Source organism: Pseudodesulfovibrio sediminis, assembly GCF_020886695.1.
Taxonomy (GTDB): domain Bacteria; phylum Desulfobacterota; class Desulfovibrionia; order Desulfovibrionales; family Desulfovibrionaceae; genus Pseudodesulfovibrio; species Pseudodesulfovibrio sediminis.
Window position 1 is genome coordinate 3,083,358 of the sequence record NZ_AP024485.1, and the last position, 56,843, is coordinate 3,140,200.

The 56,843-nt window shown below is 55.9% G+C and carries 54 protein-coding genes (2 of these 54 cut by a window edge); 27 read left to right on the forward strand and 27 right to left on the reverse strand.

The features are described from left to right. From lon to lptE, 5 genes are all read right to left on the reverse strand, one after another. Positions 1-1,214 carry the start of an endopeptidase La gene (lon, locus tag SRBAKS_RS14620; protein ID WP_229591628.1) on the reverse strand. The gene continues 1,321 nt to the left of window position 1, outside the view, so the window shows 1,214 of its 2,535 coding nt (coding positions 1-1,214); it begins with the start codon at positions 1,212-1,214; its stop codon lies off the left edge, out of view. A gap of 132 nt (positions 1,215-1,346) precedes the next feature. Then, positions 1,347-1,616 carry an acylphosphatase gene (locus tag SRBAKS_RS14625; protein WP_229591629.1) on the reverse strand — a complete coding sequence of 90 codons (270 nt, stop codon included), beginning with the start codon at positions 1,614-1,616 and terminating at the stop codon, positions 1,347-1,349. Further along, the gene (radC, locus tag SRBAKS_RS14630) at positions 1,616-2,299 is read right to left on the reverse strand and encodes a RadC family protein (RefSeq protein ID WP_229591630.1); all 684 of its coding nucleotides are present in this window, start codon (positions 2,297-2,299) and stop codon (positions 1,616-1,618) included. The genes SRBAKS_RS14625 and radC overlap by 1 nt, the downstream gene beginning before the upstream one ends. A gap of 12 nt (positions 2,300-2,311) precedes the next feature. Further along, positions 2,312-3,304, reverse strand: a complete 993-nt coding sequence (locus tag SRBAKS_RS14635; protein ID WP_229591631.1) for a DNA polymerase III subunit delta — start codon at positions 3,302-3,304, stop codon at positions 2,312-2,314. A gap of 10 nt (positions 3,305-3,314) precedes the next feature. Continuing rightward, positions 3,315-3,812 carry an LPS assembly lipoprotein LptE gene (gene lptE / locus SRBAKS_RS14640; protein WP_229591632.1) on the reverse strand — a complete coding sequence of 166 codons (498 nt, stop codon included), beginning with the start codon at positions 3,810-3,812 and terminating at the stop codon, positions 3,315-3,317. Between the two features lie 190 nt (positions 3,813-4,002). On the opposite strand from lptE, the gene SRBAKS_RS14645 reads away from it, so the two are divergent. The 7 genes from SRBAKS_RS14645 (at position 4,003) to leuS (ending at position 11,566) form a co-directional block, all read left to right on the forward strand. After that, positions 4,003-4,539: a cysteine hydrolase family protein gene (locus tag SRBAKS_RS14645; protein WP_229591633.1), complete on the forward strand. Its 537-nt coding sequence runs from the start codon at positions 4,003-4,005 to the stop codon at positions 4,537-4,539. Between the two features lie 271 nt (positions 4,540-4,810). Continuing rightward, positions 4,811-5,557, forward strand: coding sequence for a glycosyltransferase (locus SRBAKS_RS14650; protein ID WP_229591634.1), 747 nt, complete (start codon positions 4,811-4,813; stop codon positions 5,555-5,557). A 155-nt stretch (positions 5,558-5,712) separates the two neighbouring features. After that, positions 5,713-6,486, forward strand: coding sequence for a GGDEF domain-containing protein (locus SRBAKS_RS14655; RefSeq protein WP_229591635.1), 774 nt, complete (start codon positions 5,713-5,715; stop codon positions 6,484-6,486). A 225-nt stretch (positions 6,487-6,711) separates the two neighbouring features. Beyond that, complete coding sequence (locus SRBAKS_RS14660) at positions 6,712-7,920, forward strand: bifunctional 3,4-dihydroxy-2-butanone-4-phosphate synthase/GTP cyclohydrolase II (RefSeq protein ID WP_229591636.1); 1,209 nt, start codon at positions 6,712-6,714, stop codon at positions 7,918-7,920. Positions 7,921-7,999: 79 nt separating this feature from the next. Further along, complete coding sequence (gene ribH, locus SRBAKS_RS14665; RefSeq protein ID WP_229591637.1) at positions 8,000-8,467, forward strand: 6,7-dimethyl-8-ribityllumazine synthase; 468 nt, start codon at positions 8,000-8,002, stop codon at positions 8,465-8,467. Between the two features lie 3 nt (positions 8,468-8,470). Further along, positions 8,471-8,914 (forward strand): transcription antitermination factor NusB, encoded by a 444-nt coding sequence (nusB, locus tag SRBAKS_RS14670; protein ID WP_347339434.1) that lies wholly within the window; start codon positions 8,471-8,473, stop codon positions 8,912-8,914. Positions 8,915-9,064: 150 nt separating this feature from the next. Next, the gene (leuS, locus tag SRBAKS_RS14675) at positions 9,065-11,566 is read left to right on the forward strand and encodes a leucine--tRNA ligase (protein ID WP_229591638.1); all 2,502 of its coding nucleotides are present in this window, start codon (positions 9,065-9,067) and stop codon (positions 11,564-11,566) included. A gap of 407 nt (positions 11,567-11,973) precedes the next feature. Here leuS and SRBAKS_RS14680 read toward each other — a convergent pair whose 3' ends face one another. The 5 genes from SRBAKS_RS14680 to SRBAKS_RS14700 form a co-directional block, all read right to left on the reverse strand. Then, the gene (locus SRBAKS_RS14680; protein ID WP_229591639.1) at positions 11,974-12,291 is read right to left on the reverse strand and encodes a DUF5684 domain-containing protein; all 318 of its coding nucleotides are present in this window, start codon (positions 12,289-12,291) and stop codon (positions 11,974-11,976) included. Positions 12,292-12,418: 127 nt separating this feature from the next. Beyond that, positions 12,419-13,078, reverse strand: coding sequence for a riboflavin synthase (locus SRBAKS_RS14685; protein ID WP_229591640.1), 660 nt, complete (start codon positions 13,076-13,078; stop codon positions 12,419-12,421). A gap of 78 nt (positions 13,079-13,156) precedes the next feature. Further along, positions 13,157-14,269 (reverse strand): bifunctional diaminohydroxyphosphoribosylaminopyrimidine deaminase/5-amino-6-(5-phosphoribosylamino)uracil reductase RibD, encoded by a 1,113-nt coding sequence (ribD, locus tag SRBAKS_RS14690; protein ID WP_229591641.1) that lies wholly within the window; start codon positions 14,267-14,269, stop codon positions 13,157-13,159. Positions 14,270-14,277: 8 nt separating this feature from the next. Then, the gene (locus tag SRBAKS_RS14695; RefSeq protein WP_229591642.1) at positions 14,278-14,736 is read right to left on the reverse strand and encodes a deoxycytidylate deaminase; all 459 of its coding nucleotides are present in this window, start codon (positions 14,734-14,736) and stop codon (positions 14,278-14,280) included. A gap of 152 nt (positions 14,737-14,888) precedes the next feature. Beyond that, positions 14,889-15,095 carry an FmdB family zinc ribbon protein gene (locus SRBAKS_RS14700; RefSeq protein ID WP_229591643.1) on the reverse strand — a complete coding sequence of 69 codons (207 nt, stop codon included), beginning with the start codon at positions 15,093-15,095 and terminating at the stop codon, positions 14,889-14,891. 285 nt (positions 15,096-15,380) lie between these two features. Here SRBAKS_RS14700 and SRBAKS_RS14705 point away from each other — a divergent pair, with 285 nt between their 5' ends. From SRBAKS_RS14705 to SRBAKS_RS14720, 4 genes are all read left to right on the forward strand, one after another. After that, entirely contained in the window at positions 15,381-15,917 is a 537-nt protein-coding gene (locus SRBAKS_RS14705) for a Spy/CpxP family protein refolding chaperone (RefSeq protein ID WP_229591644.1), read from the forward strand. Positions 15,918-16,075: 158 nt separating this feature from the next. After that, a complete protein-coding gene (locus SRBAKS_RS14710) occupies positions 16,076-16,897 on the forward strand; it encodes a DUF4405 domain-containing protein (RefSeq protein WP_229591645.1) in 822 nt (273 codons plus the stop codon). A gap of 6 nt (positions 16,898-16,903) precedes the next feature. Beyond that, positions 16,904-18,754, forward strand: a complete 1,851-nt coding sequence (locus tag SRBAKS_RS14715; protein WP_229591646.1) for a two-component system sensor histidine kinase NtrB — start codon at positions 16,904-16,906, stop codon at positions 18,752-18,754. Then, positions 18,751-20,142 (forward strand): sigma-54-dependent transcriptional regulator, encoded by a 1,392-nt coding sequence (locus tag SRBAKS_RS14720; RefSeq protein ID WP_229591647.1) that lies wholly within the window; start codon positions 18,751-18,753, stop codon positions 20,140-20,142. The genes SRBAKS_RS14715 and SRBAKS_RS14720 overlap by 4 nt, the downstream gene beginning before the upstream one ends. A gap of 8 nt (positions 20,143-20,150) precedes the next feature. Here the strand turns inward: SRBAKS_RS14720 and SRBAKS_RS14725 are convergent, their stop codons facing one another. Beyond that, positions 20,151-21,326 carry an SGNH/GDSL hydrolase family protein gene (locus SRBAKS_RS14725; protein WP_229591648.1) on the reverse strand — a complete coding sequence of 392 codons (1,176 nt, stop codon included), beginning with the start codon at positions 21,324-21,326 and terminating at the stop codon, positions 20,151-20,153. 62 nt (positions 21,327-21,388) lie between these two features. Here SRBAKS_RS14725 and SRBAKS_RS14730 point away from each other — a divergent pair, with 62 nt between their 5' ends. From SRBAKS_RS14730 to gltX, 5 genes are all read left to right on the forward strand, one after another. Beyond that, positions 21,389-22,015, forward strand: coding sequence for an MBL fold metallo-hydrolase (locus tag SRBAKS_RS14730; RefSeq protein WP_229591649.1), 627 nt, complete (start codon positions 21,389-21,391; stop codon positions 22,013-22,015). A 59-nt stretch (positions 22,016-22,074) separates the two neighbouring features. Further along, positions 22,075-23,316 (forward strand): OprD family outer membrane porin, encoded by a 1,242-nt coding sequence (locus tag SRBAKS_RS14735; RefSeq protein ID WP_229591650.1) that lies wholly within the window; start codon positions 22,075-22,077, stop codon positions 23,314-23,316. 167 nt (positions 23,317-23,483) lie between these two features. After that, the gene (locus SRBAKS_RS14740; protein WP_229591651.1) at positions 23,484-24,551 is read left to right on the forward strand and encodes an HDOD domain-containing protein; all 1,068 of its coding nucleotides are present in this window, start codon (positions 23,484-23,486) and stop codon (positions 24,549-24,551) included. A 142-nt stretch (positions 24,552-24,693) separates the two neighbouring features. Then, positions 24,694-24,921, forward strand: a complete 228-nt coding sequence (locus SRBAKS_RS14745; protein WP_229591652.1) for a NifU family protein — start codon at positions 24,694-24,696, stop codon at positions 24,919-24,921. Positions 24,922-24,961: 40 nt separating this feature from the next. Then, a complete protein-coding gene (gene gltX / locus SRBAKS_RS14750) occupies positions 24,962-26,359 on the forward strand; it encodes a glutamate--tRNA ligase (protein WP_229591653.1) in 1,398 nt (465 codons plus the stop codon). A 978-nt stretch (positions 26,360-27,337) separates the two neighbouring features. On the opposite strand, the gene SRBAKS_RS14755 is transcribed toward gltX, so the two are convergent. The 5 genes from SRBAKS_RS14755 to radA form a co-directional block, all read right to left on the reverse strand. After that, positions 27,338-27,814 carry a LysM peptidoglycan-binding domain-containing protein gene (locus SRBAKS_RS14755; protein ID WP_229591654.1) on the reverse strand — a complete coding sequence of 159 codons (477 nt, stop codon included), beginning with the start codon at positions 27,812-27,814 and terminating at the stop codon, positions 27,338-27,340. A gap of 49 nt (positions 27,815-27,863) precedes the next feature. Continuing rightward, positions 27,864-28,634 carry a hypothetical protein gene (locus tag SRBAKS_RS14760; protein WP_229591655.1) on the reverse strand — a complete coding sequence of 257 codons (771 nt, stop codon included), beginning with the start codon at positions 28,632-28,634 and terminating at the stop codon, positions 27,864-27,866. Positions 28,635-28,651: 17 nt separating this feature from the next. Continuing rightward, complete coding sequence (locus SRBAKS_RS14765) at positions 28,652-30,073, reverse strand: sensor histidine kinase (protein ID WP_229591656.1); 1,422 nt, start codon at positions 30,071-30,073, stop codon at positions 28,652-28,654. A 4-nt stretch (positions 30,074-30,077) separates the two neighbouring features. Further along, the gene (locus SRBAKS_RS14770) at positions 30,078-31,418 is read right to left on the reverse strand and encodes a glucose-6-phosphate isomerase (protein ID WP_229591657.1); all 1,341 of its coding nucleotides are present in this window, start codon (positions 31,416-31,418) and stop codon (positions 30,078-30,080) included. A gap of 242 nt (positions 31,419-31,660) precedes the next feature. Beyond that, a complete protein-coding gene (gene radA / locus SRBAKS_RS14775; protein ID WP_229591658.1) occupies positions 31,661-32,983 on the reverse strand; it encodes a DNA repair protein RadA in 1,323 nt (440 codons plus the stop codon). 211 nt (positions 32,984-33,194) lie between these two features. Between radA and SRBAKS_RS14780 the strand changes: the two genes are divergently transcribed. From SRBAKS_RS14780 to SRBAKS_RS14790, 3 genes are read left to right on the forward strand one after another with little or no spacing between them, the layout of a single operon-like run. Then, entirely contained in the window at positions 33,195-33,890 is a 696-nt protein-coding gene (locus SRBAKS_RS14780) for an AzlC family ABC transporter permease (protein WP_229591659.1), read from the forward strand. A 1-nt stretch (position 33,891) separates the two neighbouring features. Beyond that, complete coding sequence (locus SRBAKS_RS14785; protein ID WP_229596989.1) at positions 33,892-34,212, forward strand: AzlD domain-containing protein; 321 nt, start codon at positions 33,892-33,894, stop codon at positions 34,210-34,212. Positions 34,213-34,261: 49 nt separating this feature from the next. Further along, entirely contained in the window at positions 34,262-34,885 is a 624-nt protein-coding gene (locus SRBAKS_RS14790) for a LysE family translocator (protein WP_229591660.1), read from the forward strand. Between the two features lie 43 nt (positions 34,886-34,928). Here SRBAKS_RS14790 and SRBAKS_RS14795 read toward each other — a convergent pair whose 3' ends face one another. Both SRBAKS_RS14795 and SRBAKS_RS14800 read right to left on the reverse strand, forming a co-directional pair. Continuing rightward, positions 34,929-35,714 carry a glutaminyl-peptide cyclotransferase gene (locus SRBAKS_RS14795; protein ID WP_229591661.1) on the reverse strand — a complete coding sequence of 262 codons (786 nt, stop codon included), beginning with the start codon at positions 35,712-35,714 and terminating at the stop codon, positions 34,929-34,931. Positions 35,715-35,842: 128 nt separating this feature from the next. Further along, positions 35,843-36,472, reverse strand: a complete 630-nt coding sequence (locus SRBAKS_RS14800) for a TetR/AcrR family transcriptional regulator (protein ID WP_229591662.1) — start codon at positions 36,470-36,472, stop codon at positions 35,843-35,845. Between the two features lie 129 nt (positions 36,473-36,601). Between SRBAKS_RS14800 and ispH the strand changes: the two genes are divergently transcribed. From ispH to moaA, 3 genes are all read left to right on the forward strand, one after another. Next, the gene (ispH, locus tag SRBAKS_RS14805) at positions 36,602-37,450 is read left to right on the forward strand and encodes a 4-hydroxy-3-methylbut-2-enyl diphosphate reductase (protein ID WP_229591663.1); all 849 of its coding nucleotides are present in this window, start codon (positions 36,602-36,604) and stop codon (positions 37,448-37,450) included. Positions 37,451-37,827: 377 nt separating this feature from the next. Then, the gene (locus SRBAKS_RS14810) at positions 37,828-38,190 is read left to right on the forward strand and encodes a molybdenum cofactor biosynthesis protein MoaE (protein ID WP_229591664.1); all 363 of its coding nucleotides are present in this window, start codon (positions 37,828-37,830) and stop codon (positions 38,188-38,190) included. A 3-nt stretch (positions 38,191-38,193) separates the two neighbouring features. Then, positions 38,194-39,201 carry a GTP 3',8-cyclase MoaA gene (moaA, locus tag SRBAKS_RS14815; protein WP_229591665.1) on the forward strand — a complete coding sequence of 336 codons (1,008 nt, stop codon included), beginning with the start codon at positions 38,194-38,196 and terminating at the stop codon, positions 39,199-39,201. Between the two features lie 214 nt (positions 39,202-39,415). On the opposite strand, the gene SRBAKS_RS14820 is transcribed toward moaA, so the two are convergent. Both SRBAKS_RS14820 and SRBAKS_RS14825 read right to left on the reverse strand, forming a co-directional pair. Continuing rightward, positions 39,416-40,216: an EFR1 family ferrodoxin gene (locus SRBAKS_RS14820; protein ID WP_229591666.1), complete on the reverse strand. Its 801-nt coding sequence runs from the start codon at positions 40,214-40,216 to the stop codon at positions 39,416-39,418. Between the two features lie 360 nt (positions 40,217-40,576). Next, the gene (locus tag SRBAKS_RS14825) at positions 40,577-44,251 is read right to left on the reverse strand and encodes a DUF748 domain-containing protein (RefSeq protein WP_229591667.1); all 3,675 of its coding nucleotides are present in this window, start codon (positions 44,249-44,251) and stop codon (positions 40,577-40,579) included. Positions 44,252-44,779: 528 nt separating this feature from the next. Here SRBAKS_RS14825 and SRBAKS_RS14830 point away from each other — a divergent pair. The 5 genes from SRBAKS_RS14830 (at position 44,780) to SRBAKS_RS14850 (ending at position 50,504) form a co-directional block, all read left to right on the forward strand. Further along, positions 44,780-46,513, forward strand: a complete 1,734-nt coding sequence (locus SRBAKS_RS14830; protein WP_229591668.1) for a sensor histidine kinase — start codon at positions 44,780-44,782, stop codon at positions 46,511-46,513. Between the two features lie 37 nt (positions 46,514-46,550). Continuing rightward, complete coding sequence (locus SRBAKS_RS14835; protein ID WP_229591669.1) at positions 46,551-46,982, forward strand: response regulator; 432 nt, start codon at positions 46,551-46,553, stop codon at positions 46,980-46,982. 12 nt (positions 46,983-46,994) lie between these two features. Continuing rightward, a complete protein-coding gene (locus SRBAKS_RS14840; protein WP_229591670.1) occupies positions 46,995-47,381 on the forward strand; it encodes a response regulator in 387 nt (128 codons plus the stop codon). A 16-nt stretch (positions 47,382-47,397) separates the two neighbouring features. After that, positions 47,398-47,808: a response regulator gene (locus tag SRBAKS_RS14845; protein WP_229591671.1), complete on the forward strand. Its 411-nt coding sequence runs from the start codon at positions 47,398-47,400 to the stop codon at positions 47,806-47,808. A gap of 122 nt (positions 47,809-47,930) precedes the next feature. After that, a complete protein-coding gene (locus tag SRBAKS_RS14850; RefSeq protein ID WP_229591672.1) occupies positions 47,931-50,504 on the forward strand; it encodes a PEP/pyruvate-binding domain-containing protein in 2,574 nt (857 codons plus the stop codon). A gap of 211 nt (positions 50,505-50,715) precedes the next feature. Here SRBAKS_RS14850 and tmcA read toward each other — a convergent pair whose 3' ends face one another. From tmcA to SRBAKS_RS14885, 7 genes are all read right to left on the reverse strand, one after another. Further along, positions 50,716-51,114 (reverse strand): acidic tetraheme cytochrome c3 TmcA, encoded by a 399-nt coding sequence (gene tmcA / locus SRBAKS_RS14855; protein WP_229591673.1) that lies wholly within the window; start codon positions 51,112-51,114, stop codon positions 50,716-50,718. Between the two features lie 9 nt (positions 51,115-51,123). Beyond that, positions 51,124-52,443: an electron transfer complex ferredoxin TmcB gene (gene tmcB / locus SRBAKS_RS14860; protein ID WP_229591674.1), complete on the reverse strand. Its 1,320-nt coding sequence runs from the start codon at positions 52,441-52,443 to the stop codon at positions 51,124-51,126. A 35-nt stretch (positions 52,444-52,478) separates the two neighbouring features. Then, positions 52,479-53,138 carry a TmcC family electron transfer complex membrane anchor subunit gene (gene tmcC, locus SRBAKS_RS14865; protein ID WP_229591675.1) on the reverse strand — a complete coding sequence of 220 codons (660 nt, stop codon included), beginning with the start codon at positions 53,136-53,138 and terminating at the stop codon, positions 52,479-52,481. A 12-nt stretch (positions 53,139-53,150) separates the two neighbouring features. Next, entirely contained in the window at positions 53,151-54,410 is a 1,260-nt protein-coding gene (gene tmcD, locus SRBAKS_RS14870) for an electron transfer complex subunit TmcD (protein ID WP_229591676.1), read from the reverse strand. Positions 54,411-55,199: 789 nt separating this feature from the next. After that, complete coding sequence (locus SRBAKS_RS14875) at positions 55,200-56,375, reverse strand: pilus assembly protein TadG-related protein (RefSeq protein WP_229591677.1); 1,176 nt, start codon at positions 56,373-56,375, stop codon at positions 55,200-55,202. Positions 56,376-56,382: 7 nt separating this feature from the next. Then, positions 56,383-56,772, reverse strand: coding sequence for a TadE/TadG family type IV pilus assembly protein (locus tag SRBAKS_RS14880; protein ID WP_229591678.1), 390 nt, complete (start codon positions 56,770-56,772; stop codon positions 56,383-56,385). Positions 56,773-56,774: 2 nt separating this feature from the next. Beyond that, positions 56,775-56,843 carry the end of a TadE family protein gene (locus SRBAKS_RS14885; RefSeq protein ID WP_229591679.1) on the reverse strand. Its footprint extends 333 nt past the window's final position, so the window shows 69 of its 402 coding nt (coding positions 334-402); its start codon lies off the right edge, out of view — the gene reads right to left on this strand; the stop codon is at positions 56,775-56,777.

Below are 56,843 nucleotides of genomic sequence, written 5' to 3' on the forward strand. Positions count from 1 at the left end.
ATGCGCTCCTTGACCTTTTCAAGATCGTAGTGGTCCTCGTTCAGGATGGTCTCGGCCTTCTTGATGTCCAGCCGGTCTCGGGAGACCTTTTTCCACGGCAGCTCCACCATCCAGTCGAGGTAGGTGCGGATGACCGTGGCCTCGGATGACTCGGCGTGCATGGAGTCGAGCCTGCGCAGTTGCTTGAACGCCTCTTTCATGACGTCCTTGGGCATGCCGGATTTCTCCAGTCCGCGGCGCAGTTCGTCCATTTCTTCGGATTCGTCCGCGTCATCACCCAGCTCGCGCTTGATCGCCTTGATCTGTTCGCGCAGGTAGAAGTCGCGTTGCGCCTTGTCCATGCCCTCTTTGGCCATGGTCTGGATCTTGTTCTGCATGCTGGCCACTTCAACTTCCTTGAGAAGCTGCTCGTTGACCAGTTCCAGACGTTTCATCGGCTCATGGCATTCGAGAATCGTTTGGGCGGCTTCGACCTTCATGCGCAGATTGGAGGCGATGAGGTCGGCCAGTCTGCCGGGATCGTTGACATTGTTGAGTACGGACATGATGTCCTGAGAAGAAATGCCGCGCAGGGTCAGGATCTTCTCGGACTGCTCGCGAGAGGAGCGGACAAGGGCTTCCTGCTCAGGGGTGAGCGGATCGGCCTCTGCCTCAATGAGCGGCTCAAGTTCCGCAATATGGTACGGCTCGTTCGCCGTGAACTTCTTGACTTTGGCGCGGGCAAGCCCCTGTACCAGAACCTTGAGGCGGCCATCGGGCATTTTCAGCATGCGCATGATCATGCCCACGGTGCCTGTCATGTACAGTTCGTCCTCTTTGGGGTCTTCCACTGCCTCGTCTTTCTGGGTGAGGATGAGGATGTACCGGTCCTTGCCCAGCGCGGCGTCCACGGCCTGGACGGATTTCTCCCGACCCACGAAGAGCGGCAGGATCATGTAGTTGAAGACCACGATGTCGCGGACCGCCAGCACCGGGAGCACCTGCGGAATATCCGCGGGGTTGTGTGCGGCCATGTCGTCATCACCGAATAATGTCGCACTGCCGGCGGGACCGGTCAGGGCTTCAATGATGTCAGGCAACTCTTCGCCAGCTTTCGGCCCCTTTTCCGTGGGCTGTTTCGGTTGCTGGGACGGTGCCTTATCTTTAATCGAGTCCGACTTCTTGCGTTTTATGCGCGTAGGCCGGATAGGGGATTTCTTGTTTTTTTTGCTCAAGGGATTGACCTCGTGTTCATGTGCAAATTTGAAGTGTTACCCCAAATAAGTCGTCAATTTAGGTTGGCAAGTATATTATTTTTGTAAAAAAGCTGTTTTTAACGGCTTTTTTGAGAAAAGCGAAATATGTGCTTATCGGCGAATTTCAAAATGGGTGAAATCGTCGGTGTCATCCGTCCATGTGGCGTCGATGGCGGTCACCCGCGCCAGAGGCGGACCGTCCCATAGACGGGCCTCGAAACGTTTGAGGCGTGTTTCGTCACCCTCTGCCACAGTCTCCACGTCGCCGCTTGGCAGGTTGCGCACCCAGCCGGTGACGCCTGCCTCCCTGGCCATGTCACGGGTCCATGCCCTGAACCAAACCCCCTGAACCTCGCCGTGGACAATGGCGCGAAACTGCATCAGATCCTCCCGTGGTCGCTGAAACTGTAGTAATCACAGTCTGTAACAACGATATGATCCAGTACCTTGAGGTCCAGTTTTTCAGCGGCTTCGACAATGGAGCCGGTAAGGAGCATGTCCTCACCTGACGGCCTGATGCTGCCGCCCGGATGGTTGTGAATGAGGATCAGGCTGGCTGCTTCCTGGCGCAGGGCCAAAGCCATTATTTCGCGGGGAAAGACCGCGGTGGCGTTCACGGTTCCCGTGGCGATCTGTTCCCAGGAGATATACCGGTTCTTGTTGTCGAGATAGACGACCCAGAACTCCTCGATGCCCTTGCTGCCCAGACGGGCCATGGCGGCTTTGGCGACATCTTCCACGCCTTCAAAGGAATTGCCGCGTCTGGCCGAAGCTTGGTTGAGTCGGGCATACAGCTCCTGCAACAGCGCCCACTGCGCCTTGACGCCGTCAGCCACGCCCTTGACGCCGTCCAACTGGTCCGGGCGGGCCATGATGGCTTCCTTGAGGGAGCCGAAGCGGGCGATAAGTTCCTTTGCCAGAGGCTTGGTGTCCCGTCGGGGCAGGACCGTGGCCAGGACCAGTTCCATGATTTCGTAGTCAGCCAGCCCCCGGCTGTTGTTGACCAGCTTTTCCTTGAGGCGTTTTCGGTGCCCGAGGTAATGGGGCTTGGCTGAATCTGTCATGGCAGGAACCTGTTAGTAGCGTTTGGCCGGGCGTTTAGGTTGAAACAGATCGATGAGTCCGGCCATGAGGATATCGAGCGCTTCTTCATACTTGCGTTCACCGGTCTTGAGGGAAAGCTCTGCCTCCAACGCGAGGTCGATCATGCGGGCCACGCCTTCGGCTCCGAGCTGTCGTGCGATGGGTGCTTTCTTTTTGAGCATGTACGGATTCCCCTTGGGTTGTTCTCCGTGGGCGAGCATCCAGTACATGCGGGCCTGACTGGCCAGAAATCCGATGAGGTTGAAAAGCATCTGGTCCTTGGCTGACTTGGAGTGGTCGTTAATGACCCGCTTCCACACGGCGGCCTCGGCACCGGGGCGCCCCAGCGCGTCCATGAGGTCGAAGAACGCCATCTCGCCGGTCTGGGCCACAAGATTGACGAACTCCTTGCGGACAATCTTCTCGTCGCCCGCCGCCAGCTCGATCTTGTCCAGCTCCAGTCGGACTGCCACGGCGTCCGTGGGCAGGGCGTATGTCAGCGCCTGTCCCGCTCCCGGTTCGAACGTCAACCCGGCCTTGGCCGCCCACGCCTTGACGTAGTCGGTCAGAGAGCGCTGGTCGAGCCCTTGTGACTCCCATATCCAGCCGTCTTTTTTGGCCTTCTTGAATAGTCCTCGCCGGGCGAGCGCCGGGGGAACAGGAGCCTTTTTGCTCTTCCATTCCCCCTCAAGGCAAAAGATCGGAAAGATGTCGCTGCCCAGTCCCTTGACGCCCGCATCGAGTTTGTCCCACTGGTCCGCTTTCAAGGTGTGCGCCCGGCGGACGATGAGTGCCTTGGGCTGCGGAAACAGGGATTTGATAGTTAGATCGGTCCAGAACGTGGCTGGCAGCGGTTCGTCGTCATCGCCCCAGAACGCCTTTTTTTCCCAGTCGTTCTGGCCGGATGCCGTGAGACGCTCGTCTACCTGAGCCTTGATAAGCTGCGGGTCCGGGCAGATGAGGAAAAGATATTTCGGGCGGGGCACTGTCGGTTTCCTAGTAGTTTTGGGTCATGCGGTCGGCCAGTCTGCGTATGCCGAGCTTGGTGACTTCCTTGTCTGCCTGGGATTCGTCGCCGGAAAAGAAAGGCCACTGCTGGTCTATGACGCCGGAGCGCCACAACTCCGAGTCATCCATGGTGGAAATGATGACGGCTTCGAACTGAAAAACGGCCACGGAACTCAATGTCTCGTCGCTGGAACCGCTGACCGCCGTGGGGCGATTGTAGCGGTGGATATTGATGTCGATGACAGCGTCCGCGGTCGCTCTGGTGTCGGACCACTGAATGGAACCGCGATTGTTCAGCTCATCCCGCAACAGTTTTCTGAGGCGGGGCTCCAACCAGGAGATGGTGGTGGGGTTGGAGACTTCGCCGATGGCGAGGACTCGGTATTCTTTCGGCAGGACCGAGGATTCGCCTTCACCAAAGGAGTAGCCGCTGCAACCGGCCAGGGCGAACACCGCAAGCAACAGGATATATCGATAAAAGGGCATGTGTCTTCTCCGTAGATTCATATTGGAGGAGATGGTAATGGGAAATGGTGGAAAGGTCCACTTTGTGCAGCAGAAAGGAGCAGATGGCGTATGAATGCTGAGTTGCAGGGTGTTTGCGGGTATTAAAAGACTTTTGTTTACCTCGTCTCCTTGGTAATACCGAGTGCTGCAAAACAACTGGGAGAGAACCATGTCAGGTCAAACCGTGCTTGTAGTGATTGATGTGCAGAATATCATGTTCGAGACACCGGGGTATACCCCGTTTGAAGGGGAGCGGGTGCTCGGAAATATCCAGACTCTCATAGCCCGGGCTCGTGAGCACGGGGTGCCGGTCCATTACATTCAACACACGACCGAGGGTATGGGAACGGAGTTCGAAAAGGATTCCCACAATTGGTTGATCAGGCCGGAGATCGCGCCCAAAGATGGTGATCGGGTCTCGATGAAAACCTCCTATGACGCTTTCTGGAAGACGGACTTCGACGCTAATCTGAAGGAAATGGGTGCCGACAGGCTCATCTTCTGTGGGCTGCAGACCGAGTGTTGCGTGGATACGACTGTGCGCAGCGCGCTTGCCCACGGCTATGATTCCGTGCTGGTCGGCGATGCGCATACGTCCTATGACAACGGTGTCATTACCGGCGAACAGATAGTGGCCCATCACAATCAGACCTTGAACAGACGTTTCTGTCAGGTGATTCCCACGCAGGATGTGTGCTTCGACTGAGTCGGTCTTCCGGGACGTGTACGCGTGAGCGGTGTCGTTGTCGCTCCTTTGCCAGCGTTTTCAACCGCTGCTGTTTTCTGTTTTGCCTCCATATGATTGCCTTTGTGTTCGTTCTTTTCAGGGATTAATTTCATTCACCCCCTAAACAAACGTTAAATACCGTCGATACGATTCATGAACAGCCGGAATAAGCCCTGTTGTTCACGATATGGAAATCAGGGGTTGGGAGACCCCCCAAACCCGCATGGAAGCGGGGAGGGAGAGAAAGCATATGGCCAAGGACGGCGGTATTCTTTTTTCGGTAATTATCCCCTCCACCGGCAACAGGCCCAAGGCCTTGCAAAAAGCGGTAACTTCGCTGGAAGACGCCGCCCGATTTGCCGGATTGGAAACGGGGCAAGTGGAAATTCTGATAGGTTTTGACGGTGTTCGGGGCAAGGCCCCCACATCCGCATACCCGGTGCGGGTGTTCAATCTGCCCAGGGACAACGATTGGGGCAATGGCATTCGCAACATGTTGTTGAAGATCGCCACCGGGGAAAAGGTCATTTTTCTGGATGATGACAATGTCCTCAAACAGTACGCCCTCAATCTGTACCTCAGGCATTTCGATGCGGAGATGATCATCGGACGCATCGACACCCAGTTGGCCTTTAATACGCCATTTCTGCCGGTCTTCGATTCCGGCTCGCTGGTTCGCCAGGGCAATATTGATCCGCTCTGCCTGTGTCTGTCCCGTCGGCTGGTGGTCGACCGGTGCGGCGGCTGGCAGTATTGCGGCAAGTATGAGGCCGATTATCTGAATATCCTCAACTGGCATCGGCGTACTCACAGCGTCACCGTACTCGAAGACGTGGTTGGCGTGTACGATGCCGGGCGGAGTCTGGACAACAGCGCCCTTTCCAGACGGCAGATGGATATGCTGGATCGACTCGCTTCCGAGCGCAACGTGAGTGTGCCCGAGCTGAAACGGCCTGTCACGGAGTCCCTGACCTTTGCTCAGCCGGTCCAGGCGTAACCCGAGTGAAATCTCTGTCTTGTTAACAGTGTCCATGCCGCCGTTTCGACCCCTGTGAGAGGTCGGAGCGGCGGTTATGTGATATACCCTCTTTTATTTTCCCCCCTTTGCGGGTATGCTTCCGTCCTCGCGTTGTATTTCTGGGGGAGACAGTGATGACAGAGATCAAAAAACCGCACATCCGGCAATGGATTCGGAAAATACTGTTCATTCAGGTGGGAGTGTCAGCGGCCCTTATTCTGGGGTCGCTCGGCGTTGCGTTGTTTGTTGCGGACAGCTCACTCGCGGTGGCTTCCGCGCTGGTGTCTGCCGTGTTGATTCTCGGCCTTTCCCTTCTTTGCTCAAGTCGATTTACCCGCCTGCTTCAGGAATCCCGCCTCGCCATCACCCAGTTGACCACCATTGACGATCTGACCGGTCTGCCCAACAGACGACGTTTTTTCGATTATCTGGACCAGGAGGTGAGCCGTGCCGGGCGATATGGCAACCCGCTATCCCTGATCATGATCGACATCGACCATTTTCAGAAAGTCAATGATACCTTCGGGCATCCCCTGGGCGATATGGCGCTGTCACAGGTGGCTCGGCTGCTTGACGCCAATGTGCGTACCTCGGATATCGTGGCCCGTTACGGCGGAGAAGAATTCATGGTCCTGCTTCCGGAGACCACGGCAGACCAGGCCGCAGTGGTGGCCGAAAAGCTCCGCATGGTCGTGGAAGTGAACGACATCAGCCTGGAAGGGCCGCAGGTCAAGGTGACCGTCAGTTGCGGTGTCGCCGATCTGGCTTCGATCACGAACACGAAACGCACGCTTCGGGATGTCTTTATTCTGTCCGTTGACAAGAGCCTGCGTAGGGCCAAGAACAACGGACGGAATCAGGTCTCGATGTTCATCCCCGCCACCAACAAACAGCTGCCGCTTGTTTGAGTAAAAAACATTGCCTTTGGCGCTCAAGTGACTATCTACCGGTAGCGACACGGAGGCCGTTGACGGCAAATTTCAGCCTCTGTATTTGTATCATATTGATATAAATATTCTTTATTATAAAAACTTTCCTCTTTCCCCGTAGGACCTTTTACGATAAGAAATGGGTCCGCATTCGACGCGGCGTGTCCCGCGCTCCAGGGAAAACAATTATCGAGGTACGTAAACATGGGTTTGTGCAAGATTGAAGAAGCCATTGAGGATATCCGCCAGGGCAAAATGGTCATCATGGTGGACGACGAAGATCGTGAAAACGAGGGAGATCTCATCTGCGCCGCAGAAGCTGTGACGCCGGAGTTGATCAACTTCATGGCAACCTATGGGCGCGGCCTCATCTGCCTGCCAATGAGCAACAAGATGGCTGACGATCTCGGTCTGGAGCTCATGACCAAAAAGAACGAGTCCGGGTTCGGCACCAACTTCACTCTTTCCATCGAAGCCCGTGTGGGCGTGACCACCGGTATCTCTGCCGCAGACCGTGCGACCACTGTCCTGGCTGCCGTTGCTGACGGCGCCGGTTCTGATTCCATCGTCACTCCCGGTCATATTTTTCCGCTTCGCGCCAAGGACGGCGGCGTGCTCGTGCGCACCGGCCAGACCGAAGGCGGCACTGACATCGCACGTCTCGCCGGGTTCAAGCCCGCAGCCGTTATCTGCGAGATCATGAATGAAGACGGCACTATGGCCCGCATGCCGGACCTGGAAATCTATGCCAAGAAGCATGATCTCAAGATTTGCTCCGTGGCCGATCTCGTGGCCTACCGCATGAAGTTCGACGGCAAGTCCGTTACCAAGGTCGGCGAAGCCAATCTGCCCACTCGCTGGGGTGATTTCAAATCCGCCGCCTTCCATTCCGAGGCCGACGGCAAGACGCACATAGCGTTGTACATGGGTGATATCACCCCTGACGAGCCCACATTGGTTCGCGTACACTCCGAGTGCCTGACCGGCGACGTGTTCGGCAGCCTCCGCTGCGATTGCGGCCCTCAGCTGGCCGACGCCATGTGCATGATCCGTAACGAAGGCAAGGGCGTGCTCGTCTACATGCGTCAGGAAGGCCGTGGCATCGGCCTGGGCAACAAGATCAAGGCGTACCATCTGCAGGATCAGGGGTTCGATACTGTCGAAGCCAATGTCAAGCTCGGTTTTCCGCCGGATATGCGTGAATACGGCACCGGCGCCCAGATTCTGGTGGCGCTCGGCGTCTCCAAAATGCGCCTGATGACCAACAATCCCAAGAAGATGGTCGGTCTGGAAGGGTACGGGCTGGAAGTCTTTGAGCGTGTGCCCATCGAAGTGGACGCCTGTGCGGTCAACGAACGATATCTGAAGACCAAACGTGACAAAATGGATCACATGATCAAGGTTGACAAGTAAGACTCGTCAAAATTTGACTTTTAGTGATCGCGTAACATATTACACCGCTATATATTTCATACAGTAGGGAGAAGACACCATGTCTGTAAAAACTATCGAAGGACAGCTGAATTCAAAAGGGCTGAAAATAGCCATCGTGGCCGCACGTTTCAACGACTTCATCGTTGACCGGCTCATTTCCGGTGCAGTGGACTACCTTGTTCGCCACGGTGGTTCCGAGGAAGATCTCACTCTGGTCCGACTACCCGGTGCCTTCGAACTCCCCATTGCCGCTCAGAAGCTGGCTCGCTCCGGCGACTATGACGGCGTGGTCGTGCTCGGCGCGGTCATCCGTGGCGCCACCCCGCATTTCGATTACGTGTGTAACGAATGCGCAAAGGGCGTTGCCCAGGCCTCCATGGAGTCCGGCGTGCCCATGGGTTTCGGCCTGCTCACCTGCGATTCCCTGGATCAGGCCATCGAACGCGCCGGTTCCAAGGCTGGCAACAAGGGTGTGGAAGCCGCATCCGCCTTGCTCGAAACGATCCGGGTCCTGGAGCAGCTCTAAATCATGGCAAAGAAAAAGGGCAACAGGCCCGGCATTCGCAGAGTGGGACGCACTCTGGCTTTTCAGGTGCTATACTCCACGCATTTTCTTGACGCGGAAGAACCGGCAGACGCGGAAACGCTGTTTGCCCTGAACCCGCTTGTCATTGAGCAGGAGTCGGAGATCGCCAGAGAATTCGCCCATGACCTGGTCATTGGCGTGGATGAAAAGCGCGCGGAAATTGATCAGGCCATTCAGGATCACTCCCAGCACTGGAAGATCAATCGTATCGCCATGGTGGAAGTTTCCATCCTGAGACTCTCGCTCTATGAAATGATGTTCACGGATATCCCGGTGAAGGCGGCCATCAACGAGGCCATCGAGCTGACCAAGACATTCGGTGACGACAAGTCACGTTCGTTTGTCAACGGTATTCTGGATGGCGTTGCCAAGTCTTTGAAAAAGTAAGCAAACCATATTTAGAGGTTGTCAGGACAATTCAAAAAGCACTGCACGATGACAAAGGTATTCCGGATCATGCCCAGCCATGGCCGAGGGTATATGTCGTCGCCATGACTGCATTTGGACATTGCTCCGACAACCGACGAGGATTGAATCATGGCTTTAGGGAAATATAATCCTGAATCTATTGAAAAGAAGTGGCAGGAGATCTGGAAAGAATCCGGCTGCTTCGAGGTTGAGACCGAACCCGGCAAGCCCAAATATTATGTGTTGGAGATGTTCCCCTATCCCTCCGGCAAAATCCACATGGGCCATGTGCGCAACTACTCCATCGGTGACGTGGTTGCTCGTTTCAAGGCCATGCAGGGTTTCAACGTGCTGCACCCCATGGGGTGGGATGCGTTCGGCCTGCCCGCCGAGAATGCGGCCATCAAGCATGAGACGCACCCGGCAGAGTGGACCCATCAGAACATCAGCGAGATGCGCGAGCAGCTTCAGCGACTGGGATACTCCTACGACTGGCGGCGCGAACTCGCTTCCTTCCGTCCCGAGTACTACAAGTGGGAGCAGAAGTTTTTTCTCAAGTTCCTGGAAAAGGGCCTTGCCTACCGCAAGAATTCCCCCCAGAACTGGTGCCCGGACTGCAACACTGTGCTCGCCAACGAGCAGGTGGAGGACGGGTTGTGCTGGCGCTGTGATTCCGAAGTCGAACAGAAGGACATGGAGCAGTGGTTCCTGCGCATTACCGATTATGCCGACGAGCTGTTGGCTGATCTCGACACATTGGAAGACGGCTGGCCCGAGCGCGTGCTGACCATGCAGCGCAACTGGATCGGCAAGTCCTATGGTGCGGAGCTGACTTTTCAGGTCAAGGACATGGACCAGACCATCGACGTCTTTACCACCCGCCCGGACACGCTGTTCGGTGCGACCTTCATGTCCATTGCCGCCGAGCATCCCATGGTGGATGTCCTCACCGCCGATGCCGACAACAAGGCTGACATCGATGTGTTCGTCAAGAACATCAGGGACATGGACCGCATCAAGCGCGGCGCAGACGACCTCGAAAAAGAGGGCATCTTCACAGGCAAGTATTGCGTGAACCCGGTCACGGGCAAGGATATTCCCATCTACATCGCCAACTTCGTGCTCATGGGGTACGGAACCGGCGCGGTCATGGCGGTCCCGGCTCACGATCAGCGTGATTTCGAATTTGCCACCAAATACGCATTGCCCATGCAGGCCGTCATCAATCCGCCCGAACTGCAGGAAAAGGGCGAGATCCTGAACGCTGCTGATCTGGACGCCGCCTACACGGCTCCCGGTTTCATGATCAACTCCGGCGATTTTGACGGCATGGAGAACGAAGCCGCCAAGAAGGCCATTGTCGAGCATCTGGACCAGTCCGGTAAAGGCAAGATGGCCGTCAACTATCGCTTGCGTGACTGGAACGTCTCGCGTCAGCGCTTCTGGGGCGCTCCCATCCCGATCATCTACTGTGAAGATTGCGGTGCCGTGCCCGTGCCCGAGGATCAGCTCCCGGTGCTGTTGCCCGCGAACGCTCAGGTGCGCAAGGATGGTAAATCGCCGCTCCCGCAGATGGAAGAATTTGTGAACTGCGAGTGTCCTACCTGCGGCAAGGCCGCCCGCCGCGAGACCGACACCTTTGATACCTTTTTCGAGTCCTCCTGGTACTACATGCGCTTTTGTGATCCCCGCAACACCGAGGAAGCCCTCGGCGTAGAGCATCTGGATTACTGGATGAATGTGGATCAGTACATCGGCGGCATCGAGCATGCCATTCTGCATCTGCTCTATTCCAGATTCTTTACCAAGGCCCTGCGCGACTTCGGGTTCGTGTCGGCCAGCGAGCCGTTTTCCAACCTGCTTACGCAGGGGATGGTGCTCAAGGATGGCGGCAAGATGTCCAAGTCCAAGGGCAACGTGGTCGATCCCAATTCCATGATCAATGAATATGGAGCGGACGCTACCCGTTTGTTCATCCTGTTCGCATCGCCTCCGGCCAAGGAGCTGGAGTGGTCTGATCAGGGTATTGACGGCGCATTCCGTTTCCTTTCCCGTCTCTGGCGTCTGGTGGAGGAAGTGGAGGAGGTGCTGACTCCGGTCATGCCTACATCCGCCAACAAGCCGGAGTCCGATGCGGCCAAGAAGCTGCGCTTCAAGGAGCACGAAACAGTCAAACGCGCCACCCGTGACATCGAGAACGATTTCCAGTTCAACACGGTCATCGCCGCTGTCATGGAGCTGGTCAACGAGATGTATCACGTCAAAGATGAGCTCAAGGATGCCGATCCTGCGGCCCTGTCTTCGGCCATTGCCACGGCAGTGACCCTGCTTGATCCCATTGCTCCCCATATTTGCGAGGAGCTGTGGCAGGCCATGGGGCACGACACTCCCCTGACCAGTCAGAGCTGGCCCACCTATGACGAGTCTGCACTGGTCAAGGATGAGGTCACCCTGGTCGTTCAGGTCAACGGCAAGGTGCGTGGCAAGTTCCAGGCTCCCAACAACGCCCCTAAGGATGAGGTGGAAAGCATCGCGCTCGGCCTTGAGAATGTGGTGAAGTTTGTTGAAGGGAAGACTGTACGGAAGGTTATTGTCATTCCGAATAAATTGGTGAATATCGTCGCTAATTAGTTCGCGTTACACGCTTTTTTATGAGAGGCCGGGAGGACGTTGTCCTTTCGGCCTCTTTTTTTTAGATTTGCGCGCTACGCGGTGAGAGTTTAATTCAAATTTATTCCAAAGGTTTGATTCGCCCCGTCCTGGGGCTCACCCCTTCGGGGCGTCGGCAGGAACCGACGTCCAAATCCGCTGTCCTGCGGATTTGTCGCCTTTACGGCGACCTGCTTTTTGCTAAGCGGCAAAAAGGAGGCAAAAAGCGCTTTTTTGTGTGTGATCGAGGAAGCGCACCCAAGAGCCCGTAAGCGACTTCACTGCCCGACAGATTGTCTGCGACGCAAACTCGGTCGGGCTGCGCTGCGTCGTCCGAGACAGGCTCTAGGGTTCGCTTCCGATTGTTCTACGTTCCTTAACGAATAAGACTATCGTTGGTATTGGGCGCTCCCAAAACCGAGAATGGGATAGAATATCCACGGAAGCAGAAACAGACCTGCGGCAAACGGCATGGGCTGTTTGAATCTTTTGGTAATATCCAAAGAAATAATGATGAAAACGATGATGTTGATGAGCGGGATGAGAAAGAGGACAAACCAGTACCATTCCCTTCCCGCGATACGAACCAGAACCCACAGGTTGTAGACCGGGATCAGACAGGCCCAGCCGGGCTCGCCAGCTTTAGCATATGTTTTCCAGAGCCCTGCAAAGACCGCGATGATTATAATCAGTGAAATTAAACTCATGATATACTCTCCTAACGTGTTATTGATTTTTCTATCTGTAGCCCCGGCAGGTGAGTTGGTCAACGGCGAACGCAAAAAAAAGACACGTCCGAAAACGTGCCTTGAAAAAACGAAAAGAAGTGGCGAATCAGAAACCGTGCTCCCGCAGGTAGTCCATGGTGATGCCGGTTTTGGCCGTGCCCGACTCTCCGTCACTTACCCAGGGGGCGACCATGCGCTCCACATATTTCCCGATGATGTCGGTCTCCATGTTGACCTTGGTGCCGGGGGTCCAGCCGCTGATGGTGGTGACCTTCTGGGTCTCCGGGATGATGTTCACCTCCAGCCATGTGGGGGTGCAATCGTTTACGGTCAAAGAAATGCCGTCCAGAGTTACGGAGCCTTTGGGAATGACATACTTGCCGGTCGCGGCATCAAAGGCGAGACGGTAGATTTTGGATTCTCCGGCAGGGCGCACTTCAGCCACCTCGGCCAGGCAATCCACATGGCCGGAAACAATATGCCCGCCAAAGCGGTCGCCCATGGCCATGGCGCGTTCCAGATTGGCTTCGGACCCGACCTTGAGGTTTCCGAGGCTGGTGACGCCCATGGTTTCCTTGCTGGAATAACAGGTGAACCAGTTGTCGCCGAGGGTTTCCACCGTAAGGCATACGCCATTCACGGCAATGGATTCGCCAAGTTCGATGTCGGGCAGATCAAAGAGCGCACGAATGCGGAAACGTGTCTCTGAGCCACGATTGTCTGCGGCTTCGATGCGGCCCATGCCCATGACCAATCCTGTAAACATAAAAGTACCTCGCGCTGTTTGGCGAAGTTGTAGCAGGGAGCCGGGTAAGTGTAAATCGGGGGGGCTTCCTGCGGTGCGTTATTTTTTGCGCAGTGTCAGCATGATGTCCACGCCGGTGGATTCGACCTGCGCAATGCGAAAATCGCAGGTGTCTGCCATGGTCACATTACTGCGCCCCGAGTACGCTGCCGGTGCGGTCTCGTCGCCAAGGATGCGTGGCGTGACAAAGTGGACCAGTTCGTCAACGAGTCCCTGTTCAATCAAGGCCATGGCGAACCGACCGCCGCCTTCACACAGGGTGTAATGGCAACCTCGGTCATAGCGCAGCCGCTCCAGGCCGATGGACAGATTGAGTCCGCCCTGCGGACCGGGCAGGGGCCAGACCGAAGTGCCGCGTTCCCGCAATATGTCGGCGGCTTCGCTTCGGGCCGCGTCTTCCGTGGTCATGAAAATGGCCTGTGACGGCCGTTCCCGCAGCAGGGTGAAATCCGATGGCCGTTCCGGCAGACGGGACGTGACCACAATGCCCAGCGGCTGGGTGAAATTGGCAGGGAGGGCGTCCTGCCGACAGGTCAGGCTGGGGTTGTCTGCATAAAAAGTATTGCCCCCGACCACGACTGCACCGGCTATGCGACGCAATTGATGGACACGGGCGAACGATTCCGGCCCGGAGACCGGCTCGGGTTTACGGCGGCTGGAGGCAATTTTACCATCCAGCGTAGCGGCCATCTTGATGATGTTGAAAGGGGAATTGGAGGTTTGCCACAGTAGAAAGTCCGCGATCAGATCGCAACAGGCCTGTGAACAGACGTTGATCTCCACCTCGATACCGGCATTCTGTAATGCTTCCACCCCGCCAGCGGCTACCGGGTTGGGGTCGAGCGCGCCGATTACCACCTTGCCGATTCCTGCGTCGATGATCGCTTCTGTGCAGGGCGGGGTCTTGCCGTGATGATTGCACGGCTCAAGGGTCACGAACATGGTCAGCCCGGCGGGATCCACGCCCTTGGCGCGGGCATCGGCCAGGCACTCGCGCTCGGCGTGCAGCTTGCCGTATTGCGTGTGATATCCTTCGGCCACAATGGTGTTGTCTTTTACCAGTACCGCCCCGACGCAGGGATTGGGCGCTGTCGCCCCTCGCCCTTTATAGGCAAGTTCCACGGCTCGGGTCATGAAACGTTCATTCGACATGGTTTGTCCTAGATGAAGTCGCCTTCCATGAAGACATAGTTAACTCTTGCCTCAGCGAGCATCTGTTCGGAGAGTTCGTCCGGGTAGTTTTCGGCGAAATAGATATTCCGCACTTCGCAGTTGATGAGCATCTTGGTGCACAGGATACACGGTTTCGTTGTGCAGTAGATGTCGCATCCCTTGAGGTCGAGGCTGTGGGTGGCGGCCTGGATGATGACATTCTGCTCGGCGTGCAGTCCACGGCACAGCTCGTGGCGTTCTCCGGAAGGAATACCGAGTTTGTCGCGGATGCAGCCCACCTCTTCGCAGTGGGCAACATTTGAGGGCACGCCGTTATAGCCTGTTGCCAGGATACGTTTGCCGCCAACGGCGATGGCGCCGACGGCGCGTCGGGTACATGTGGAGCGCTGGGCCACCAGGTGGGCGATGCGCATGAAATATTCGGGCCAGGGCAGTCTGCTTTGCATGGGAGTTCCTTACGCGTTCCAAGGGTAAGATGAATAGTCCCGCTTATCACTTCTCCGTGTGAAAGGAAACGGCTGATATGCGCTATTCGTTGCCGAACTCAGTGGGCTCGACGTGTGTGTTCGCTCCGACCGGAGCGAAGAGTCTAGAAGCTTCAGCCACCACCGAAACAATCGCTGCCCATATTCTGCATGGAGGGGAGGCCGGAAGCACCGCCGTCGACCTTTGCAGCGCATGCGCTGATGCATTTTTCGGTCTTGTCCGATCCACACTTCGGACAGGCTGCTTGCTGATCCTGGCCGAGTAGCAGCTCTTCAAAATCGTTCTTGCATTCCTGACAGACGTATTCGAAAATCGGCATAGATAGATCCTTTGTGTTTGCGTGTCCCTATCGATAAATTAAATGAGCTGTGCAAGGGGATGTTGTCAAGTCGGCGCGCTTGCACTTTGCACAAAATGTGTGCATTTATGTGAAGCAGAGTGCACAAAATATGTGCATTTTTTGCGCTTTGTGACTTTTTGTTTAAGTAAATTGGTGTGTTATGATTTGGCACAGCAAATGCTTTATGCAGTAGCAAGAAGAAACACACTCATCTTCCTCTTTGCATGAAACATTTTACCCCCACCCCGCTTGAGGAGCTTTATTATGAACAAAAAGAATATCACCATTACCGTTTCAGCCGCAGTCCTGGTTCTTGCCATGGCCGCACTTGCAGTTGCTGGACCAGGGTATGGTCACAAAGCCGGACAGCGCATGGGCTCCAATCTCTATTCGCAATTGACCCCTGAAAAACAGGCTGCTGTCGACGGTATCTATAAAAAATATTCTCCCAAATTCACTGAGTTGCGGAGCCAGATGCTGACCAAGCGCGCAACCCTGCAGGCTATGGTCAACGGCGGCCAGGCGGACGAAAAGAAAATAGGCAAACTGATCACTGCTATTTCCTCCCTGCATGAGCAGATGCTCGACACGCGTAACGCCATGGCTGATGAGCTTGAGGCGGAAACCGGCCTTGTCGGTTTTGGGCGCGGTGGAAACTACCCCGGCCCTGGCATGGGCTTTCAGGGTCGCGGACAGGGCGGCTTTGGCGTGGATTGCCCCGGATTCGGTCAGGGATTCCAGGGCCGTGGTCAGAATTGTTTTGGTGGCGACTGCCCCGGCTACGGCATGGGACGCATGTAAGTAACACTTTCCGATAACCCCGGAAAACAGGACTCTGCGGGACGTGTGACCCTGGTGGTGACTCGTCCCGTAATGCTGCAATCCAGCGGGGAAGCGCTGGAAAAACCGTTCTGAGAAATCGGAAAACAACCAAACATCGCCCCTTGAGGAGAAACTGGATGTTGCGAAAAATAACGTCACTGACCGCTCTCATTTCATTCCTCGTCACCATCGTCACCAGCGTGGTGCTTTATATAGTCCCGGAAGGCCGCGTGGCCAACTGGGCAGATTGGCAATTGTTCGGCCTGACCAAAGGACAGTGGGGTGATACCCATCTGACTGTCGGCACACTTTTCTTTATCGCGTTGCTACTGCATGTCTTTCTGAATCTGAAGCCGCTCATGGCCTACATGAAGAACAAGGCCCGCGAATTGGTCGTCATGACCGTTCCCATGATTATCAGCATCCTCTTGACCGTAGCCGTTTTCGCCGGAACCCTGCTGGGGCTGTCCCCCATGCAGGATCTCCTCGATCTGGGCACGGAGATCAAGGCCGACGCTACCGAGATGTACGGCAACCCTCCCTACGGGCACGCTGAAACCAGCCCGCTCATGAAGTTCTGCGGCTTCCTCGGATTTGACGTGACCCAGGCTGTCGAGGCGCTGCATGCGGCTGGATATGACAGCTCCATCAATGAAAGATCCCTGATCAAGGACATCGCCCGCTCCAAGGGAGTGAGCCCGCAGCAGGTCTTCAATGATATCCGTATGGGACAGGACGCCGATCCTTTTGACACCATGCCGCTGAATCCGCCCGAAGGTACAGGCAAGGTGAATATTTCAACGATCTGCATGACCTATGGTCTGGACAAGGACACGGTCTTTGAACGACTTGAGGCTGCGGGCATAGCGGCTGACGACACCAGTACATTCAAGGAACTGGCAGAAAAACACAAAATCTCTCCCAAAGAAATATATATGATTGTGAAGGGGAGTAAGTAGGCTCATATGGAAGTTGCCCGTCGGGAAGGAAAAGAAAAAAGTCCTCTGGTTGCCCTGGTCCTGGCGCTTATCGTGCTGGGCTTGGGAAGCCTCTATTTGACATGGCAGTCCATTGCGCAGCAGCGCAAGATTGTCGAGGACCACATGATCATGACCGGCAACTCCATTCTGCGCGGTGTGGATAACAACATTCTCCGCATCGCGCGAACCCTGCGTATGGGCCAGCAATCGCCCAAGCTTTTCCAGGCCATGGCGGAAGAGCTCTTTACCGAGCTGTCCAAGTCCGAAGATATCGTTTTCATTTCCCTTTTCGGAGCCGATGGCAAGCCGCTCGTTGCCTCTGTGACCGATCAGCAGCCTCCGGTGTTCAAACTGCCTGATTCCGTGACTCAGGACATTGAGCCGGGCCGGGCCTGGCATGTCATGGCCGAGGTCGGCAAGAAAGGGGTGCTTATTTCCGGTCTGCGTACCCGCCCCGGTATCGCTACTCTGTCCGGCAGGCCGGGAGTGCCTCCCGAAGAAACTCAGGGTGATCATTCTCTGGAGCAAGGCTCTCGACGGCCATTCCGACTGGGGCAAGGCCTTGGGGCCGCTGCGGTGAACGAGAGCCAGGAGCCGCCGGTGTTTCTGGTGGTGGGGCTCAATGCGGAAAAGCATATGGCCCAGTATCGTCAGTATAAACGCGCGGCCACGTACCAGACAGGATATGTTTTCCTGGCGGCCGTGGTCCTGTGGTCGTTGGTCTTCGCCTATCTCAGACGGCGCGGTGCCAGCCGCAAGCTGGTTCGACTGGAGCGGTTTCAGAATACTCTTCTCGACAACATGCCGGACGGCCTCGTTACGTTGGCTGAAGACGGCGAGATTCTGGCGGCCAACTATTCGGCCAAGACACTCCTTACCCCGGAAGGGCGGGAGGGAGCACCCGAGATCATCGGGTCCAATTGGAGAGACTTTCCCTTTGGCGGCGCGTCGGAAATGTCCAGAATGTCCATCCCGTATGGCTGGCAGCAGTATGATTACCAGGGGCGTCAGCTCGAAATATTGTCTCTGCATCTTCAGACATACGACGAGGATGCCGCGCCGGAATTGGGACAGCGTCTTGTGCTGCTCCGTGACCGTACTCAGATACGTTCGCTGGAAGAAGACCTGAACGAGGCCAAGCGGTTGGCGGCCATCGGATCTTTGGCCGCAGGCGTCGCACACGAAGTGCGCAACCCGCTTTCTTCCCTGCGCGGTTTCGCTCAGCTGTTCGCCACCAAGCTCAAAGGGCAGGCCCCGCTTGATCAATATGCCACCACCATGGTGCAGGAGGCGGATCGCCTTAACCGCGTGGTGACCGATCTGCTGTATCTGGCCAAGCCGCGTACGCTTGACCCCAAGCACATCGACCTGGCCAAGGTCGGGGATTCCATCCGCCAGCTCATGCGGTTTGATTTTGAAGGCAAGCAGATCGAACCGGAGTTCGATTTCGGTCCTGACCCGCTGTACGCCGATCAGGATGCTCTCAGGCAGGTGCTGCTCAATCTTATTTCCAACAGTCTGGACGCCATTGAAGGGTGCACCGATTGCCCCAGGCCGGGCCATATCCATCTTACATCGGAGCGCGGTGACGGCGGTGTCTGGATTATCGTGGCTGATGACGGGCCGGGAATGGACCCGGAACTCAGTGATGACGTATTTAAGCCGTTTGTAACGGGCAAAAAGACCGGCACAGGCCTTGGTTTGGCCATTGTGCAGAACATCATGCGTGCTCACAAGGGGCGTGCCGTTGTTCAGTCCCTGCCGGGTGAAGGCATGGAAGTGCAACTCTTTTTTCCCGATATGCCGGATGACGATCAGGAAGGTATTGACATATGACAGATGAACGTATTGTCCTCGTAGTAGATGATGAACCGAGTCATAGAATGATGGTTCGAGCCGTGCTCGAAGATGACGGCTGGACTGTTCTTGAAGCGGGGTCCGGCGAGCGCGCGCTCTCGATGCTGGCGGAAGAAGCGGAGTCCGACACCTACCCAAGCGTGGCCCTGGTGGACATGAAGATGCCCGGTATGGACGGCATGCAGCTTTTGAAGGAGTTGCAGGTCCGGCGGCCCATCATGCCCGTTGTCCTGCTGACCGCATTCGGTTCCGTGGGCAGTGCCGTGGACGCCATGAAAAAAGGGGCCTTCGACTATCTGACCAAGCCTGCGGACAACGACGAGTTGATCGCGGTTATCAGCAAAGCCTTTGAGTACCACAAACTGCTCAATGAAAACATCCGCCTCAAGCTGGAAGTCTCTGGTGAAGCGGATTTTATCGGTGCCAGCCCCGGGATTGAACGGGTCCGCGATCTCATCGGTCAGGCCGGTCCTTCCGAGGCTACGGTACTGGTCCTTGGGCCGTCCGGGACGGGTAAGGAGCTTGTGGCAGAGGGACTGCATCGCGCGTCCAACCGAGCCGACAGGCCGCTTATCAAGGTCAACTGTGCCGCTCTGCCGGATGATTTGTTGGAATCCGAGCTGTTCGGGTACGAAAAGGGCGCCTTTACCGGGGCCGTCAAAGACAAGCCCGGTCGGTTCCAACTGGCGGACGGCGGGACGCTCTTCCTTGATGAGATCGGTGAGATTCCCGGTGCCCTGCAGGCCAAGCTGTTGCGTGCGTTGCAGGAGAAAACCATTGAGCCGCTGGGGTCCGTTTCTCCTGTGCAGGTGGATACGCGCATCATTGCGGCCACCAACAGGAATCTCAAGAAAGAGGTGGATGCAGGGCGGTTCCGTGAAGACCTGTATTACCGGCTGGCCGTGCTTGAGATTCGCATCCCGCCTTTGTGCGAGCGCAAGGAAGACCTTCCTCTGCTGGTCAGTTTTCTGCTCAGGCGGTTGGGCAATAAAAACAACAAGATCATCCGTACAGTGACACCCGCATTTCTGGATGCCCTGTCCGATTACGATTGGCCCGGCAATGTCCGTGAGCTGGAAAATGTGCTGGAACGGGCGCTCATCCTGTCGCGGTCGGATGCCCTTGGAACGGATCTGCTTCCGTCCCAGATCACTGGTGCGCGTGAAGCGGAAATCCATATGGATATTTCTCCTTCCATGACGCCGACGCCGCCTGCTCCGGCCAACCTGGAAGAGGCGGAGAAACAGGCCATCATCCAGGCGCTGGAAGAGAACGGCAACCACCGAGAACGCACGGCCGAAGCCCTTGGCATCAGCCGTCGTACCCTGCAATACAAGTTAAAGAAGTACGGCCTGACCCGTCGATAAAGCGTGCGTCAGTTCAGGGCAAAAGCCTTGATTGCGTCAAGACGTCTCAGATAATCCGCCTGGTAGGTCGGCCCATTGGCCGTGAACTGCTCGGCGGTTTTTCTGTGAGCGTCGCACCACTGGGTCAGCTCTGGGTTCTTGAAAATTCGGCCATATGCTTTGATCATGTGCAGGGTGTTGTGACAGACCGGCATGAGGTGCCCCATGCGGGCCAGCAAGGGGGTGTAGTCCGACTGCAGGTCCAGAAAGAATCCGGCCACGGTTTCGGCCCAGAGGTAATTGCCGCCGGAGGCCAGTTTTTCCAGCATGCCGCTCTCATCGAACCGGCTCGGCTGCCATGGCCGTGACCATGCACGCGGTATTGTTTCAGTCTCCGCATAGGAGATCTCGCCTGAATCGAGAAACGTCGACACCGTGCGGGCCAGTCGTGGCCACATGGACCCGATGTGTTCCACATCGCGGCTGGCGTGCAGCCCGACCACTCGGTCGTTTTCCTCTTCCAGTTTGATCTTGAGAAAAGGGCAGTGCGCTTCGATGCGCTGTTCGCCCTCTGCCCAGATACCGCCGAAGATGCGGTTCATGTCCACCAGATGTACATTGTTCAGCTCCCGCTGCCATACCCGGAAATGGGCCGGAGCCTCGCGGGAGAGCGCATGCCATTCCATCAGATAGGAATACGGGTCCGGGCCGAATGCCGGGAAATGGTGCAGCCGCGAAACCACCACAATGGGCACGTCGGAGAACCGGCTGCGGACAGTGGCCAGATATTCGCCATATCGCTTGAGGTACGTGGCCGGGTTGGGCTTGAACATGCCGCACTCGGCCTTGATCCACGCCTCCAGTTCAGGCTTGCCGAACCAGGCTGTGGGGTCCATGAAAAAGACGTACTTGTCGCGGTGATGGACAAAGAGCGGGACATTCTCGTGGAACAGGCTCATGATAATACATTCGGGAGGCGCTTCGTCCCGGGAAATCATGCAGAACTGATTGTCGAGGCTGCGGTCATGGAAGAAGGTGTCCAATCGGTGCTTTTGGGCCAGCTTGTTCAACTCGGCAGGGATGGCCCCCGGGTGACTGGAGTAGGTGAGCGGCGAGGCGAGTACGCGATAGCGTACGTCGTGTCCGTGGTCAGCCATGGCCCGCGAGAGGAAATCCATTTGACAGTTGCCGAGAAAATACAGCATTTTGTTCCTTGTACTTCGTTGTGTATCACCGTGATAGACCTTCATTACCCGTCAAGGCTCCCATGCGCAAACTGACTGTCGAAACCTTTGTACTCGGCCCGGACGAGACCAACTGCTACCTGCTCAGCGCCGAGGGCAAGGCGATCGTCATTGACGTGGGTATCGACCCGACCCGGCTTATTGACCGGATCGACGAGCTGGGGCTGGAGCTGGAAGCCATCTACCTGACCCATTTTCATGTGGATCATATCGGCGGGGTCAAGGAAGTCCTTGAGAGGTTCACTGTCCCTGTTTTTGCCAATGACAATGATGAATTCCTCAAGGAGCTGTCGCTGGAGGCCATGGGGCTCCGTGAACTGATGGAGTATATCGACTTCGAGTACACGGTCATCATGCCCGGCAGGCGAAAGGTGCTCGGTCAGGACATGCTCGTGCTGGACACGCCGGGGCACACACCCGGCAGCCTGAGTTATTTTTTCCCGGCAGCAGGGTGCGCCTTTGTGGGGGATCTTATCTTCATGATCGCCGTGGGGCGGACAGATCTGCCGCGCGGCAGCTCTTCGGAGCTTCTCGCCTCCATCCGCTCCCGCATCTTCATTTTGCCCGACGATACCCGCCTGTATTCCGGGCACGGTCCCATGACCACCGTGGTTCACGAGAAAGAGAACAATCCGCATTTTATTATATGATGAACTTTGGTGCGGTTCCTTCTTGCGCAAAAAACGGTGAATCTGATACCGCATAAGGTATGAAAAGAATACCAGCCTTGCAGTGTCTCGTCCTTCTGCTCTTGATTCTCATGACCGTTCCCTGCCTTGCAGCAGAGGAGGAACCCTCCGAATTCGGCACGCTCACCGGGCAGGCGCGCATGTATTATTTCACCCAGCGCAACAAGACCACCGGGGAGGATTTCGACAACATCCGCGAGTCTCTGGCCGTGGGTGGCTTCCTGAAATATGAGACACCCTGGCTGGCCGAGTACTTCGGTGCCGGGGTCGCCGGATACACGACCATACCCTTTCTTGACATGTTCAACGAACGGGATGAAGGCGGCACCGGGCTTCTCTCTTCCACCAATCAGGGCTTCATCGCCCTGGGCGAGGCCTACTTCAAGGCGCGGTACTCCCAGACCGAAGGGCGTATTTGGCGTCAACGCATAGAGACGCCGTTCATCAACGGCAATGACAGCCGCATGGTTCCACAGACATTTGAGGCGTATGGCGTGAAGTCTTCGGATATCGAAGATGTAGAACTCAGTGTTTACTGGGTGGACAAGGAAAAGGCGCGTGACACCGAACTCTTTGTGTCCATGTCGGAGATGGCCGGATTGCAGGGGACCAGCACCGGCGTATTCATGGTCGGCGCTGACTGGCAGGCCATGGAAAATCTGCCGACACGGTTTTGGAATTATTACGCCCCTGACATGGACAATACGTTTTTTGCTCAGCTCAAATACACCTTCGGGGAAGCCGAAGCAGTGCACTACGGCATTCTGTTTCAGGGAGTTGACCAGCGGAGTGTGGGGGATGAACGGCGCGGGGAATACAACACCGGAGAAGCGGGGGTTCTCGGGACAGTCGGTTTCGCCGGATGGACGTTTGATGTCGGCGGCACTGTTGTGGATAACTCCGCCGGTATCAGAAACTCCTGGGGAACCTATCCCTTCTTCAACAACATGATGAGCTATGCCTTCAACCGCGCCGGGGAAAAAGCGCTGCTGTTCGGCGTTGCCTATGACTTCGAGCGTCTTGGTGCCAAAGGGTTTACGGTCAATATCAAGACCGGCTTCGGGTATACCCCGGATTCCGGGCGCAGTGCCTCCTTTGATCGCAACGAGTATAATCTGAATCTGGGGTACCAGTTTGATGGCGATCTGAAAGGATTATCCATCCAGAACCGTTGGTCCTATCAGGATGCGGACAATGATTTTGGCGGCACGGACGGGTATCAGGTCAGGTTGCGGCTTCAGTATAATTTTCAGCTTATGTAGATTGGGTAATTTCAACATGTTGCCTCTGCAATTGTGTTGTTTGCAGGGGCTTCCTTTGAGGAAGCACAAATTAAACGGGTGTTTATCAGAAACCCCTTTTTCTTATTCGATTTTTCTTCTATGATTCTATGTACGGCTTGCTTCATAAACCTGTAGGAATTGAAAATATGGCACAAGAAACCGTCTCTACTGAGCGGGAGATTCACGTTGCTCCCGAGACTCTTGATGCAGCCAAGGCGCTGCTTACCAGGCGTTTCAAATATATTCACAAACCAGATGACTCCATAAAACAGCTGGCTCGGCTCGGTGCCGATCGGGTTGCCGTTGACATGACCCTGCACCCCGAGAAATACCAGTCCGCTCAATCAGAACAAGAGCTGCCTGCCGTAACCCCGCTGGACCCTCTGGACATCCTGCGTCAGGACCAGCAGCTTCCGGCATTGCCGCAGGTCTTTCTGGAGCTGCAGCAGGCCATCAGCGGCAAGGCGACATCGGCTGACGATCTGGCTGCCATAATCAGTCAGGACCCCGGCCTGACCGCCTTTCTGCTGCGTATGGTCAACTCCGCATTTTATTCGTTGCCCATGCAGATCGACACCATCTCGCGTGCCGTCACCGTGGTGGGGGTGAACCAGCTCTCCACCCTGGCCGTGGGAACCTCGGTCATGAGTCTGTTCAAGGACGTGCCAGAGGATGTGCTTGATATGGAGCAGTTCTGGAAACACTCCGTTGCCTGCGGACTCATTGCGCGCAGATTGTGTCGCATCACCGGCAAGGGGGACCCTGAGCGCGCGTTTGTGTCCGGTCTGCTGCATGACATCGGACAGCTCATCCTGCTTCAGGCTGAGCCGGACCGGGCCACAGCCGTTTATGCCCATTCACGGGCGACCGATGTGCTTCTTTATGAGACCGAGAAAAAACTGCTGGGATTTGATCACGCCACCCTGGGCGGCATGCTGTTGCGCAAGTGGAATTTTCCGTTCGTGCTGGTTGCCGCCGTTTTGGAGCATCATCAGCCCAAGGCGAACCAGAAAGAAGAGGAGCCGGGGCTGGTCCACTGTGCCGAGACCATTGCCACGGGGCTGGGGATCGGCTCCAGCGGCGAGCATTTCATCCAGCCCCCGGACAAGGCCATCTGGGATTCCATGGAGTTCACGTCGGAGCGTATGGACCACATGGTCGAGGACCTGGACGAGGAACTCATGGAGGCCTTTGAAATCCTTTTGGATGGATAAGTTCGGTGAAACCGTTTTCACGAGCCGCCTGTTCTGTGTTGAACAGGCGGCTTTTTCCGTTTTTGAGCCCCGGCCCATTTGACACTTGCGGCCCAAAGCTTTACTTCTCAGCGTCCTATATAAATTAATGGAGGCATACGACATGCGTGAAAAAGTCGAACAGGTCTTGGATAAGGTTCGCCCCATGCTTGAAGCCGACGGCGGCAACGTGGAACTGGTCAATATCACCGATTCCGGCGTGGTGCAGGTTCGGCTTGTGGGCGCCTGCAAAGGGTGCCCGATGTCCCAGATGACCCTGAAGAACGGCATCGAGCGGATCGTTCTCAAGGAAATCCCGGAAGTGAAGGCTGTCGAGGCTGTGCAGGAGTAGCACCTCCACCTGCCAAGAATAGAGTGTAAGGAGATATATAATGGCAAAGATTGTTTCTCGGTTTGCGCCGAGCCCGACCGGGTATCTGCATATTGGTGGCGCACGCACGGCGTTGTTTTCCTGGCTGCTGGCCAAGTCGTCCGGCGGTGAATTTTGTCTTCGCATCGAAGACACGGACCGTGAACGGTCAACCCAGGATGCCACGGATGCCATTATTGATTCCATGAAATGGCTTGGCCTTGAACATGATGGCGAAATCGTGTTCCAGTCTTCCCGCATGGATCGGCATAATGAAGTTATCGATCAGCTCATCGAGAACGGACACGCCTACTACTGCCAATGCTCCAAGGAAGACGTGGACGCCATGCGCGAAAAGGCCATGAAAGAAGGCCGCAAGCCCAAATATGACGGCACTTGTCGTGAGAATGGGTTGACCGAAGGCGTGGTTCGTCTCAAGGCACCGCAGGAAGGGGCCACCGGGTTCACTGATATGGTCAAGGGACCCATCACCATCGAGAACACCGAGATGGATGACATGATCCTTCGCCGTACGGATGGAACACCCACCTACAACCTGGCCGTGGTGGTCGATGACCATGACATGGGCGTGAACACTGTCCTGCGTGGCGATGACCATGTGAACAACACCCCGCGTCAGATTCTTATCTACCGTGCCATGGGGTGGGATGTGCCGCAGTTCGGTCATGTTCCCATGATCCTCGGCCCGGACAAGAAAAAGCTTTCCAAGCGTCACGGTGCGCTGTCGGTCATGGAATATGAAAAGATGGGCTATCTGCCCGAGGCCGTGACCAACTATCTGGCCCGTCTGGGTTGGTCCCATGGCGATCAGGAACTGTTCACCATGGAGGAGATGCAGGCGCTGTTCTCCACCGACAACCTTGGTAACTCGCCGTCCGTATTCGATCTGACCAAGTTCGAGTGGGTCAACGGCCAGTACATGCAGAAGGCTGATCCCAACCGTATTGCTGACATGCTGTGTGATTTTTATGCCCGCGAAGTTGGAGCCGAAGAAGCCGCAAAGGTCGAGAAAGAGACATTCGCTGCTGTGGTGCCGCTGTTGCAGCCGCGCGCCAAGTCTGTCATCGACATGCTTGAACAGGCGCGTCCGTTCATCGCGGATGCCGCAGCGTTGCCGTATGACGAGAAAGCGGTGGCCAAGTTCCTGACCGAGGAGACCAAGGCATATCTTGAAGAAATCGCCGGGCGTATTGAAGCGCTGGATGAATATACCGAACAGACCCTTGAAGACCTGCATCGTCAGTTCCTTGAGGACAAGGACATCAAGTTCAAGGTGATTGCGCAACCCATTCGTGTGGCGATCATGGGCAAGACCCAGTCCCCCGGGTTGTTTGAGACCATGCTGGTGTTGGGGAAAGAGCAGACGCTTGCCCGCATGAAACGGGCATTGACTTTGTAGGTTTTCTCTGACGAGAGTTGTATTGTGAATAGGTAAAAAGCCGCTCATTTGAGCGGCTTTTTTTTGTGTAATGGGCACGCTCCTTCGGTGCGAGAGTCAGTTTTTGGGGCGTGTGCCCCAAAGGCCTTCCATGCCCTTCGCGGGCGGCGGTCTCTTTTTGAGGAGCAATAAGAGACGCAAAAAGTTCCTTGCCCTAGCGTATCCGCCCAAGGTTTGACGGCAAGCAGCTGATCAACTCGGGACGGCTCCATGCCGGAAAAAGTAGAGGACTTTCCTCTCCTTGCTCCGCCGGGTTGAGTTGATGCATTCGTACCGCCTGACTGGTGCCGCCGTCCCTTCGTTGTCAGCTTCTAGGCCTTGCAAACAGGGCTAGGCTAGGACGATTTGAGCAAACTACATTCGGCATCCAAGGCTACCCAATAGGTTGCCGACAACTTTAAATCTACGCTCCGCACACAAAAGGTGCATCTCCTTCAACGATGGGCAATTGGAAGCGCACCTTAGAGCCTGTCTCCGGCGACGCAGCGCAGCTCGACCGAGTTTGCGTCGCAGACATCCTGTCGGGCAGTGCAGTCGCCTACAGGCTTTTAGGGACTCTTCCTCGATCACACACAAGAAAGCGCTTTTTGCCTGCTTTTTGCCGCTTCGCAAAAAGCAGGTCGCCGTAAAGGCGAAACCTTTTGAATAAATTTGGATTGAACCAACATCGTGTAGCGCGCAAACCATTAAGATTAAAAGGCACGCTCCTTCGGTGCGAGAGCCAGTTATTGGGGCGTGCAAACAGGGCTAGGTCAGGGCGGCTTGAGCAGAGTGCATTCGGCATCCAAGGCTCCCCAGTAAATTACCGGTAATCAAAAAAACGCCTCATTCATCAAAAGAACATTTCCTTCAATGATGGGCAATCGGAGGCGAAACTTGATACAAAAAAACCGCCTACCCTCGAAAGGATAGGCGGTTAACAATACATGTCTGTAAAGACTAGAAGCTGTAGCCGAGAGCCTCACGCATTTCAGCGGGGATCATGGCGTCTTCGCCAGGCTCAAGCGCCTTCCACGGTGCACCGGCTTCCTTGCGGGATGCCTTGACCTCTTCGAGATCGAAACCGTAGCGGGGCACTTCAAACTGCTGGCCGGCGTAGATCAGATCAGGGTTCTTGATCTGGTCGCGGTTGGCCTTGTAGATCAGGGGCCACATGAAAGGATCGTTGTATACGTGCTTGTATTCGGAGATCCACCAGAGGCATTCGCCCTTTGTTACGGTGTGGGTTGTGGGCAGAGCATCGTACTCGGCCTTGTAGATTGCCATTGGGTCCGGAGCGGTTTGTTCCGCAGGCTCAGGGGTGATGACTTCTACCTCTTCGACCACAACCACTTCGGGTTCGGTCTGGACTTTCTTGGAGCAACCCCAAGCAAATACGACGCACAGAGCAATCGCGAGTAAAATCAGTTTTTTCATTGAATGCCTCCTGAAAATAAATCTCAAAAAAATGTCGGTGTAAACCGGTTCATCGCTGTGTACTTTTCAAATGATTATCAATTATTTTCTTTTCTTGCAACACTATTTTGCTTTCTGGGTTCTCCTTCAATGCCAGCTCAAGAGCCTGTGCCGCTTCTTCTATCCAGCCGCCTTTTTTCAGGCTTTGACTGGCAAGGAAGAACATGCGCTCCGGTTCATCCCCGTATATGGCCTGGACCAGCCCGGGGTATTCATCCATAAATACCGAGCGAACCAGCGCATTCTGGGAGAAAATATAGCGCGCCAGCAGGACGTTATCGCTGTAGCGGCGCAGATAATACGGGAGAAGCTGACGGCACTGGGCGATGATAAACCGGATGCGGTCGATCTCACGGCGCATGGATTCTTCGGTCTGGTTCAGGATCTGGAACAGCTGTTCGGTGATGTCCTTTTCAGATTCGCTCAGCTCGCCTTCGTGCAATTTGTGGAACCATGGCGCATAGTTCTGCTTCTGATAGGCATCTTCCTTGAGTTTGATGGTCTCGTGAAAAATGTAGCCGAGCGCCCAATCCAGAAATTTGCCGCCAAGCTGGGAGTGGGGATCATTGCGAAAGACATGGTGGGCCGTGTCCTTCATGCGCCACAGCAGTCCCTTGTTCATTTCCAGCCCGACCAGATCGGCCACCGCATCGAAGTTGATGGTCCCGTCATCGTCGAAACGGGTGAACTGATCTTCCAACTGTTCACAGGCCTGACAGAAAAACTTGAAGAGATCCCGTACGAATTCAGGGTGTTTTGCCTGTATCCACGCTTTTGACATTGAAACTGCCTCCGTGGCTATTTGGGGAAAATGACATCCACGCGAGCACCGCCTTCCTCTCCGTTGCTCAGGTGCATTTCAATGCCATGCGATTCGAAAATGGTGCTGACCAGGGCCAGCCCGAGGCCTGTGCCGGAGTCCTTGGTGGTGAAGAAGGGATCGCGGACCTGATCGAGGTGCTCAGGTGAAAAGCCGGGGCCGGTATCATGCAGGGTGATATGCAGTCCTTCTTCTCCCCGTGCGGCGCGAATGTGTAACTCTCCCTTGCCGTTCATGGCCTGGAGCGCATTGGCCACCAGGTTGTAAAAGGCGCGGTACAGGAGATCCTTGTCGCCGAGGACGGTCATGTTCTCCGTCAGTTCGGTATCAACGGTCACCCCGAGCTTTTCGCATTCCGGTTCCATGAAAACCGTGACCTGCTCCAGAATACGCGCCACATCCACTTCTCTCATGGCGGGTTTCTTGGGGCGGGCGTAATCAAGGAATTCGCTCACCGTACGGGATAGCCGCTTGGCTTCTTCGTGGAGCGCTTCGAGGATGCGGGTGTGTGAGCTTTCTTCCTTTCGGGCCTTTTTCAGGATCAGCTCCGAACTGGAACAGATGATGCCGAGCGGGTTGCGGATTTCGTGGGCCACGCCAGCGACCATGCGGCCCATGCCTGCCAGCTTTTCCTGTTGCTGCAACTCGAAGATGAGTTTTTCCGTTTCCCTGAGCTGGCGGTTGGAGAGCCGCTCTGCCCGGCGCAGGACGGTCAGTACCAGGAAGAACAGGACCAGCGAGGTGATCAGGGAAAAGGCGATGATCAGCCGTTCGAAGTTGATCATGGCAAGGTAATCGTCACTGATATCCTGCTGAAATTCCAGTATCCCCATGATGGGGTTCTCGGACATGTTGGTCAGGCTCCGTTCCGCCCTCAGAGGGGAATAGGCCCGAAGCATCATGGAGCCGGGCTCCAGGGTGATGCGGAACATGGAAGCTATTTTGGATGTGTTGGCCAGGATCTCCGCGCTGAAATCCTTTGTTTCCCAGGTCTTGGTGACCATGTATTCAGCCGTGCCCTTTTTGCCTACCTCGTCCTTGTCCAGCGAATAGGTGATGTTGCCATCGGCGTCGTAGATGCGCAGGGTGGTCACATGAAAACTGTGGACCGTGGACTGGATGACCTGATCCATGACCGCAGCCTGTTCCTTATTTCTGAGTCGGATGGCACCATATTTCACCACCGTGGGGATGACGAACCGGGTGAAGAGTTGGTGGCTGACGTTTTCTGCCAGAAGCAGAGCAAACTCTTCCTGTTTTTCAAGAAGGGTCTGCTCTGCATATTTTGATATGAACAGCGACAGCAGCAGGCTGAAGCTCAGGATGATAACCAGCAACGTCCAGGATATGACCTTGACGAACTGAAGTGGTTTTGTGCTGTCGAGTACGCTTTTCTGCAACGGATTAGAACTCCCGCAAATCTCTGTCTGCCGTAAGGAAATCGTTCAGGTCCTGTTTTTCTTCGTCCAGGCCGTCCGCATTCATGCGGGCCTTTGCCAGTCGTTTGCCAAGTTCCACGGCGGGCTGATCCAACGGGTTGATACCCATGAGCCAACCGGTCAGGATGGTGGCCGCACCCAGCAGGGCGATCAACTTGCCAGCCTGTTTCGGGCTGTCCGAGCCCATTTCCAGCTCAACCAGCGGCACGCCGCTTTGGGACAATGCCATGCGGTTGCCGAGTCCTTCAGCCTGAATCAGCTCGCCGACGTCTCTGCCACGGACATAACTGAACTGGTCGGGCAGGTCGACAGGGAATTTCGGTCCGGCGGGCAGATTCGGGCAACTCAGATACAGGCAGGCCTTGTTGCGCACGCCATCCATGAACATCTGGTTCACGGAGTGTTGGTCGGTGACGCCGATGGCCGGCAGCGGCTGACTCCCTTTGCCTTCCTTGCCGAGCGACTCGGCCCAGAGCTGGGCGAACCAGTCGCCGAAACTGGCCCACAAGGGGATATAGGCGAAAAAGATCATCTCATCAAATCCCTTGTCCATGAGCGCGGCAGCCCAGACGGCGAGCTGGAAGGAGCTGTGTTTTGCCAGTTCCTTGCCGGTCAGCTCCTGCGAAGCCAGTATTGAGGACACCTCGGTGGCTCCGGCGATGAGTGCGTCAATGTCCATGCCCAGGAAAAGTGCGGGGATGAGCCCGACGGCGGAGAGTACGGAATACCGGCCGCCGAGATTGTCGGGTACGGGCAGGGCGCGTATGCCGTAGGTCTTTACCTCGCCGCGCAGGAAGCCTTGCTCCTGATCGGTCACCAGCAGCATATTCTGGTGCCAGGTGTCGCCCAGTTTTTCCTGCATCCACTCCTTGAGGATGAAGTATTGCCCCACGGTTTCAATGGTGCCGCCTGATTTTGAGACGGTGACCACCACGGTTTTCTCGGCGGGCAGTCTGGCGAGGTAGGCTTCAAGGGCATAGGCGTCCACGTTGTCGGCAATCCAGAGGAAGGGACCTTTGTGTCCGGGTTGATTCTGCTGGGGAAAGAACGCCTCCTGAAGCGCCCGCGCGCCAAGGGCTGAACCGCCGATGCCCAGAAGGAGCATGTGGTCAAAGCCCTTGAGATACTCTTTGAGTCCTTCCAGTTCGTCCTTCAGGGTATTTGCATAGGGCATGGTCAGGAAAGGGAGCTTGCCCGCTCCGGTTTCCTCGCGCAGTCGTGCGGCCATTTCATCGGCCTTGGCTTCATGCGTAGCCATGTCCAGCGTGTCGAGATTCGCATTGGTCCAATCAAGAATATCTGCCATGTCGTCCTCCTGACATCTTCCGTTGAGCGGAAAGTTACATTGCAGCGCCGGTCAGGTGCCGCAGGTCTGTATACCTGTCATTCTTACTGTGAAACACAGGATCAGGGATGATACCATGATTCTTTGAAAAAGAAAGTTGCTGAATCGATACATTGAATAAAAGCGGTCCGAAGGCTTGCCCTCCGTAAAGGGCCGCGCCCTGTGATCAAAGGCTGCAGAGTCCTGTTGTACCCCATGAACTCCTATTGTTTTCCGAACAGTATTTGTTGCAGATCCGTCAATGTCGGGCATGCCTTGGCATGACAGATGGGGTGGTGCCCCAGCCGTCCGGCCTGTTTGAGGCGCACATCATGGGCAGCCACCGGGCGCACCTGTCCGTTCAGGTCTATCTCGCCCCAGAAAACCGATGATTCCGGCAGCGGCTGGTCGTAGAATGATGACATGATGGCAGCCACTACGGCCAGGTCGAGGCCGGGGTCCTTGGAGGCCAGCCCTCCCGAAATCTTGGCATAAATATCATATCCGCTGAGATTGAGCCGCAGCCGTTTTTCCAGCACGGCCAGCAGCAGGTTCAACCGGTTGGTGTCGAAGCCCAGAGCTGTTCGTCTTGGGATGGACAAATATGATTTGGAAACAAGCGCCTGCACTTCCACGGCAAAAGGACGTTGCCCGTCCACGGCCAGAGCCATGGCCGTTCCGGACAGAGTGGCGTCGCGTGCTCCCAGAAAGAAGGTGGCCGGATCTTCCACGACCTCAAGCCCCTGCTGTTTCATGGTAAAGACCACCAGCTCATCGCTGGGGCCGAAGCGGTTCTTGAGCACACGCAGGATGCGGGAGAAATGTTTGCGGTCGCCCTCCAGATAGAGGACCGTGTCAACCATGTGTTCCAGCAGCTTGGGCCCGGCGATCTGGCCGTCTTTGGTCACATGCCCGACCAGAATAAGCGTGGTGCCCGTCTTTTTGGTCTTTTCCACCAGCTCGGCGGACACGGCGCGCACCTGGCTCACGGAGCCGGGGATGCCTTCTGCCATGGGAGAGGCGATGGTCTGGACCGAGTCCACGATGAGCAGCTCCGGCGGGTTGGGGGAGTCGAGCACGGCCAGGGCGTCTTCGACCTTGTTGGACGCCAGGGCCAGCAGGCCGGGACCGAGCAGCTCCAGCCGTTCGGCTCGCGCCTTGAGTTGGGGCAGGGATTCTTCACCCGAAAGATAGACGGCTGTACACCCGATCCGAGCCTGGCTGGCAGCCAGTTGCAGCAGCAGCGTGGACTTGCCGATGCCCGGTTCACCACCGAGCAGAATGGCTGCGCCCGGCACCAGCCCGGAGCCGAGCAGTTCATCCAGAGACGCCATGCCCGAAGTGCGGGAGACATGCTCATCGCTTTTCAAGTCCTCTAGAGGGCGGGGCGTATCAGAAGAAGCTGCCGCTCCAACAGGGGCCGTGGTTTTCTTGTTTACGGTGATGGCCTCAAGGGTGTTCCACTCCTTGCATGCGGGGCATTGCCCCTGCCAGCGAGGGGACTGTGCGCCGCATTGCGTGCAGCGATAGATGTCTTTTGTCTTCATGTTTTCCGGTGTGTGAATTAATTAAAAAGTAGTTATTCCAATTGGTAGTGAGTGTGTACTGTCAATCATGCTTCGAGTTGTCCGTCCATTCTCAACAGACTGAGTATCCCTTGTTTACTCAATAAAAGTCCAGGTTTTAAAATGTGTGGCAGACAATATAAATATTGACTGGTGAATGCGCGGGCAGTAGTTCGATGTACACGAGAAATCCATGTCCATTGTTAAAAAAAGTTTCCTTGCAGGCATTCGGGATGCCAGTCCAATTCTGCTTGGACTTGCCCCTTTCGGCTTTATCTGTGGCGCGTACTGCGTAAGTACCGGGATGCCCCATTGGGCGGCCATCAATTTTTCATTGATGATCTATGCCGGAGCCAGTCAGCTGGTGGCCAATCAGCTCATGGCAGAGGGTGCCTCCACAGTCGTGGTCATCATGACAGGGTTGATCATCAACCTTCGTCTGTTCATGTATTCAGCATCGCTGGCTCCCCATGTCAAGGATGTGCATCCTGTACGCAAGGGTATCCTTGCGTACTTTTTGGCAGATCAGGCGTATGCCGTGTCCATTGCCCGGTTCAACCAGCCTGATGCGGACACCATAAGCAAACCCATGTATTTCATGGGGACCGCTCTGTTTTTATGGACCTGCTTTTTTTCCTCGTCAGTGTGCGGTGTGTACCTGGGCGCACTTATTCCTCCGGAATGGGATCTCGGTTTTGCCATTCCTCTGACCTTTACTGCTGTGGCCATCCCCGCCATCAAGGATCGACCTGCCGGGATTGCGGCAGTGTCGGCTGCCGTGGTCGCCGTGGGGGCCAATCAACTGCCGTACAACCTCGGCCTCATCGTGGGAGCCGTGACCGGTATCGTGGTCGGCTATCTGGCTGAAAGGAGAATGCATCGTGGTTGATATGCAGATGTATTGGCCCGTGGTCCTCTGTCTGGCCGGCGGCACGTTCCTGATGCGGTTTTCGTTCATTCTGATCATGGACAAGCTGACTCTGCCCGAGGCTCTGCTGCGCATGCTCCGGTTTATCCCGGTGGCAGTCCTGCCCGCACTGGTCGCCCCGGCCTTTGTCCTTCACCATGAGGCCGGAGTGACAACGTTTGGCGGATGGGAGCGGGCCATAGCCGGAGTTGTGGCTGTCGGTGTCGCCTACAAGACGAAAAATATTTTCGCGACCATCATCGTGGGGATGACGGTGATGTGGGTGCTCAAGGCCTTGCTTTGATTGATGGTTTCGCTGGACGACTGCCGTGAATTGAGGCAGGAGAGAGCGGATGACTGACTATGTGATGACTGGAATCGTGTTGGGCTTGTCCGCTGGATTGACCCCGGGGCCCCTGTTGACGCTGGTCATTACAGAGACCCTCCGGCACGGTATCGCATCCGGTGTGAGAGTCGCTTTTTCTCCGCTGTTGACCGATCTCCCCATTATCCTGCTGACACTGCTGATCTTTTCTCAGGTGACGGATTTCCATACCCTTCTTGGGATTATCTCACTGGTTGGCGGTGGGGTCATTCTGTATATGGGCTATGAAACCATACACCCGCAACACGTCGACGCCGGTGCGTCGCATGTTGAAGCGAGGTCGTTGCTCAAGGGCGTGTTGGTCAATGTCCTGAGCCCGCATCCCTATCTCTTCTGGCTGAGTGTGGGCGGGGCGCTCATGAGCAAGGCCTTGAATCAGAGCGTTGGTTCCTTGGTGTGTTTTATCGGAAGTTTTTATTGCTCGCTGATTGGAGCCAAGATAGCGCTGGCCATTCTGGTCGGTCGATCAAGGCACTTCCTGAGCAGCACGATGTATACCTACACGCTGCGACTGCTGGGGGCGGCGCTCTGCCTGCTGGCCCTGTTCCTGTTCCACGAGGGGCTTGTATTGCTGGGCATTGTGGGGGCGTGAGCCGGAGCGTGGATCGCTCTGTCTGGTGCCCGGTCAGGCGCGACTATTGCTGTTCCCAATCGGGCATTTCTATTGCAAAAACGGCGTTCCACCGCTTGCCGGTCACTAATAATCGCTTGTTCAGAGCATCGTATGCGATTCCGTTGGCCACCCCGGAATCTTCATCAATCCGTTTGCGCAGAGGCGATAGGTCCAACCAGCATATGACCGTGCCTGTGGACGGTTCGATGATGGCGATACGGTCTGATTTCCAGATATTGGCATAGATCATCCCGTCCACCCATTCCAACTCATTGAGCATGCGCACGGGCTTGCCGTTGTCCGTCACGCTGAGTGTGTCGCGCAGCGCGAACGTCTTTACATCGTACAGGCGGAGAATGTCCGTGCCGGATGACATGATGAACTGTCGGCTGTCCGTGGTCAGCCCCCAGCCCTCGACGTTCTCAAAGGTTTTTTTGTAGGGGAACGTGTATTTGAGCGTAAAATCGTCAAGTGTATAGGTGTACCCGATGCCGGACTTCCAGGTGAGTAGTCTGAGTGTATCCTTGTAGGGCGCTATGCCCTCGGCGAACACGTTGGGGTCTATCCTGATTGTCCGTAGCCGTGTGCCGGTTTCAGGCTCGGACACGGTCAGAAAGGATGCCCAGTATCCCCCGGAAGACTCGTAGAGCAGACCATCCTGAATGAACATGCCCTGCGTGGAGATGGTGGTGTCGTGCGGGTACTGTGCCGTGACGACGCATGGTACGATGCGGGTTTCGGCCCTGACCGGGTTGAGCCATACCAGGGGCAGCAGTGTCAGGATGAATATTGATGCCAGGAGTCTCATGGCTCTGTTTTTCCTTACTCAATGACAGAAACGGGGCCAAACATCCGGGGATGGTCGGCCCCGTTTCCTGGGGACGTTGGCAGGTCTGCAAGGTGCGGTCAAGGGAGGGGGGGCCTCTTGGCTCGCCCTTACGACTTGTTTTTAGTGGCCATGAGACCACCAAGGGAGAAAGTGACGATGTGGTCTACCCACTCATCAATGCTGTCCTGCACTTGAGGACGGTGCGGCGTCATTCTGTCAAGAATGGGTTGAGTGAGCAGGTGGTCGAGCATCATCGCCCAAATGTTGGAGCCACAGTACGCCAGGGTTGTGTCCGATGCGTACGGGCCGAGAATCTTGATCAGAATGGTGCGCAACGTGTTGGCGCGGGGCTGAACCTGGTGATGGACGATGTAGTCGAGGTTTTCGCTCGGCTTGGCCATTTCACGCAGGAAAATGGCCCAGCGTTCGGCGACCAGCCCGTTGTCGCGTTCATAGATATCGAAAGCCAGCCCCCGCAGGAACTCACGGAGTTCTTCCTCGGGGGTGGAAGACGCAATATTCGCTTTCCATTCCTCTCCGTTGGGAAAGATTTTTTGCAACACTGCACTGTACAGACCGTTCTTGCTGCCGAAGTGATAATTGACCGCTGCGACGTTGGCCTTGGCCATGCTGCAGATTGCCCGGACAGTGGCAGAGTCGAATCCTTTGTCCGCAAAAACCTTGATGGCTGCGGCTAAAAGTGCCTTTTTGGTGTTGACGTCAGGTGATTCGTTCATAAGTATGTGGTGGCGTCAGTGCGCTCGGTTTTGATTGAAACATATGTTTAACACGTTATTCACAAAGTGTACTCTCAAGTCAAGCTGAATTTTCTCACGCATACGGCGCGGGGTAAGGAGCGAACAAGAGTGGAAGTCATATTGGCGGAAACCGCCGGTTTTTGCATGGGGGTGGACCTTGCGCTCAGGCGATTGAACAAGTTGGTCGCCAGCGCCGATAGTCGCCCTATTTATATTCTTGGACCAATCATCCATAATCCTCAGGTGCTTAAGCGGTATGCGGACAAGGGCGTGATCATGGTGGATACACCGGATCAGGTCCCGCCTGAAGCGTGGGTCGTCATTCGTGCCCACGGTATCACCCGGCAGGTCCAGGCGGACCTCAAGGCGCGTAATGTCAAGATCAAGGACGCCACCTGCCCTCGGGTAAAGAAGGCGCAACTGTTGATCGGGCGCCATACCGCCGATGGCCGTGAGCTACTGCTCTATGGCGAGGCAGACCATCCCGAGGTGGCCGGTCTGGTCAGCTACGCCGGAAACGGCTTTTTTGTGTTTGGTTCCAAAGAGGAGCTGGATGAATACGGTCTGGATCCTGACAAGCGCTATGTGCTCGCGGCGCAGACCACGCAGGACAAGGTTTTGTTCAAGCATGTCATCGGCAAGCTGTCCGGTAATGATCAGGTGGACGTGATCGTGCTTGAGACCATCTGTGACGCCACCAAGTTGCGTCAGGCCGAAGCCAAGCAACTGGCCGATGATGTGGATTTCATGGTGGTTGTCGGCGGATTCAACTCCGGCAACACCCGCAGGCTGGCCCAGGTCGTTAGCGACAAGGGGACGCCGTGCAGACATGTGGAAACCGTGGCAGACCTTGACCTTGGCGAGTTGGCCCGGTTCAAAAGAATCGGCGTCACGGCCGGAGCGTCCACGCCACGGATGGTTATCGACGAAGTGCTGGAGGTGCTTGAGTCCCTGTAGTCCAAAGAACAGGGGCCAGGCGGTTCCAAGAAGGATGGAAGCTGACCCTGGCCCCATGTACGGACAATCGGTGCCACCATTGTGCTGGTAATCCGTCAGCCCAAGGAGCTGGAAGGCAATGGTCGACAGCAGCTGGTTCCTGGTCCGAGTCATGGTGGCTCCGACTGTCAACAGTGAGTTGGATGACATGTTCTCGGAGACTCTCTTCTTCTGTTTGTCCAACCATACCACAGCGCATGGGGAGTGGTATTATTATTTTTTTAAATCCTTTTGCGCCTGATCTGGTGTCGGAGTGAAAGGTAATATAAGGGGCTTGTGGGGATCGACACAAGGGCATACGGTCATCACGTTGGCTACATCATTTTAAGGAGCATAGAATGGATATCAACAACGCTCTCGCAGAATTGAAGAAAGAACCCGGGTTTGCTGATAATGTGGGCATGGTGCTGGTGCACAACGGTATCGTCCGCGGCTGGTCCCGTAAGGATCATGCCGACGTGACTGCCATTGAAGTGACGCCGGATCGTGACAAGATCGAGGAAATCCGTAAGGAAATCGAAGCGAAAGAAGGCATTTTCCGGGCCAAGGCAGAAGCCAAGTCCGGGCATATGAAGCCGGGAGACGACGTGCTTTTCCTTATTGTGGCCGGTGATATTCGTGAGAATGTCAAGGCTGCCCTGGCTGAGTTTCTGGACAGGGTCAAGGCGGAAGCCGTGACCAAAAAAGAAATTTTCGCATAGCGTATGTCAGCAGCCCTCGAAGATACACACGGCCGATCAGTCAGCTATATGCGGGTCAGTGTTACAGACCGCTGTAACCTGCGCTGTACCTATTGCGCGGGAGAAGGGGTGAACTTTATTCCTCATCCGAATATCCTGCGCTATGAAGAAATACTGGAACTCATTTCTCTTGCCAAAAGTCTGGGGGTCGCCAAAGTTCGATTTACCGGGGGCGAGCCTTTTGTGCGCAAGGGATTTGGCGAGTTCATGGTGGACGCTGCCAGGCAGTACCCTGATCTTGATCTCTGCGTGACAACCAATGCAACGCTGATTGGCGAGCATATCGATAATTTCGTTCAGGCTGGCATCAAGCGTCTGAACATCTCGCTTGATACGATGGTCCCGGAGAAATACGCGGCCATTACCGGTCGTGACCTCTACGCAACAGTGATTGAAAATATCAACCGCTGTCTGGACGCGGACATGACCGTAAAGATCAACGCCGTGGCCATGCGGGGGTTCAACGACAGTGAGCTGCCTGCGTTCATGGAGTTCGCGACGGAAAACCGTGTGGATTTCCGTTTCATCGAGTTCATGCCCGTTGGTTTGGAGACCGGCTGGAAAGACGATCTGGTCTGGAAAGCCGAGGATATCCTTGAAGAGGCCGGAAAAATCGTGAAGCTGACGCCGGTTACACAGCCCGGTGAACGTCGGAACGGCCCGGCGCGCATGTTCGCCATCGAGGGCGGCAAGGGGCGTGTCGGTCTTATCTCACCGTATACCAATCATTTCTGTGCCACCTGCAATCGGCTGCGTATCACTTCGGACGGCGTGCTCAGAACCTGTCTTTTTTCGGACAAGGTGTACAAGCTGCGCGACGCCCTGCGTCACCCCAATCTGGGGATCAAGGCGGTGGAACGCATCGTTCGCGCTGCAAGTCGCAGGAAGCCCATTGGCCATGAATTGCTTGAAAGGATGCCAGCAGGAAAAGGCGGCGTCTGTCGAACTCGCATGGCCTCCATTGGCGGGTAGGGACCGCATCACTTTTATTGGCGGTGGATTGCTGTATTGGGTTCCAGCAGACACCGTCGCCACCTCGTGTTCCCCGGCACCACATTGCCGGTGAGATGGCGGGTGGCACGTCAGCCTTGCGAGGCTGTCGGGGTTATTGGAGAAGAAGGAAGAAGCCACGATCCGTTGGGGATCGTGGCTTTTTGTTTGAGCGAGGTGGAAGTGTGAAGCGGACTTACAGGAACCATTCAGGTTTTTTGGGAGCCTTGCAGTTGGTGTTCAGGCGTTTCTGGGCATCGTTGACGGGGCCGGGTTTTATGCTTCGGGCATTTTGGGGACAGCTTTTGATGCATGCGCAGCAGGTGATGCATTTGACCTCATCAATTCGGGAGCTGTCCTCCGGGGCGATGGCTTCCACAGGACAGACGTCCGCACATATTCCGCATTGGCCGCACTCCTCGCTGACCGCAATAAAATTGACATCCCATAAGGTCGTCTTCCCTTTGTACGGGTGGTTTCCGGGGACCTCGATGGGGGCGAACTGCGAGATCGCTGAGACCGAGTGCATTTTTTTTACTATCGCCTGTCCAAACGCTTCAGCGTGTGTGCGGTCGTCTTGATCCGGGCGACCCTGGGCCGTGGGCAGGCCGGAATCCGAGAAAGAGTGCTCCCCGATATAGGCAGCGCCTGCAATGGGGACACATCCCTGTCCGGTGATCCATTCCTTGAGTTCAATCAGGGCGTCGTCGAACTCGCGGTTGCCGTAGACGACGACACACACTGCCGGCGTATTGCTGGCTTCCAGGGCGTTCAGCCACTCGCCCACCAGTGCTGGAACCCTGCCCATGTATACGGGCACGCCGACAATGAGCAGCTCGTCTTCTGCGACCTTCAACGGTTGTTGCCTTGCATCCGATCTGGTGATGTCGATGACGTCCAGGGTCTCCGGTCCGATTCCTTTTGCAATGTCATGAAGGATCGTTTCGGTTGTTTTCGTGGGTGAAAAATAGGCCAGTTTTACTGTATTGATATTCATTGTACTCATTCCTGCGGGGGTATTGCTTGTCTGGCTTCCCAAAATCAGCAGTTGTCTCCCAGTGGGAGGAACCGTGGCTTTGGCTGCCCGTTGGTTGGAGAAACGCTTTGGATTTTCCGGAAGGATATACCTGCTGTTTTTATGAGGCAAGCAGATGCTCAGCTAAAAAGTACGCTCTCAGGGGGGATATATCGCTGTAGGAAACTTTTGCTGGCGCTGGGTGCGGGCTGCCCGCCTCGTGTGGGTCTATGACGCAATGAAGAAGAGCCGCGATCAGTTTTGATCGCGGCTCTTTTATTGTATCGGGTGCAGGGGGGGCATTCCCCTCCCACTTCCACTCGGTCTTGTGCCGGGTGCGTGCTAGTTGACCCCGAGATCGGCTCTGTGTGACGGGACGCCGGTCTTGCCTTGGGCGTCTTCCTTATCAAGGAGGAAGACGCGATCCGCCAGGGCTGGATTGGCCGCAACGATGTAGTCCTTGACCGTTTTGGCGCGGAGCAGGGCCAGTTCGTGCAGGTCTTCATCCGTGATGATGGTCCGATCACGAATGAACTTTTCCATGACGTTAACAGGCTGACGGTCGGTGATGAACAGGGTTGTGGGCTTTTCATCCTCTTCGTCCGGTTCGGCTGCATAGGCCTCATACAACCATTCTTCATAGTCTTCCGGACTGTCGAAGGTAACGGCGTCCACAGAGGTTGCCAATTGTTCGTCGCGGCTCAGGTCGTCATACTTCATCTGCTTGACCTTGCGTTCGAAAAAGGCCTTGACCAGACCGGTCTTGTCAGCGTTGGAATCAACGACGCCATCCACTTCCAGCGTCAGTTTTTCTCGTTCTGTCAGCGCTTTGACTATCGTATCCATTTTTTGCTTGCCCGCGGCATCCAGAGCATATCTGCCCGGCTCAAAGACCACGAAGTCCATATCCTCGCCGCCGCCGAACATGGAGCCGATGAGGGTGAACGGTGATGAAAGGGCCTTGAACAGCAGACTGACAATGGCCTTGAAGACAATGCCGCCGATCTTGAAGTCCGGGTCGTCCAGACGGCCGCGGATGGGCAGGTTGATCTCCATGTTGCCGTCACCGTCCTGAAGCAGTGAGAGACCGAACTCCACTGGCACATCAGGCGCGTCGGGGCTGTCGTCCTTTTTGCCCAGCTCCAGCTTCTCAATGAAGAACTTGTTTTCCGCGCTGAGTTCCCAGTCCTCTGTCTTGAAGGTGACATCCGCATAGAGACGGCCTTTCTGGATGGGATACGCCAGATGGTGCAAAGTATATGGTGTCAGCGGGATAAGGCCCATCCCATTGATGGAGATCGCCAGATCAGAGTAGATCGGCGTGACCACCGGATTGAGTGCGCCTGTCACGGACATGGGGGTCTCCCCGATATTCGCCTTGAAGTCGATCTTGGGTCGGGCTTCGGGCGTCTGGTTGATGTCGGTGAGCAGGAGATTCATGTCTCTCAAGTCGGTGGCAAAGAAGGGGTGCACTGAGTTATCACGATATTTGACCTGACCATCGGTGATGCTGACCTTGTTGATTTCCAGCGTCTTGAAGAACGATTCCTTGGGGTCGGGCTTGGTGCGCTCTTTACTCTCTGCGCCTGTGGGTGGTGCAGCCTTTTTGGCCGTGGCCGTTTCCGTTGTCCCTTCTTTGGGGGCCGGGTCAGGCGCAATGCGCAGGGCGCGCTTGATATTCATTTGACCGTCTTTGAAGATCTCGACGATTGCCATGGGAGCTTTGAGGTTCACTTCGCCGATGGTCAACCTGTTGGGTTCATTAGCAAAGGAGATGGTATGCAGAGCAAATTCATCGAATCCCATCACTTCGGTGTCGCTGATGGTGTCCTTGACCTGAAGCGCCTGCACAGAGGTGTCGCCGTTCACGGTGTAGCGAGGTTTGTCGCCGCCTTTGAAGGTGTATTTGAGGTTGGCGTAGGCTCTGCCTTTGCCCACGATCAACTCGGTGAATTCGGCAACGTACCCATCAAAGGGTTTGAGGCCGAAGCCGTTGAGCCGGAGCCGTCCGTTGGACCACAGGGGATCGACAGAGACTTTGCCTCCCAGCGAAAAGGATCCGCGTCCACTCCAGTTGCCGCTCATTGTGTAGGGCATGGATTTGCCGACCAGCGTGGACAGGTCCGTCAGTTCAAATTTGAATTTGTTGATGCCAAACTTGGCGGGATGCTTGAGAGAGGCATCCATAAATCTGAAGTCTCCTTCTTCCACGACAACATGGGCGACCTCGGCCTGCCAGCCGCCGGACCACGTCTTGTCATCCTTGGCCTTTGATGCGGTTTCTACCTCTGTGGCGATCTCTTCCGCTACTGCGGATTCAGGTGCCAGAAGTTTTTGCAGGTCAATTTTGCCGTCCTTTTCCCGGACGACTGTGACCGCAGGGCCGGTCACCTTGACTTCGGCTACGTCGACTTTCTGGGAATCCAGGTCCAGGGCTATCCCGGATACGTTCAGGGCGGTCAGCTCAAGGCTCGGGTCCTTGGCTTCGGGCTTTCGCGCCTTGAAGTTGTTCAGGGAGAGGGTCCCGTTGGACACCAGCAGTTTTGGCTTGCCGTCCACCATTGAGAAGTTGATGTCAGCCGAGATGCCCGCCAGGCCGGAGTCCACGAGCATGGGTTGGGCCTGGTTGAAATAGGGGGCGTATTGATCCAGGGGGATATTCTGGGCGGTCACCGAGATCTCGGCACTGAGCGGGTCAATAGTGGCTTTGCCTTGCAGGCCGATGGTGCCCGTGGTTCCGAGTGAGGTCTCGAACTGGCTTGGGGTGTCTCCGTAGCTGGAAAGCTTGGATCCCTTGAAGTTGAGATTGGAGAATGTCCGTTTGAATTCTCCGGGAACCATGCGGTCTGTCCAGTCCAGAACACCGTCCTTGATGTCGACCTGTTTGATGTCCATGACAAAAGCGCTTGCTTCGGCCTGTGTCTTGTCCGCAGGGCTTTTCTCTCCCTTTTCTGGGCCGGGGAAGTATGTCGCCCAGTTGATGGCATTGTCCTTTTGCCGGATGATTTTGAAGAAGGGGGAATCCAGGGTCACGCTGGTCAGTACCAATGCGTTGTCGCCCAGAGAGAAACGTTCCATCTGGAAGGCGAGCTTCTTCAAGGAAAGCACAGACCCTTCCTTGGGGTCGGAGAGCTTGAGGTTGGAGAGCGTGCCGCCACCACCGAGGAACAGGTTCAGGCGTTGGGCGTCCGGGCGTTCGAAAAAGAGTGAGATATCGGAAGTGAATCGCCCCTCTTCAAGCTTGAGAGGTGTCTCCACAGGGACATAGTTCCAGTACTGGTTCAGGTCGACATCCACTGCTCCCAGCTCGAACTCGGTGAGCAGGGATTCGTCGAAAGGCAGGGTTCGTCCCTTGAGTTCCACCGGGTCGCCGTTGATAACGGCGGTGAACTTGGGCTGGGTGAATTCCTTACGCTTGTCCATGATGCTGGAGGTGAACGGAACGCGCAGGAAAATATCGGAAATGACGTGTTTCTTGTTGTGGGGCTGGTCATCGAAGAGGATGGTGGCGTTGCTGAGTTCAAAGCCATACAGGGCGAACGGGAAGACCGCTCCTTCATCCTCTTCGTCTGCGGGGGCATCCTCGGGCTTGTCGCCGTTGTCGGACGCTGCCATCAGGTCGGAGATGGAGTATTTGCCGTTGCCGAAAAAGGTGATGTCCACGGTGAGATCAACCAGATGCAGGTAGGATACGACCGGTGCCAGCTCCCATATTGAAGCGATGCCCGGGGCCGCGTCCATGTATCCCACGGAGAGGAGGTCGCCTTCGCCTTCGAGCTTGTTCACCTTGAGGTTGTGGACCTCCAGGTGAAGCGTATACGGGTTGAAGTAGATCTTCTCTATGACGACAGGGCGTTTCAATTCCGTGGCCAGCTGTGATGTCAGCACGCTTTTGAGCACGGGCGGGATCACGAGAAAGCCGATAATGGTCCATATGAGGAGTGTCGTCAGAAGCCAAAAGGCGATCCGACGTATACGCGGGGTGCCATAGGGAATTTTGTCAAGGAATGCCAGCATGTTCGACCTACTTCAGAGCAGAGGTTTGTCCAGAGGTATACAGGGTATCCCAATTCAGGGCATTAATCCATTGTTCATATGATTCGAGTAGCAATGAGTGCACGACAAACGCGTGCGTTCTATGCATAAAATAAACGACTTGATAAAAAATGTACAACAGGTTTACTGCCTTAATATTGCATGATTTCGGCTTATATTTCTTGATATTGACGAGAGGAAAAAAGCTGGCGATCAGAGTCGGCATGCGTCTGCAATACGGGTAGGCGACCGTTGTCCATATTCTCGCCGAGGCCATACCGGTCGCTTAACTTCTTTCTTCTTCATTCTTTCCGCTGTCCTCTGTTTCGGGCATGTGCATGGATGCCCTGTTGTGCCTGTCTGCGCTGAGCAGGGGGAACAGCCCCTGCCGTTTTCATGACAAAGAGTGCGGGTTCGCATTGTTTTGCTCTATTATTATGTGGTATGAAGAATCGACGGGGAGCGAAATGTCTGATTCATGCGGCACAGAACCTCGATCCAGGAGAGAGAATGTCAGACTCGCACTACTATCAAAGTCTCGCCAAGAGCATGATGTTTACCATCATACTCGTTTCTATCGCCCCTCTTGTGCTTATTGTTCTCATTGCGGGCCATCAATATGGCGCGGCCTACGAAGAAAAAGTAACGGCTCATCTGCGGGAGCTGGTGCTCAAGCACGATCAGTCCGTTGACTATTACCTCGAAGAGAAGGTGGAGGAGATTCGGGTGCTGGCCGAGGTCTTCAATGTGAATCGTCTGCGTGATCCTCGTGAGCTTGAAGCCCTGCATGACGCCCTGGTCCGGGGGCACGGGAATGATTTTGTCGACCTCGGGCTGGTGAACAGCGAGGGAATTCAGGAGGCCTATGCCGGGCCATACCGGTTGCAGGGAGTGGACTATTCGGAAGCAGAGTGGTTCCGCATGGCCCGTGAGCGCACCGTGTATGTGAGCGATGTGGGGCCCGGATTGCGTGGGGTGCCGCACTTCACCATAGCGTTGCGCATCAAGGAGGCTGGGCGCGACTGGTTCCTGCGTACCACACTCGATTTCATTGCGTTCAACAAGCTGGTCGAGGATATTCGAATCGGTCAGACCGGCCTTGCCTATATCATCAACAAAAAGGCGGAGTTCCAGACGACTCCCAATCGCGACATGACCGGTGAGGTGTCGTTTCTGCAACGGTTCGTCAAGGGCATGGACAGCAATGGGGAGCGGGTCTGGGGTCGTGCAGCCATCACCACGGAGACCAATCCGGCCACCGGCAAGGAAATGATCTTCGTGACCAGTCCCATCAAGAACGGGGACTGGCTCATGGTGTTTCAGCAGGACACTGATGACGCGTATGCCGCGTTGAACCGGACCCGCAATCTGGCGCTGGTGGTCCTGTTGCTGGGTACCCTCGCCATCACTATCATGGCGTATCTGATGAGTCGGCGCATGGCCCGCAAGGTGGAGAAGGCGGACTCGGCCAAGGAGATCATGAACGAGCAGGTCATCGAAGCGGGCAAGCTGGCCAGTGTCGGCGAGCTGGCCGCCGGTATTGCCCATGAGATCAACAATCCTGTCGCGATCATGGTCGAGGAGGCGGGCTGGATTCAGGATCTGTTGGAAGAAGGGCTGAAGGTGGATGACAATGAGCGCGAAGTGCAACGCGCCCTGAACCAGATTCGGACGCAGGGGACGCGCTGCAAGGGGATCACTCACAAGCTCCTTTCCTTTGCCCGCAAGACCGACCCGACCGTCAAGTTTTTCTGCCTCAATGAGTTGGTACGGGAGATTGTGGAGCTTTCCGAACAACGGGCCAAGTACGCCAATGTGATCATTGAAACCAGTTTGGCGGACACCATCGCGCAGGTGCAGGCGAGTCCCTCTGAGATGCAGCAGGTGTTTCTCAATCTGGTCAATAACGCTATCGATGCCATGGACCCGGGCGGAGGTAATCTAGATATCATGACCCGACTGGATGGTGACGACGTCGCCATCTCCTTCGCTGATACCGGGTGTGGTATCCCCGAGGCCAATCTGTCGCGTATTTTTGATCCTTTTTTCACCACCAAGCCCGTGGGCCAGGGGACCGGCCTGGGGCTGTCCATCATCTACGGGATTATCAACAGGATGGACGGCACTATTGCCGTTCAGTCCACCGTGGATGTTGGCACGACGTTTACCATTCGACTGCCCGCAGTGAAAGAGGCCGAGGGCGGGGCGTGCGAGATACGGCTCAATAAAGAAGACACGGCGTAAGTCGTGTAGTATATGATAAGGCAACCAGGAGGTACAGATGCCTGCTACCATTCTACTCGTAGACGATGAACAGGGATTCGTGGACACCATGGCCAAACGGTTGGGGAAGCGAGGGCTGAAAGTTTTCACTGCCTATAGCGGGCATGAAGGGCTTGACGTTCTGTCCTCCAACGGCTCCATAGATGTGGTGATTCTGGACGTAAAGATGCCGGGTATGGACGGCAACGAGACGCTTGCCCGGATCAAGATCGACCATCCGTTGGTGGAGGTCATCATGCTCACGGGACACGCCACGGTGGAGTCTGCCATTGAAGGCATGAAGTCCGGTGCGTTCGACTACATGATGAAACCGTGCGATCTGGAAGAACTGCTTGGCAAAGTGGGCGAAGCCTACGACAAGAAGGAAACGCATGAGACCAAGATTCTTGAAGCCAGGGCGCGTCATATCGTGCTCAGGCGGGGTGATTAGGGAGGTCTTTCCTTGAGCGAAGTCGAGACACGAGTCCTGCTGGTGGACGATGAAGGCGGATTCCTGGATGTCCTGCAAAAGCGCATGGGCAAGCGGGGGCTTTCCGTCACGGTTGCCATGAGCGGCACCGAGGGCATACAGGTACTCAGAAAACAGGATTTTGACGTGGCTGTCCTTGACCTCAAGCTGGGGGATATGGACGGTATCGAGATATTGCAGATATTCAAGAAAATGGTGCCGGAGATGCCGGTCATCATGCTCACGGGGCATGGCAGTGAGCAGGCGGCCAGAGAAGGTATTCAGGCAGGCGCGTTTGATTACCTGCTCAAGCCGTGCGAGCTGGATACGCTGCTACAGAAGATTCGGGAGGCCGTCAGCCACGCGCGGCAGGACACATAACAGGACGGAGCAGTCAATGACTGGCATACATATACTCCTTGTGGATGATGAAGCCCCCTTTCGCAGTGCGCTGGGCAAGCGGCTGACGAAACGGGGCATGGTCATTGAGGAGGCCGGGGCCGGCGAAGAGGCCTTGGAAAAATTGCGTGGGTTCGCAGCTGATATCGTGCTGCTTGATGTCAAGATGCCCGGCATGGACGGCATTGCCACACTGCACAGGATAAAGCAGGAGTGGCCGCTTGTGGAGGTCATCATGCTTACGGGCCATGCGTCCATGGAGATGGCCATCCAGGGCATGGAGCTGGGGGCCTTCGACTATCTGATGAAGCCGGTGGAAATAGAAGAGCTGCTCTACAAGCTTGAGGATGCGAGCACCCGCAAACGACATCGAGAGGAAAAGATCGCTGCCAGGGCGCATACCGAATAACAGCCATTTTCAATTGTACCAACACGAATCAGTGACACTGTAACGATGCGCCCTTGCCGCATCTGCCACGCTGCATGAGCGCGTGTGGGAGAGGAGAGGGTGATGAGGTCTGGTGAAGACTCATGGGCATTCTCGATTGGTTCTCATTTCGCAAGAAGGAAACGACGCCGGAAGAGCGGGCGGAGATCCGCCGTGTTTTTGCTGCCAGGTATGATCATTTCCGTTTGCTTATTCAGGCCAACACCCGCGCCCATGAATTGATCGGCGAGTTGGAGGAGGCCCTGCGTGGCTTCACCCCCTATGGCATGCATTATGTCCACACCCTGTGCACGCGCATTTCCACGTCCATATTTCAGATGGTCCGCCATCTGGGAGAATTGAATCACCACGGGCATGACGATCTGGTGGAAGTCCTGGAATCCATCAATGAAAACATCATGGCCGAGATTGAGCTGGATACTCCCCAGACACACGGGGCGTGGGTCATGAATCTGGCCGAGGTGGGGCGCGATCATGTGGACATGTGCGGTCCCAAGATGGCCATGCTCGGCGAGGCCGGAGCCAGACTCGGATTGGATATTCCTGCCGGGTTCGTTGTCACGGTAAGCGCATTTCATCGTTTTATGGAGGTCAATGATCTGGGCGTCGAGATTGAACGGATAATCCAGACCACGGACGAGAGGGATCGGGAATCCGTTTTTCTGGCGTCGTCAAAGATCATGCAGCGTGTCATGGACACTCGTCTGCCTGATGATCTGGCCGAGAGTATTCTGGAGGCGCATGACAACCTGCATCGGACTATGGGCAGCCCCCCGGATCTGGCGGTCCGGTCCAGTGCCCTTGGCGAGGATGTGGAGGGGGCGTCCTATGCCGGACAGTACCGCTCTCTGCTCAACGTGGACCGGGGCAGCCTGCTGAACGCCTACAAGGAGGTCGTGGCTTCCAAGTATTCGCGGCAGGCCATGGCCTATCGCATGAATCAGGGGATTCGTGACCGGGATGTGGCGATGAGCGTGGGGTGCATGACCATGGTGGATGCTCTGTCCGGGGGCGTGGCGTACTCCCGCAGTCCGGTGAATATGCGCGACGATACCGTGTCCATCCACTCCGTGTGGGGACTGCCCAAGCCAGTGGTGGACGGCACCGCCTCCACGGACGATTTTATTGTGCGACGGCAACCGTTCTCGGTGGTCGAGACGTTGGTGGCAGATAAAAAGGATAAGTTTGTCTGCAGCCCTCAAACGGGAGTCTGCCGTGTGGACGTTATGGAAGAGCGCATGCTCGAACCCTCATTGACCGATGCGTTGGCCATCATGATTGCGCGTGAAGCGGTGCGTATCGAGACCTATTTCGGCACACCACAGGATATCGAGTGGGCCGTTACCGCTGATGGGGCCTTTCATCTTCTTCAGTGCCGTCCGCTCATGCAGATGACCTCGAATGACGCGGTCGCCCTGCCTGTGGGGGGGCTACCTGCGCCGGCGTTGTCCGGAGGGCTCACGGCCAGCCCGGGGGTCGGCGTAGGGCCCGCCTATACCGTGCGCAAGGACGTGGATGTATTGTCCTTCCCCGATGGCGGTGTTCTGATCATCAAGAATGCGTTGCCCAGCCGCGCCGCTCTGCTTGATCGATGTAGTGCGGTGGTTGCGGAACAGGGCGGTATGGCCGGGCATCTGGCCAACGTGGCCCGTGAGTTCGGGGTTCCGGCCCTGTTCGGCATGAAAGGCGTTGTGGGTAATTTTGAAAACGGTCAGCTGCTCACCGTGGATGCGGACGGGCGTGCCGTGTATACAGGGCCGGTGGAGTCGTTGCTGGTGGAAAAACCGCGGCAACGGATAATGCGGGGCAGTAAGGTTCAGGACGCCCTGCGCAGGGCGGCACGCTTTATTGTCAGGCTCAACCTGACGGACCCGGAATCCCCGGAGTTCAAGCCGAGCAATTGCCGGACCCTGCATGACATCATGCGGTATTGTCATGAGAAAGCTGTGTTGGAGATGTTCCAGTTCGGTACCAACGAGGAGTTCATCGAGGCGGCCTCGCGCCAACTGATCACCGACGTGCCCAAACAATTCTGGGTGCTCAATCTGGATGACGGCATCACTCCTGAAGGGATGGCCCGGACAGACCGGACCGTGTTGTTGAGTCAGGTCGATTCCTTCCCTATGCAGGCGCTGTGGGAGGGCATGCAGGCCGTGCCCTGGGAAGGGCCGCCGCCAGTGCACACCAAAGGGTTCATGTCCATCATGTTCGAGGCCACGGTCAACCCGAACCTCATACCGGCCACAGGCACACACTACACGCAGAAAAACTATTTCATGATCTCAAAGAACTATTGCAGCCTGCAATCGCGTTTCGGTTTTCATTTCTGTGGAGCCGAATCCCTGGTCTCGGATCGCATCAGTGAGAATTACGCCAGTTTTCAGTTCAAGGGCGGGGCCGCCAACACGGAGCGGCGCATCCTCCGAGCCCAGTTTGTGGGCGGGATGCTGGAGGACCTCGATTTTCGCGTGCGCGTGCGGCAGGACAACGTGTTCGCCCGCGTGGAAGGGCTTAACAGGGCGTCCATGGGCTTTCGTCTCAAGGTGCTGGGATATCTGATTACGCACACCCGCCAACTGGATATGATCATGACTAACTCGGCGGAAGTGGCTCGAAGAAAAGAACGATTCCTCAAGGACTTCGAGATGTTTCGCTAGACGTGAAGCGCGGTGCGTGCTCGAGAATACTGGTTGCGACGAAGATGGAGACAGGATTCCTGAAGGGTGCTTCAGGTTATCGGAGACGACCTCGCACCACAGCTCCGACGCAGGGTGCGTGAAGACCGAATCTCTCCGCTGGCGATCAGATGGATGCAAAAGGCCCCGGAAGCATGCTTCCGGGGCCTCTTCTTGTATCGGGAGTACCGAATTATTTGGCGTGACATTCGCCGCAGGCGACAGGGCCCTTGGCCTTTTCCTTGTGGCAGTCGATGCACTGCTTGTGGTAGGCGCGCATGAGCGGGGTTCCGCCGTCGGTCCGTTCCACAGCGTGGCAGGATGCACAGGATTCGCCTTCGGAGGAATCCTCGAGGTTCTGTGTGCCGTCATCATTTTGGGAGTGATGGCAGACCACGCAATCTTCGATTTCAGCCTTTTCATTGTGAGCGTCATGAGCAAAGGCAACCTTGGAGCGTTCGAGTTTGGTGAACGCATCCGTGGGAACATGGGTCATGTCGTCCTGGGAGAAGGCGGTCGGAGCCATGTAGATGACGACCAGCGCAATGATGGTCAGCATGGACGCCGCAATTTTGCATATGTTCTTGTTCATGGCGTCCTCCTACAGTTCCGGTTTGACCATCAGTTCGTACATGATGTCGCCGATGAACTTACCGTGCATGCCGAGATCGTAGTAGCCGATGATGTCTTCAATACCGCCGTGGCAGTTGTGGCAAGGGATGACGATGTCTTTGACACCGGTCGCCTCGAGCTGCTCGGCTTTGATTCTGTTGCCTGTCATGCGGGTATTCTTGAACGGAGGCCCGCAGTTGATGACGCCGCCGCCGGCGCAACAGCAGTAGTTGTGCTCACGGTTGGGGGTCATCTCGACAACCTCTTCACAGAGGAAGTGGACAACGTCACGCAGCTTGTCCATCAGGCCGCGTCCGCGGATGATGTTGCACGGGTCCTGAATGGTGACAGGCTTTTCGTACTTGTGGGTGATGTTGACTTTGCCCTCGTCTATCAGCTCCCAGAAGAAGTCAATGGAGTGGATGACGGGGATGGGCATCTTCTTGTGGCCGAGCCAGCGGTTGCCCATGTCGTAGACAGAGCGGAAGGCATGGCCGCATTCGCCCATGACGATGCGCTTGACGCGCAGCTTCTGGGCTACTTCATAGTGGGCGCGTTTGAGACGGCCCATGTTTTCGAAGTCACCGACAAACATGCACATGTCCGAGTTATCCCAACCGGGATGGGACGGCATGGTCCAGTTGCAACCGGCTGCGTTCATGATGGCGGCAGCCTGGTAGATGAGTTGTGTACGGAATTTGGGCTCCGGTGCGATGACCGAGTACATGAAGTCTGCCCCTTCCTTGTCTACGGGAATGCGCAGATCCGGGAACTCGTCACGGGCTTCATCTTCCTGCCATTGCAGGGTGTCGATCCACTCGTCGTCCTTGACCCACATCTGGTTCATGGTGGAGGAGTGAGAGTGGGAGGTGTCGCGAATGTACTGCGGGACAACGTCCAGCAGGTAACAGATGCGGCGCACCATGGACATGATGTAGCCGGTGTCGATACCGATGGGACAGTAGTGGGCGCACCGTTTGCACAGGTTGCATTCGGTGTAGGCCATTTGCGCCATCTCATAAATGCGCTGGGGGCTTACCTTGCCCTTCTTCTCCATCAGCTCATACATGGTCTCCGTAGCCTTGTTCACCGGAGAGTAGCTCGGGTCGTTGTCGTGAGACATGTAGTAGTGACAACCCTGTGAACAGAGGCCGCAACGCATGCATGTCTCGTTGTAGGCTTTGAGCTTTGCCCCGGTCTCGCCTTTGAGCATCTGGTTGACCACTGCCTCAATCCTTTCAGGAGTGAGTGCGGCAACCCCGTTCTCAAGGCCGACATCGGATATGATTCTGTCAGCAATCTGACTCATTATTCTTACCTCGCGTTACTGTGATTGGTTGTGGCCTACCAGTCCTTGGAATGGCGGACGCCGCCGAATTCCGATCCCATGTACGCTCTGGTCCACAGAGCGAAGAGTGCGTGACTCAGGCGGGTGAACGGAATGAGCGCCAACAAGAGTTCGCCTGCGAGCACATGCAGTGTGGTCATCAGGAGTACCGGGCCGATCTGGTGATAGGCCAGGACGCCGGTGATGAACGGCAGTGCAACGATGATCAGTGCGAACCAATCCTTGGTACGGGTTACGCGCTTGACGTGGGGCAGGGACAGACGACGATAGGCAAACACTGCACAGCCCGCGATGACCACGAAGCTGATGATGTCGCCGATGCCGGTGGGCAGGCTCGGAAGCGAGATGCCGAATGCGGTGTCCCAAAGGACCACGTGTGCGCCCAGGAACACGGCAACCAGAAGGAAGCCAATGTGGAACGCGAAGGTGGTAACGGTCATGAGGGGATCGGATTGCCAACCCTGGGATTTGAACGGAATGAGCCACATCAGGATGGACCGGAGTCCGTAGGGCAGGCTCATGTACGCCAGGGAGGAACCGTCCTTGGCCTTGGCCAGCGCATACATGCTGACCAGACGATAAATGGAACCGATGATGAAGATCGCCCATGCGGCCCATGCCAACGGTCCGGTGACGAAGGTGTAAAATGCTGTCATGATTCCCTCCGCCTAGAATTGTGCCACATCCGCAACGATGCGGACGTAGCTGTTGTTTTCGATGGCGCGAATGAGCACCTTGGTGCCGTCTTCGTTGAAGACCGGGGGCCAGACAGCGTCGAAATCCTTTTCATAGGACCTGCCGTTGACCAGAATCTGGTAACGACCGTTTTTCTCGACCTTGGCGGCCACAGTCTTGGAATCGGGAGAAAAGACGACAGGCCAGGCCATGTCGTAGGTCCCGGTCCAGGCAGTGCCGTCGACCACGATCTTGAAGTTTTCGTTGTACTCGCTGGTCAGGACGCCGGCACGGGTGCCGTCGGGGCTGACAACAAGGTCGTTGACGGTGGTGAATGTGTCGCCCCAGGCAGCGTTGTTCACACAGGCGGTGAACTGGCCGTAGCTGGTGGCAACGATGGCCCACAGATTGTCGCCGGATGCGTCGTACTGGAGCTCCAGACACTGGATGTAGCGGGGTTCCCACAGGGTCTTGCCATCTTTGGCGACGCCCCATTTCCCTGCCTGGCGGACCGGGGCGGCAACGCCGCCGTCCTTGGGACAGAATACGGGTTCCCATGCCTGGTTGTACTTCTGTTCCCAGGCAACGCCGTCCACGGCAATGGTGTTGTCGTACACGGATGTACGGACAGTGGCAGCCACGGAGGTGCCGTCAGCGTTGAACCGGGGGGCCCAGACGTTGAGGAACAGTTTTTCCCAGGGCTTGCCGTCAACAACGACGGTGTAGACGCCGCGCTTGAAGGCTTCAATGTCTGCCGCGTCCATGGATTCCATCTGGGCCACACCGGCTGCGTGTGCGCCGTTTTCGGCCAAGACGGGCTGGTTGACGTTTTCGTACAGAGTTTCCCACGGCTCGCCGTTGACGCACAATCCGTACTGCTCCATGCTTTTGTACATGGTCGCAATGACGGAGCCGTCTTTGCTGGTCATGGTATCCCAAATGTAATCGGTGGTTTCACCTACATTCTCGCCGTCTGCGGTCAACACCCATTCCATGTCTTGTTGACAGATGGCTGTCAGGCGACCGTCAGGAGCGAACTTCGGATACCAGATCTTGTCGAACGTGTTTTCCCAAACCGAGTCGTTGGTCCGTATGGAGAATTCGCCTTCGCCTACCTTGACGATAGCTGCGATAGTCTCACCATCAGGTGAGACATACGGCTCTTCCTGCCATTCGTGACCTTCGAGAGGGGAGAGAGATTTGACGACCGTTTTCTGGCCGTTTTCCCAATCCCAAGAGGAGATTTTTCCCATAGCACCCCCTTGTGTTGTGACACCGCTTTAATGAAAGCGGCAAATGCGCCTCGTAAAAAAAAACGAGGCAGGTCAATCAACGTCGGGGTCGTGTTCGTCAGGAGGCGGCTTAGTGGGCCATCCCGACCAGGTCATCGAATTGCAAGCATTCGTAAGGAGGTGCGGACACGTCCTCAAAGAAACTTTGAATTCAAGGGATGACCCATACAAACAGGTTTTATTGAAACCTTTCAAGAACGATCTGCCCATGACCGTCGCTCGTGACGATTTCGACTCCCATAAGGATTTGAGGGGACCGGATGGCTGTGGCCACCGATCATACAGTGCATCCCTTCCCAAAGTGCACCCTCAATTCCGTTGCTGTAACCAGCTCTTTCTCTACAGTCGACCATGGGCGGTGCAGTCAAATACAATACTTGATCCGCATGCTTCCAACCTCAAGTAACAGGTCGTCTGAGATTGGGGAATTGTATAAGCATACACAAAAGAATTAGTCCATGTTTTTCAGAGATAAATGGGTATTTCAGAGTAGTATAGTAGGTTTTAGAGAGTCTTTAAGAGTGAAAATGTGCGCTAACTGCTCATCTGCGCCCCGTTTTTGATCTTTTCCTCCTGAAATAGGGGGTTTTGCTGTTTATCCCTTTTGGGGCGAAATTTGAAAAAAAAGACGCAGTTCATCCGTTGTTCACTGGCTGACCAGGGGGAAAGTGGGAGGGAGCTGTGGGCAAAAAAAGGGCTGCTGATCAGTCTGATCAGCAACCCCTTTTCAGAGGAGGTGTATACCCGTGTTTACAGTCTACTGGTGTCGAGCATGACGCGGCTGTATTTAAGGAGACAGTCGTCCGAATCCGACGACGGTTGAGGATCCACGGCCAGTGTGTTCATGAATCTGGCAGTGACATTGCCGCTGCTGTCCACGTTTTCCAAGAAGAATGCGCCAAGTTCATAGACGATGATGGAGTTCCTGCCCCCAGTGGGAGGGAACCGGGGATCGTAGAAAGAGATGATGACCACGCGCGGACTGTCCAGCGGATCTCCATATGTGCTCCCTTTAACGGCATTTTCAGACGAATCCCAAACAGCGTATGGGTCGAGGTTGATAAGGGTGTTGACTCCCGCCTTGACCGGACCGGCGGAGTTGCCGGGTTCGATGAGCAGTTCATCGCCGGATTCCACGTTCACTTCATTGTTGGAGCCGGTGCACCCTTCGATGTTCTCCTTGACCATGGCAGCGCCGGTGATCGGAGTGCCCTTGTTGAGCGGGGGCAGGTCGACCAGGTTGTACTGTCCGGGGGCAATGGCCAGGCTCGGGTCACCGGGCTTGATGATGATCTGGGTGCCCACGTCGGCCTGGGAGTATCCCAGCACGTTCACGGTGTCGAGTTCCTGTACGCTGTCTACGTCGAAGGTCCCGTTTTGATAGTACTTTGTTGCCGGAGCGGCCGAGTCGTCCCATTCGAATTTTGTGGGAACCACGAACGGCTTGACGCACTTGCTTGAGCAGGTGGACACGATACCGGCGCGGGCGACCACGCGGATGTCCATGGAGGGTCTGCCCACCACTTTACCGAAGTAGAGAGGATATGCGTTGTCGCGCTCAGCGGACAGCGTGATGGTGACCTCAACCTGATTCGGGAATTCATCGTCCGGGACGCCGTCCCGCATGAAGACGATGTCCGAATCCATAAGGGCACTGGCAGGGATGTCGGCTTCGACCATGTTTTTGACGGCATAGGTGGTGACGATGGTTCTGAGCCGATCGAAATCACGCCCTTCGGCCAGCAGGGAGGACGCGCCTGCCAGGGCGCCCGTGTCGGCCGCGGTCTGCAACATGCTGCGCTTGAGATAGGTCCGGCCGAGGTCCACGGCCAGAGCGGTCAGCCCCATGAGCGCGACCATGCTCAGGCTGACCATGACAGTGGCGACACCGTTATCGCGAGATATGAAATTGCGAATGAATGACATGGTGACATTACTCCATTTTTGCATGGGCTACTGTGTTCAGGCCATCGGGTATGAGTTCGTCCCAGGGGTAGATGGTGTTTTCGGTGAAATCATAGTTGAGGGTGACCACCACTTCCTGGCCCACGATGGGGTCTTCCGGGCCGAGCTGTACGGTCACGGAGAGATTGGCTGCGGGCAGCCCGGCTGATTCCACATACTCTTTTACCCTGGCCACCGGATCATCACCACGGGATGCCATGACCACGCCCTCACGAGCGGCACGGGTCATGATCTGGTTCATATCGATCAACTGCGATAAATCCCACATTCCAGCCAGGATGGGGATCAGCAGAAGGGTGGTCAGAAGGGCGAACTCTATGACCATGCTGCCGTTTTTATTTGTATTGCGCTTTTCCATGGTTACCTCTCATGCGTCATGACAGCCGTTGCCGATATGTTTTGACTGCCGTCCAGGGATGGCACCACAGA

Excerpts from the sequence above, each read along its gene's own strand:
- leuS (WP_229591638.1), top strand. The coding sequence starts at position 9,065 with ATGGCTTTAGGGAAATATAATCCTGAATCTATTGAAAAGAAGTGGCAG.
- SRBAKS_RS14625 (WP_229591629.1), bottom strand. The coding sequence starts at position 1,616 with ATGCAGTTTCGCGCCATTGTCCACGGCGAGGTTCAGGGGGTTTGGTTC.
- radA (WP_229591658.1), bottom strand. The coding sequence starts at position 32,983 with ATGAAGACAAAAGACATCTATCGCTGCACGCAATGCGGCGCACAGTCC.
- SRBAKS_RS14760 (WP_229591655.1), bottom strand. The coding sequence starts at position 28,634 with ATGTCAAAAGCGTGGATACAGGCAAAACACCCTGAATTCGTACGGGAT.
- SRBAKS_RS14730 (WP_229591649.1), top strand. The coding sequence starts at position 21,389 with ATGCGCAAACTGACTGTCGAAACCTTTGTACTCGGCCCGGACGAGACC.
- SRBAKS_RS14785 (WP_229596989.1), top strand. The coding sequence starts at position 33,892 with ATGCAGATGTATTGGCCCGTGGTCCTCTGTCTGGCCGGCGGCACGTTC.
- radC (WP_229591630.1), bottom strand. The coding sequence starts at position 2,299 with ATGACAGATTCAGCCAAGCCCCATTACCTCGGGCACCGAAAACGCCTC.
- SRBAKS_RS14845 (WP_229591671.1), top strand. The coding sequence starts at position 47,398 with ATGACTGGCATACATATACTCCTTGTGGATGATGAAGCCCCCTTTCGC.
- SRBAKS_RS14850 (WP_229591672.1), top strand. The coding sequence starts at position 47,931 with ATGGGCATTCTCGATTGGTTCTCATTTCGCAAGAAGGAAACGACGCCG.
- ribH (WP_229591637.1), top strand. The coding sequence starts at position 8,000 with ATGTCTGTAAAAACTATCGAAGGACAGCTGAATTCAAAAGGGCTGAAA.
- SRBAKS_RS14740 (WP_229591651.1), top strand. The coding sequence starts at position 23,484 with ATGGCACAAGAAACCGTCTCTACTGAGCGGGAGATTCACGTTGCTCCC.
- tmcB (WP_229591674.1), bottom strand. The coding sequence starts at position 52,443 with ATGAGTCAGATTGCTGACAGAATCATATCCGATGTCGGCCTTGAGAAC.
- SRBAKS_RS14755 (WP_229591654.1), bottom strand. The coding sequence starts at position 27,814 with ATGAAAAAACTGATTTTACTCGCGATTGCTCTGTGCGTCGTATTTGCT.
- nusB (WP_347339434.1), top strand. The coding sequence starts at position 8,471 with ATGGCAAAGAAAAAGGGCAACAGGCCCGGCATTCGCAGAGTGGGACGC.
- SRBAKS_RS14725 (WP_229591648.1), bottom strand. The coding sequence starts at position 21,326 with ATGCTGTATTTTCTCGGCAACTGTCAAATGGATTTCCTCTCGCGGGCC.
- SRBAKS_RS14820 (WP_229591666.1), bottom strand. The coding sequence starts at position 40,216 with ATGAATATCAATACAGTAAAACTGGCCTATTTTTCACCCACGAAAACA.
- SRBAKS_RS14830 (WP_229591668.1), top strand. The coding sequence starts at position 44,780 with ATGTCAGACTCGCACTACTATCAAAGTCTCGCCAAGAGCATGATGTTT.
- SRBAKS_RS14770 (WP_229591657.1), bottom strand. The coding sequence starts at position 31,418 with ATGGCAGATATTCTTGATTGGACCAATGCGAATCTCGACACGCTGGAC.
- SRBAKS_RS14645 (WP_229591633.1), top strand. The coding sequence starts at position 4,003 with ATGTCAGGTCAAACCGTGCTTGTAGTGATTGATGTGCAGAATATCATG.
- SRBAKS_RS14780 (WP_229591659.1), top strand. The coding sequence starts at position 33,195 with ATGTCCATTGTTAAAAAAAGTTTCCTTGCAGGCATTCGGGATGCCAGT.
- SRBAKS_RS14825 (WP_229591667.1), bottom strand. The coding sequence starts at position 44,251 with ATGCTGGCATTCCTTGACAAAATTCCCTATGGCACCCCGCGTATACGT.
- ribD (WP_229591641.1), bottom strand. The coding sequence starts at position 14,269 with ATGTCGAATGAACGTTTCATGACCCGAGCCGTGGAACTTGCCTATAAA.
- SRBAKS_RS14650 (WP_229591634.1), top strand. The coding sequence starts at position 4,811 with ATGGCCAAGGACGGCGGTATTCTTTTTTCGGTAATTATCCCCTCCACC.
- SRBAKS_RS14875 (WP_229591677.1), bottom strand. The coding sequence starts at position 56,375 with ATGTCATTCATTCGCAATTTCATATCTCGCGATAACGGTGTCGCCACT.
- SRBAKS_RS14720 (WP_229591647.1), top strand. The coding sequence starts at position 18,751 with ATGACAGATGAACGTATTGTCCTCGTAGTAGATGATGAACCGAGTCAT.
- moaA (WP_229591665.1), top strand. The coding sequence starts at position 38,194 with ATGTCAGCAGCCCTCGAAGATACACACGGCCGATCAGTCAGCTATATG.
- SRBAKS_RS14745 (WP_229591652.1), top strand. The coding sequence starts at position 24,694 with ATGCGTGAAAAAGTCGAACAGGTCTTGGATAAGGTTCGCCCCATGCTT.
- SRBAKS_RS14880 (WP_229591678.1), bottom strand. The coding sequence starts at position 56,772 with ATGGAAAAGCGCAATACAAATAAAAACGGCAGCATGGTCATAGAGTTC.
- SRBAKS_RS14800 (WP_229591662.1), bottom strand. The coding sequence starts at position 36,472 with ATGAACGAATCACCTGACGTCAACACCAAAAAGGCACTTTTAGCCGCA.
- SRBAKS_RS14700 (WP_229591643.1), bottom strand. The coding sequence starts at position 15,095 with ATGCCGATTTTCGAATACGTCTGTCAGGAATGCAAGAACGATTTTGAA.
- SRBAKS_RS14655 (WP_229591635.1), top strand. The coding sequence starts at position 5,713 with ATGACAGAGATCAAAAAACCGCACATCCGGCAATGGATTCGGAAAATA.
- lptE (WP_229591632.1), bottom strand. The coding sequence starts at position 3,812 with ATGCCCTTTTATCGATATATCCTGTTGCTTGCGGTGTTCGCCCTGGCC.
- SRBAKS_RS14790 (WP_229591660.1), top strand. The coding sequence starts at position 34,262 with ATGACTGACTATGTGATGACTGGAATCGTGTTGGGCTTGTCCGCTGGA.
- SRBAKS_RS14735 (WP_229591650.1), top strand. The coding sequence starts at position 22,075 with ATGAAAAGAATACCAGCCTTGCAGTGTCTCGTCCTTCTGCTCTTGATT.
- tmcC (WP_229591675.1), bottom strand. The coding sequence starts at position 53,138 with ATGACAGCATTTTACACCTTCGTCACCGGACCGTTGGCATGGGCCGCA.
- SRBAKS_RS14685 (WP_229591640.1), bottom strand. The coding sequence starts at position 13,078 with ATGTTTACAGGATTGGTCATGGGCATGGGCCGCATCGAAGCCGCAGAC.
- SRBAKS_RS14715 (WP_229591646.1), top strand. The coding sequence starts at position 16,904 with ATGGAAGTTGCCCGTCGGGAAGGAAAAGAAAAAAGTCCTCTGGTTGCC.
- SRBAKS_RS14680 (WP_229591639.1), bottom strand. The coding sequence starts at position 12,291 with ATGAGTTTAATTTCACTGATTATAATCATCGCGGTCTTTGCAGGGCTC.
- SRBAKS_RS14810 (WP_229591664.1), top strand. The coding sequence starts at position 37,828 with ATGGATATCAACAACGCTCTCGCAGAATTGAAGAAAGAACCCGGGTTT.
- SRBAKS_RS14835 (WP_229591669.1), top strand. The coding sequence starts at position 46,551 with ATGCCTGCTACCATTCTACTCGTAGACGATGAACAGGGATTCGTGGAC.
- SRBAKS_RS14660 (WP_229591636.1), top strand. The coding sequence starts at position 6,712 with ATGGGTTTGTGCAAGATTGAAGAAGCCATTGAGGATATCCGCCAGGGC.
- SRBAKS_RS14795 (WP_229591661.1), bottom strand. The coding sequence starts at position 35,714 with ATGAGACTCCTGGCATCAATATTCATCCTGACACTGCTGCCCCTGGTA.
- tmcD (WP_229591676.1), bottom strand. The coding sequence starts at position 54,410 with ATGGGAAAAATCTCCTCTTGGGATTGGGAAAACGGCCAGAAAACGGTC.
- tmcA (WP_229591673.1), bottom strand. The coding sequence starts at position 51,114 with ATGAACAAGAACATATGCAAAATTGCGGCGTCCATGCTGACCATCATT.
- SRBAKS_RS14710 (WP_229591645.1), top strand. The coding sequence starts at position 16,076 with ATGTTGCGAAAAATAACGTCACTGACCGCTCTCATTTCATTCCTCGTC.
- SRBAKS_RS14705 (WP_229591644.1), top strand. The coding sequence starts at position 15,381 with ATGAACAAAAAGAATATCACCATTACCGTTTCAGCCGCAGTCCTGGTT.
- gltX (WP_229591653.1), top strand. The coding sequence starts at position 24,962 with ATGGCAAAGATTGTTTCTCGGTTTGCGCCGAGCCCGACCGGGTATCTG.
- SRBAKS_RS14695 (WP_229591642.1), bottom strand. The coding sequence starts at position 14,736 with ATGCAAAGCAGACTGCCCTGGCCCGAATATTTCATGCGCATCGCCCAC.